At 67.9% G+C, this 57,671-nt stretch carries 50 protein-coding genes and 1 pseudogene (2 of these 51 only partly in view); 26 read left to right on the top strand and 25 right to left on the bottom strand.

Annotated features, from left to right (window positions below; genetic code table 11):
* The 4 genes from L810_RS10135 to gcvA all read right to left on the bottom strand — a co-directional run.
* Positions 1 to 239, bottom strand: partial view of a polyamine ABC transporter substrate-binding protein gene (locus L810_RS10135; RefSeq protein WP_021158306.1) — the beginning only. The gene continues 799 nt to the left of window position 1, outside the view; 239 of the gene's 1,038 nt are visible here — the first part of the coding sequence; the start codon lies at positions 237 to 239; its stop codon lies beyond the left edge, outside the window.
* Positions 240 to 273: 34 nt separating this feature from the next.
* Positions 274 to 1,368: an ABC transporter ATP-binding protein gene (locus L810_RS10130; RefSeq protein ID WP_021158305.1), complete on the bottom strand. Its 1,095-nt coding sequence runs from the start codon at positions 1,366 to 1,368 to the stop codon at positions 274 to 276.
* Positions 1,369 to 1,547: 179 nt separating this feature from the next.
* Positions 1,548 to 4,046: a CoA transferase gene (locus L810_RS10125; protein WP_021158303.1), complete on the bottom strand. Its 2,499-nt coding sequence runs from the start codon at positions 4,044 to 4,046 to the stop codon at positions 1,548 to 1,550.
* 264 nt (positions 4,047 to 4,310) lie between these two features.
* Entirely contained in the window at positions 4,311 to 5,216 is a 906-nt protein-coding gene (gene gcvA, locus L810_RS10120) for a transcriptional regulator GcvA (RefSeq protein WP_021158302.1), read from the bottom strand.
* Between the two features lie 153 nt (positions 5,217 to 5,369).
* Between gcvA and L810_RS49000 the strand changes: the two are divergent.
* From L810_RS49000 to L810_RS48990, 3 genes and pseudogenes are all read left to right on the top strand, one after another.
* Positions 5,370 to 5,668: pseudogene (locus L810_RS49000) on the top strand (Tn3 family transposase); the annotation flags it as partial.
* Between the two features lie 224 nt (positions 5,669 to 5,892).
* Complete coding sequence (locus L810_RS48995) at positions 5,893 to 6,099, top strand: universal stress protein (protein WP_226233588.1); 207 nt, start codon at positions 5,893 to 5,895, stop codon at positions 6,097 to 6,099.
* Positions 6,100 to 6,116: 17 nt separating this feature from the next.
* Positions 6,117 to 6,371 carry a universal stress protein gene (locus tag L810_RS48990; protein ID WP_226233590.1) on the top strand — a complete coding sequence of 85 codons (255 nt, stop codon included), beginning with the start codon at positions 6,117 to 6,119 and terminating at the stop codon, positions 6,369 to 6,371.
* A 12-nt stretch (positions 6,372 to 6,383) separates the two neighbouring features.
* Here L810_RS48990 and L810_RS10110 read toward each other — a convergent pair whose 3' ends face one another.
* Positions 6,384 to 8,675: a heavy metal translocating P-type ATPase gene (locus tag L810_RS10110; protein WP_042973973.1), complete on the bottom strand. Its 2,292-nt coding sequence runs from the start codon at positions 8,673 to 8,675 to the stop codon at positions 6,384 to 6,386.
* 228 nt (positions 8,676 to 8,903) lie between these two features.
* Between L810_RS10110 and L810_RS10105 the strand changes: the two genes are divergently transcribed.
* On the top strand, positions 8,904 to 9,521 hold the full coding sequence (locus L810_RS10105; protein WP_021158299.1) for a hypothetical protein: 618 nt from the start codon (positions 8,904 to 8,906) through the stop codon (positions 9,519 to 9,521).
* A gap of 247 nt (positions 9,522 to 9,768) precedes the next feature.
* On the opposite strand, the gene hutC is transcribed toward L810_RS10105, so the two are convergent.
* From hutC to L810_RS10055, 10 genes are all read right to left on the bottom strand, one after another.
* Complete coding sequence (hutC, locus tag L810_RS10100; protein WP_021158298.1) at positions 9,769 to 10,524, bottom strand: histidine utilization repressor; 756 nt, start codon at positions 10,522 to 10,524, stop codon at positions 9,769 to 9,771.
* Positions 10,525 to 10,588: 64 nt separating this feature from the next.
* Positions 10,589 to 12,082, bottom strand: a complete 1,494-nt coding sequence (locus tag L810_RS10095) for an HAL/PAL/TAL family ammonia-lyase (RefSeq protein ID WP_021158297.1) — start codon at positions 12,080 to 12,082, stop codon at positions 10,589 to 10,591.
* A 7-nt stretch (positions 12,083 to 12,089) separates the two neighbouring features.
* A complete protein-coding gene (locus L810_RS10090) occupies positions 12,090 to 12,881 on the bottom strand; it encodes an ABC transporter ATP-binding protein (RefSeq protein WP_021158296.1) in 792 nt (263 codons plus the stop codon).
* 27 nt (positions 12,882 to 12,908) lie between these two features.
* Positions 12,909 to 13,655 carry an ABC transporter permease gene (locus tag L810_RS10085; protein WP_021158295.1) on the bottom strand — a complete coding sequence of 249 codons (747 nt, stop codon included), beginning with the start codon at positions 13,653 to 13,655 and terminating at the stop codon, positions 12,909 to 12,911.
* Between the two features lie 12 nt (positions 13,656 to 13,667).
* Entirely contained in the window at positions 13,668 to 14,390 is a 723-nt protein-coding gene (locus L810_RS10080; protein ID WP_021158294.1) for an ABC transporter permease, read from the bottom strand.
* Positions 14,391 to 14,482: 92 nt separating this feature from the next.
* Complete coding sequence (locus tag L810_RS10075) at positions 14,483 to 15,373, bottom strand: transporter substrate-binding domain-containing protein (RefSeq protein WP_021158293.1); 891 nt, start codon at positions 15,371 to 15,373, stop codon at positions 14,483 to 14,485.
* A gap of 862 nt (positions 15,374 to 16,235) precedes the next feature.
* Positions 16,236 to 16,682, bottom strand: coding sequence for a DoxX family protein (locus tag L810_RS10070; protein ID WP_021158291.1), 447 nt, complete (start codon positions 16,680 to 16,682; stop codon positions 16,236 to 16,238).
* Position 16,683: 1 nt separating this feature from the next.
* Positions 16,684 to 18,576, bottom strand: coding sequence for an amidohydrolase (locus tag L810_RS10065; protein ID WP_021158290.1), 1,893 nt, complete (start codon positions 18,574 to 18,576; stop codon positions 16,684 to 16,686).
* A gap of 19 nt (positions 18,577 to 18,595) precedes the next feature.
* Entirely contained in the window at positions 18,596 to 18,763 is a 168-nt protein-coding gene (locus L810_RS10060) for a DUF1427 family protein (RefSeq protein ID WP_009692709.1), read from the bottom strand.
* Positions 18,764 to 18,932: 169 nt separating this feature from the next.
* Positions 18,933 to 19,619 carry a hydrolase gene (locus L810_RS10055; protein ID WP_021158289.1) on the bottom strand — a complete coding sequence of 229 codons (687 nt, stop codon included), beginning with the start codon at positions 19,617 to 19,619 and terminating at the stop codon, positions 18,933 to 18,935.
* Positions 19,620 to 19,929: 310 nt separating this feature from the next.
* On the opposite strand from L810_RS10055, the gene L810_RS10050 reads away from it, so the two are divergent.
* Both L810_RS10050 and L810_RS10045 read left to right on the top strand, forming a co-directional pair.
* Positions 19,930 to 20,211 carry a XapX domain-containing protein gene (locus L810_RS10050; RefSeq protein ID WP_021158288.1) on the top strand — a complete coding sequence of 94 codons (282 nt, stop codon included), beginning with the start codon at positions 19,930 to 19,932 and terminating at the stop codon, positions 20,209 to 20,211.
* Between the two features lie 115 nt (positions 20,212 to 20,326).
* A complete protein-coding gene (locus L810_RS10045) occupies positions 20,327 to 21,235 on the top strand; it encodes a LysR family transcriptional regulator (protein WP_042973932.1) in 909 nt (302 codons plus the stop codon).
* A 52-nt stretch (positions 21,236 to 21,287) separates the two neighbouring features.
* Here L810_RS10045 and L810_RS10040 read toward each other — a convergent pair whose 3' ends face one another.
* Positions 21,288 to 22,751 carry a mechanosensitive ion channel family protein gene (locus L810_RS10040; protein ID WP_042973968.1) on the bottom strand — a complete coding sequence of 488 codons (1,464 nt, stop codon included), beginning with the start codon at positions 22,749 to 22,751 and terminating at the stop codon, positions 21,288 to 21,290.
* 360 nt (positions 22,752 to 23,111) lie between these two features.
* On the bottom strand, positions 23,112 to 24,902 hold the full coding sequence (locus L810_RS10035; protein WP_021158284.1) for a winged helix-turn-helix domain-containing protein: 1,791 nt from the start codon (positions 24,900 to 24,902) through the stop codon (positions 23,112 to 23,114).
* Between the two features lie 513 nt (positions 24,903 to 25,415).
* On the opposite strand from L810_RS10035, the gene L810_RS10030 reads away from it, so the two are divergent.
* Complete coding sequence (locus tag L810_RS10030) at positions 25,416 to 26,057, top strand: HD domain-containing protein (protein WP_021158283.1); 642 nt, start codon at positions 25,416 to 25,418, stop codon at positions 26,055 to 26,057.
* A 52-nt stretch (positions 26,058 to 26,109) separates the two neighbouring features.
* On the opposite strand, the gene L810_RS10025 is transcribed toward L810_RS10030, so the two are convergent.
* Both L810_RS10025 and L810_RS10020 read right to left on the bottom strand, forming a co-directional pair.
* A complete protein-coding gene (locus L810_RS10025; protein ID WP_021158282.1) occupies positions 26,110 to 26,931 on the bottom strand; it encodes an alpha/beta fold hydrolase in 822 nt (273 codons plus the stop codon).
* A gap of 70 nt (positions 26,932 to 27,001) precedes the next feature.
* Complete coding sequence (locus L810_RS10020; protein WP_021158281.1) at positions 27,002 to 27,427, bottom strand: DUF3331 domain-containing protein; 426 nt, start codon at positions 27,425 to 27,427, stop codon at positions 27,002 to 27,004.
* A gap of 556 nt (positions 27,428 to 27,983) precedes the next feature.
* On the opposite strand from L810_RS10020, the gene L810_RS10015 reads away from it, so the two are divergent.
* Positions 27,984 to 28,805, top strand: coding sequence for an alpha/beta fold hydrolase (locus tag L810_RS10015; protein ID WP_042973930.1), 822 nt, complete (start codon positions 27,984 to 27,986; stop codon positions 28,803 to 28,805).
* Positions 28,806 to 28,949: 144 nt separating this feature from the next.
* Here L810_RS10015 and L810_RS10010 read toward each other — a convergent pair whose 3' ends face one another.
* Positions 28,950 to 30,527, bottom strand: coding sequence for an MFS transporter (locus L810_RS10010; RefSeq protein WP_021158278.1), 1,578 nt, complete (start codon positions 30,525 to 30,527; stop codon positions 28,950 to 28,952).
* Between the two features lie 83 nt (positions 30,528 to 30,610).
* Here L810_RS10010 and L810_RS10005 point away from each other — a divergent pair, with 83 nt between their 5' ends.
* Both L810_RS10005 and L810_RS10000 read left to right on the top strand, forming a co-directional pair.
* Positions 30,611 to 31,657 carry an HlyD family secretion protein gene (locus tag L810_RS10005; RefSeq protein ID WP_021158277.1) on the top strand — a complete coding sequence of 349 codons (1,047 nt, stop codon included), beginning with the start codon at positions 30,611 to 30,613 and terminating at the stop codon, positions 31,655 to 31,657.
* Positions 31,654 to 33,078: an efflux transporter outer membrane subunit gene (locus tag L810_RS10000; RefSeq protein WP_021158276.1), complete on the top strand. Its 1,425-nt coding sequence runs from the start codon at positions 31,654 to 31,656 to the stop codon at positions 33,076 to 33,078. Before L810_RS10005 ends, L810_RS10000 begins: the two co-directional genes overlap by 4 nt.
* A 169-nt stretch (positions 33,079 to 33,247) precedes the next feature.
* On the opposite strand, the gene L810_RS09995 is transcribed toward L810_RS10000, so the two are convergent.
* Positions 33,248 to 34,519 carry an NAD(P)/FAD-dependent oxidoreductase gene (locus L810_RS09995; RefSeq protein WP_021158275.1) on the bottom strand — a complete coding sequence of 424 codons (1,272 nt, stop codon included), beginning with the start codon at positions 34,517 to 34,519 and terminating at the stop codon, positions 33,248 to 33,250.
* Between the two features lie 214 nt (positions 34,520 to 34,733).
* On the opposite strand from L810_RS09995, the gene L810_RS09990 reads away from it, so the two are divergent.
* From L810_RS09990 to L810_RS09925, 15 genes are all read left to right on the top strand, one after another.
* A complete protein-coding gene (locus L810_RS09990) occupies positions 34,734 to 35,006 on the top strand; it encodes a ubiquitin carboxyl-terminal hydrolase 14 (protein ID WP_021158273.1) in 273 nt (90 codons plus the stop codon).
* Positions 35,007 to 35,140: 134 nt separating this feature from the next.
* Positions 35,141 to 35,626, top strand: coding sequence for a VOC family protein (locus L810_RS09985; protein WP_021158272.1), 486 nt, complete (start codon positions 35,141 to 35,143; stop codon positions 35,624 to 35,626).
* A 1-nt stretch (position 35,627) separates the two neighbouring features.
* A complete protein-coding gene (locus L810_RS09980) occupies positions 35,628 to 36,854 on the top strand; it encodes an FAD binding domain-containing protein (protein ID WP_021158271.1) in 1,227 nt (408 codons plus the stop codon).
* 101 nt (positions 36,855 to 36,955) lie between these two features.
* Positions 36,956 to 37,315 carry a DUF485 domain-containing protein gene (locus L810_RS09975; protein ID WP_021158270.1) on the top strand — a complete coding sequence of 120 codons (360 nt, stop codon included), beginning with the start codon at positions 36,956 to 36,958 and terminating at the stop codon, positions 37,313 to 37,315.
* Positions 37,312 to 38,970: a cation/acetate symporter ActP gene (gene actP / locus L810_RS09970; RefSeq protein WP_021158269.1), complete on the top strand. Its 1,659-nt coding sequence runs from the start codon at positions 37,312 to 37,314 to the stop codon at positions 38,968 to 38,970. The genes L810_RS09975 and actP overlap by 4 nt, the downstream gene beginning before the upstream one ends.
* A gap of 40 nt (positions 38,971 to 39,010) precedes the next feature.
* Complete coding sequence (locus L810_RS09965) at positions 39,011 to 40,135, top strand: amidohydrolase family protein (protein ID WP_021158268.1); 1,125 nt, start codon at positions 39,011 to 39,013, stop codon at positions 40,133 to 40,135.
* A gap of 169 nt (positions 40,136 to 40,304) precedes the next feature.
* Positions 40,305 to 41,429 (top strand): FAD binding domain-containing protein, encoded by a 1,125-nt coding sequence (locus tag L810_RS09960; protein WP_021158267.1) that lies wholly within the window; start codon positions 40,305 to 40,307, stop codon positions 41,427 to 41,429.
* A 169-nt stretch (positions 41,430 to 41,598) separates the two neighbouring features.
* Complete coding sequence (locus L810_RS47005) at positions 41,599 to 41,844, top strand: hypothetical protein (RefSeq protein WP_021158266.1); 246 nt, start codon at positions 41,599 to 41,601, stop codon at positions 41,842 to 41,844.
* Positions 41,841 to 43,121, top strand: coding sequence for a c-type cytochrome (locus tag L810_RS09955; RefSeq protein WP_021158265.1), 1,281 nt, complete (start codon positions 41,841 to 41,843; stop codon positions 43,119 to 43,121). The genes L810_RS47005 and L810_RS09955 overlap by 4 nt, the downstream gene beginning before the upstream one ends.
* Positions 43,118 to 43,618, top strand: coding sequence for a (2Fe-2S)-binding protein (locus L810_RS09950; protein WP_021158264.1), 501 nt, complete (start codon positions 43,118 to 43,120; stop codon positions 43,616 to 43,618). The genes L810_RS09955 and L810_RS09950 overlap by 4 nt, the downstream gene beginning before the upstream one ends.
* On the top strand, positions 43,618 to 45,879 hold the full coding sequence (locus L810_RS09945; protein ID WP_021158263.1) for a xanthine dehydrogenase family protein molybdopterin-binding subunit: 2,262 nt from the start codon (positions 43,618 to 43,620) through the stop codon (positions 45,877 to 45,879). Before L810_RS09950 ends, L810_RS09945 begins: the two co-directional genes overlap by 1 nt.
* Positions 45,880 to 45,954: 75 nt before the next feature.
* Positions 45,955 to 46,872 carry a LysR family transcriptional regulator gene (locus L810_RS09940; protein WP_021158262.1) on the top strand — a complete coding sequence of 306 codons (918 nt, stop codon included), beginning with the start codon at positions 45,955 to 45,957 and terminating at the stop codon, positions 46,870 to 46,872.
* 175 nt (positions 46,873 to 47,047) lie between these two features.
* Positions 47,048 to 47,437 carry a hypothetical protein gene (locus L810_RS47000; RefSeq protein ID WP_021158261.1) on the top strand — a complete coding sequence of 130 codons (390 nt, stop codon included), beginning with the start codon at positions 47,048 to 47,050 and terminating at the stop codon, positions 47,435 to 47,437.
* Between the two features lie 113 nt (positions 47,438 to 47,550).
* On the top strand, positions 47,551 to 48,768 hold the full coding sequence (locus tag L810_RS09930; RefSeq protein ID WP_021158260.1) for an MFS transporter: 1,218 nt from the start codon (positions 47,551 to 47,553) through the stop codon (positions 48,766 to 48,768).
* Between the two features lie 171 nt (positions 48,769 to 48,939).
* On the top strand, positions 48,940 to 50,052 hold the full coding sequence (locus L810_RS09925; RefSeq protein WP_021158259.1) for an alkene reductase: 1,113 nt from the start codon (positions 48,940 to 48,942) through the stop codon (positions 50,050 to 50,052).
* A gap of 89 nt (positions 50,053 to 50,141) precedes the next feature.
* Here L810_RS09925 and L810_RS09920 read toward each other — a convergent pair whose 3' ends face one another.
* From L810_RS09920 to L810_RS09910, 3 genes are all read right to left on the bottom strand, one after another.
* Positions 50,142 to 50,813 (bottom strand): hypothetical protein, encoded by a 672-nt coding sequence (locus L810_RS09920; protein ID WP_021158258.1) that lies wholly within the window; start codon positions 50,811 to 50,813, stop codon positions 50,142 to 50,144.
* A gap of 106 nt (positions 50,814 to 50,919) precedes the next feature.
* Positions 50,920 to 52,821, bottom strand: a complete 1,902-nt coding sequence (locus tag L810_RS09915; protein WP_042973963.1) for an amidohydrolase — start codon at positions 52,819 to 52,821, stop codon at positions 50,920 to 50,922.
* Positions 52,822 to 52,985: 164 nt separating this feature from the next.
* Positions 52,986 to 55,892, bottom strand: a complete 2,907-nt coding sequence (locus tag L810_RS09910; RefSeq protein ID WP_021158255.1) for an ATP-binding protein — start codon at positions 55,890 to 55,892, stop codon at positions 52,986 to 52,988.
* A gap of 411 nt (positions 55,893 to 56,303) precedes the next feature.
* Here L810_RS09910 and L810_RS09905 point away from each other — a divergent pair, with 411 nt between their 5' ends.
* Positions 56,304 to 57,218: a helix-turn-helix domain-containing protein gene (locus tag L810_RS09905; protein ID WP_021158254.1), complete on the top strand. Its 915-nt coding sequence runs from the start codon at positions 56,304 to 56,306 to the stop codon at positions 57,216 to 57,218.
* Between the two features lie 69 nt (positions 57,219 to 57,287).
* Here L810_RS09905 and L810_RS09900 read toward each other — a convergent pair whose 3' ends face one another.
* Positions 57,288 to 57,671 carry the final stretch of an MBL fold metallo-hydrolase gene (locus L810_RS09900; protein ID WP_372585848.1) on the bottom strand. It continues 588 nt past the right edge of the window, so the window shows 384 of its 972 coding nt (coding positions 589–972); its start codon lies beyond the right edge, outside the window; its stop codon occupies positions 57,288 to 57,290.

Here is a 57,671-nt window from a genome sequence, read left to right as displayed (position 1 = left end):
AAGACATCCCAGGTGACATTTCTGGCCTCGACCATCGCTTTGACCTTGGCCATGTCACCCGTGTACTGGATGGCATTCGTCGCTATGCCGCTTTCCTTCGCGAACGGGTCCACCCACGCCGCCTTTTGAGCATTGCCGGCCGCGCCACCATAGTTGACGGTCGTGAGACCATCGGCGAAAGCTGCCACCGACAGAGACGCGAGCAGCGCGGCGCAAATCATTTTCGAATTCGATTTCATTGTCTCCTCCTACTGAGTGATAAAAACTAGACAGTCAGCTCAAGATCTTCAGGTGATCCTCCCGGAACGACAGCGCAATCCGGTTTCCCTGACGAACGTGCGACCGCCAATCGTGTTCGAGGGGAACTTTGACGAAACACTCGGCTTGTCCCGGGCCACGGCAACGCAGTCGGACGTGGTCGCCGAAATAAATTGCGTCGAGCGTTTCGGTTTCGATGACATTGCCCTCGTTGGCCGAGAACGTCGATTCGACAGAGAGCCGTTCCGGTCGGATAACCGCCGTCGCCTGGTTGCCGACGTCAACGGACGCCACATTCAGTGCGCGCACCGTCGTCCCGTCCGCGAGCCGAAGCTGGCAGCGGTCGCCGTTCCTTGCAACGACCGTGCCGCTCATCCGGTTGTTGTCGCCGATGAAATTCGCGACGAATAGATTCGTCGGTGATTCGTACAGGCGATCCACGGTATCGAGCTGCTGAATCACGCCCTGGTCGAACACGGCAACACGATCGGACATCGTGAGTGCTTCACTCTGGTCATGCGTGACGTAGACGAAAGTCAGTCCGAGCTCTTCGTGAAGCGCCTTCAACTCGAGCTGCATGTGTTCGCGCAATTGTTTGTCGAGCGCGCCGAGGGGTTCGTCCATCAGCACGAGCCGAGGGTTGAATACGAGTGCTCGTGCCAGCGCAACGCGCTGCTGCTGACCGCCGGACAGCTGGCTGGGCATCCGTTTGCTCAGCTTATGCATGCCGACCATGTCGAGCGCTCGCTTGACCCTTGCCTCCCGTTCAGCGGGCGGCATTTTCCGAACCTTGAGCGGGTATTCCAGATTCTGTGCGACCGTAAGATGAGGAAAGAGCGCGTAGTTCTGGAACACCATCCCGATATTGCGTTTATGTGGCGGGATCCGATTCAGCAACTGGCCATCGAGCCAGATCTCGCCATCGGTTGGATACTCGAATCCTGCGAGCATCATCAGACAGGTCGTCTTTCCTGAGCCGGATGGGCCGAGCAAAGTCAGGAATTCGCCCTTTTGGATTTCAAGGTTGAGATCCTTGACGACTAGCGTCTCGCCGTCGTAAGTTTTTTTGACGTGACGAAAGCTCACAAGAGCCTGGGTCGGATCGTGCATGGCTGTCTCCAATGTAAGAATATTCACATCCCGCCGTAGCCTTGCGCACGTCGGCTGTGTGTCGCGTTGATTCATCCGGCGAACCACCGGCGCGACTGTCTCGTCGTCGCGACGTTCGCTTTGCACCGCGCTTCGTGCGGGAATGCTCGACTCGTCGCGCGACTCGACAAGACCCGCAACTAGCTGGGCAAATACTCTTCGGACCAGCTATCTCCGATCGCATGTCGGGCAATCAGTATCTCGATCTCGGCATCGCTGTATCCGAACTCGCGCAGGACGGATTGCGTCGATGCGCCGAATTTTTCAGCGGGTGCCAAGGCGCGAATCCGGGCATGGCGCGGACGAATCGCGAAGGGATCGAGCTGCGTGACACATCGACCGCTAGGATGATTCGCATAGACGCTGAACGAGTAGCTGCCGTTGTCGATACCGGGACGATCGTCGCTAGGCCGGCTGTTGTGCCGACGCAGATTGACGATGTTGTCCGGCACCGCCGCCGCGATATTGGCGGCCTGCAACCTGATCTGCCAAGACGCGGCGGACGCGGTACCCAGCGCGGACGCGAGGAATGCAGCTGGATCCTTGGCTGCCGCAATTCCGGCCAGACCTTCGACTCGATCCAATTCGTTTAACTCACTTTCGCTGGTGTCCACATAGATCCAGTCGTCCGCGGCCCGGAAGAATCGAGACATCGCGCCGTAGCCGCTCGCCTCGCGACCGGACGGCTCGTCGAATGGTGGGCGATTCGCATAGTCATACGCGAACGGAATCTGTACCAGATTGCCGAGTGCCGACAAGGAGGTTCTCGCGCGCCCAACCTCGCCTGTTTTCGCCTTGCGGTAAAGCGCGGCAGCCACACCTAGCGCAGCCGCGAATCCGCACATGACGTCGATCGTTCCGACATGCGCATGCTCCTCCGGCGTCTCCATGCCGCCGCCGAATCGCACCATGATCCCGGTGCACGCCTGGATCAGATCGTCGTAGCCAAGGTAGTCGGTCCGCGGCCCGCGTCGAGGACCGCCGAAGCAGTCGAGCTGGCAGAAGATCACGCCGGGATTGATGGAACGGAGGCTCGCCTCGTCCAGCCCCAGCGGCTCAAGCTGACGATCCGGGGCATTCATGACGATCACGTCGACAGACCGGGCGAGTCGAGTGAACACCTCGCGTCCATCCGGATGGTTCAGATCGACGAGCACGCTCCGCTTCCCACGCGCCGACGACATCCCGAAGACCACGGTGTTCCACGGATCATAATTCGGCACGACGGGGTCGAGTTTGATGACATCGGCACCAAAACGGCCGAGAAACGACGCCGAATGGGGGCCGGCAATCACGTTCGTCAGGTCGAGCACACGCACCCCGTCGAGCCACCCCTGTGTTGGTACCCCCGACGGGGCCGGCAGTTCAGTACGCTCCTGCTCATCCAGAATGGCTAACGCATCCCGGAAGGTCACCGGATGGCGGGACGCCGGTGAGAGCATGGATTCGGCACAGTCTTCAAGCCACGCGACCGGCCCGGGCTGTTTCATCACACCGTATTCGAAATCGTCGACATTCACGACCAGGCCGGCAGTATTCGCGTGGCCGTCATGCAGCCACTCCCGCGTCGTCCGGTGTGCCGCTCCAGGGAAACCTCCTTCACCGAAAATCTTTTCCCACTCGGCAGCTGTTTTCGTACGAAAAACTTCCTTCATACGCGCGGAAATGCGCTTCGCCCACGCTTCAGGTAACGGATAAACCCCTAGCGACGCGTTCCCTTCCCATTCGCGAATCGGCAGGTACGGATCATCGACCCGTGGCAAACCGGCCTCCAGCATTTCCTCGTACAGTCCCATCGCCTGCAGACAGCGGCGCGCGTGCGAGCGATGTGACGGGCATACCGTATAAAACTTGCGACCGTCGGCGCACTCGTAGGTCCGGTAGAACGGATCCAGATATTCCTGCAGCGCTTCGTACGACAGATCCATCGGTAGATTGTTGGAGCGCCGCCGCTCGATTTCCTTTTCGCGCAGGGTCTTGTATCGCTCGGGGTAGTTCTCGATATGGATCGAGTTGTAGGAGAGCCCCTCCATCACAGCCGACGCCAGCGGGACCTCGATTTCATCTCCCATGCCGGTGCGCTGCCGTGCCTGCAACGCAAGCCCGACAGCCGAGACGGCCAGCATGGTGCCGTAGGCAGACGCCAGCGGCAACGGCGAGAAACTCGGGTTGATGCCCATCAGCACGCGGTTCTGCCCCATGTCCGTAAAAACGCCCGAAGCCGCCGCGATGATCGGCTCGAACGCGCGCCATTCGCGACGTAACTGGTCGTTGCTGGCAAAGCCGGGCATCGAGAGCGTGATCAGTTGCGGGCGTGCTTCACGCAACTTCGCGAAATCGAGACCCAGCCGCGCCATCACGCCCGGCCGGAAGTTCTCGATGACAACATCCGCGCGGCGGATCAGATCCTTGGCTTCTTCCAGGCCTTTGTCGGTCTTCAGATCGATCTGCAGGCAATGCTTGCCGCGGTTGAGCACCGCATTGGCCGGGCTATCCCAAAGCGGCCCGGCTGGAGGATCCACGTGAATGACGGTCGCACCAAGATCCGCGAGGATCATCGCGACGGCTGGCCCCGCAATGTACTGGCCGAAATCGATGACTTTCACACCGCTGAACGGCAATTGATTGTTCTTTCCCATAATCCGCCGAGTCGCCTCCAGACTGGCCGCATCGCGCGACCGTCGATCATCATGTTGTGGACAATCCCCGTCACCGCCGGCCGGCCGCGTCGCGTCGCGGTTGGATGCCGGTCAAGCGGGATGGAAGCAACTTTCGATGAGAAGCCGTGGCGGGTAAAGCAATAAAAAAAACGAGGATGGGTACGTTTTTTTTATGAATCGAGCAGATGATGGGCAGATCGGAGATCGCGTCCCGGCAACCGGACTCGCATGCCGCATGCGAGATCAGAATCTCGCGTGCGCCTCCTGAACCTGTGCAGTGAGCCATTCGACGAACGCAGCCGCATGAGGATTGACGATGCTGTGCGGGGAATAGACGAGGTAGAACGCCTCACTGGTTGGAAGGCGTGGTTTCAGTGGCGCGATCAACTGGCCGGAGATCAGCATGTGCTCGACGAGGGACGACCTTGCGAGTGCAACGCCCTGACCGAGTTCAGCCGCCTTCAAGGCCGAAATCAGCGTGTCGAATTGCATTCCCTTCGAAGAATCGACCTTCGATGCGCCCGCTTTTTTGAGCCAGTATCCCCAACCTTCCTCGTAGCCGAGCACATGGAGAAGTTCGAAACGCGCGAGGTCCTTCGGCACCGAAAGCGGTGCTTTGGGAGACAGCAACCCGGGAGCACAGACCGGCAGCAGCGTGTCCCAGGTCAGTCGCTCAGCACGCAGCCCCGTCCATTTCCCGTGCCCGTAGCGGATCTCCAGATCGGCTTCGACATCGGTGACGCTGCTATCGCCTCCCCAGATATTGCTCGTAATGCGTAGATTGACGTCCGGATACCGCTTGCGAAAGTCCGGTATGCGCCATGCGAGCCAATGCGTGAAAAATACCAGACTCACTCGCACCGTCAGCACCTTCAGATGGCCTTGCCCGAAAATCTCGTCGGTGGCGGCAGCAAGCCGCTCTATCGCTTCATGCACGACTGGCAGGTAGGCGAGCCCGGCCTCGGTCAACTCGATGCCTCGCGGCAGGCGCTTGAATAACGCCGTACCGAGCTGGGATTCAAGTCCTTTCACCTGCTGGCTGATCGCGGCCTGGGTCAGATTCAACTCGGTCGCCGCGTGCGTGAAACTGAGGTGCCGGGCTGACGATTCGAATGCGCGTAGCCAATTGAGCGGTGGAAGTCGTTTCATCGTGCGAATCGTTGCAATAGATCTGTTGGGCAAAAGAGGGTACCGGCATTCTATTGCACCGACGCGATCGGAATCGGTCGCTGGGCGCCGCGGCGGATGGTGAGAGGCAACGACAAGTTACTCGCCAGCGCGACATCATATGAGGGATCGACAATCGATATCGACCGCATTCGGGTGGACCTTCCGCAGGAATTGCTCGCCGTAGTGTCATCAGCATTGAGCCCGCTCTCGATCATCTTGATCGCGTAGAACGCCACCGACGTGCAACGCGATATCGACGCTCATCTGGAACAACCGGTTGAAGCGGACCGGTTGCGGCGAATTGCTCCCCTCATATCGAAGGTATCAACTTGCGTAGCACCTTCAATTTCCCAGTGCCGCTCTATCCGAAGCGGATCCTGCCAAGTGCCGCGGCCGACAACGCAATCCCATCAACAAGCCACCGAGCTTAACAAGGTGTCCGTTCGGGCCAAGTTGCACAGCTAAACGATGGTGGAATTTCGAGCCGACACTACCAACTGACAACGGCCAGCGACCTCCAAGCGAGGGGGAGACAGTATCGCTTTGATTTATATAGGAGTTTATTTGGGGTCGCAAGGCGAGGCCTTGCTGGGCTTAAAGGCGATTGACAGGAAAAATGGGTGGAAATCAAGGGCCCCCCCATAGGGAGACATTCATGAACATCGGCATTTCACCCGTCCAGGCCGTCCGCGCTCCTCAGCGAGTGCTGATAGCCGTCGACGGAAGCGAGATTGCACTCGACGCATTGCGGACAGGGTTGACATTCTCGCGGGCCGACACCGAATTCCGTGCGATATACGTGGTTGATCCCCCCCAATGCTGGGCGACTTCGTCCTTGGCGGGGCACTGGAAGAAGCATTGATCGGCGAAGGAAATCATGTGCTCCTGGGTGCCACGGCCATACTCGAAGGCACGGCCAAACATGCGCAGTCGCAACTCATTCACGCAGATCGAACCGGCGCGGACGTTTCCCATCTGATCGTGCGCGACGCACTCGAATGGAATGCGGACATGATCGTCATGGGCACGCACGGGCGGCGAGGCGTGACGGGCTGGCTCGTCGGCAGCGTGGCCGGGCGCGTGGCGCGCATCACGAAGACGCCGGTCCTGCTCGTCCATGCGTCGCGTGCGTGACGCGCTTCGTCGTCACGCATCCGCACCCACGGCGTGGAACAGCTCCTCCTCCTGGGCGCAATGCAGGCGCACGATCGCTTCGAGCCCGTACAGCAAGCGCTGTATCGCCTGCACCTGCATGGCGTTCGTTCCGTCACGCGGCAGGTCGGCGACCGTCTGCCGGAGCGATCGGATCATCCTGAAGATCTCCCGGTGTGCGCCGCTCATTGCCGCCAGTGGATCTTCGCCGCCGAGCAGCGGTGCAAGACGCGCGTAGACCTCCAGATCGTCGGCGCGTTCGTGCGGCAGCAGCCGTTGGTCGAGCGCATCGATGATGCCAGCCAGTTCGCCAGCGATGGCGCCCCCGGACAGTGTCGGCAAGCGATCCGCGAAATCCCTGATCTGGTCCAGCAACGGCAACAATGCCGTGTGCTCGCGCCTGAGTTGCTCGACGTCGATATCGGCCAGCCCGGCTCCCGTGGGCCTCGTGCGCACCAGCAACACGCGTAGCGCATTGACGATGACGACGACGTCGACGACTTCCTGAATCACCGCACCGGCAATCGGCGGCAGGAATCCCGCCGCCGCGATCGTCATCGCGACGACCGACAACGACATGCCGATCACCACGCTCTCGAGCGCGATCCGGCGCGATCGACGTGCGATACGCATCGCATCCACGAGTCGATCCAGCCGATCGACCAGCAAGACCACGTCGGCTGCTTCGGATGACGCGGCCGCTCCCCGCGCACCCATCGCGATGCCGACGTCGGCCGCGGCCAGCGCCGGTGCGTCGTTCACACCGTCGCCGACCATGATCGTCACGCCCTCCTGCCGGGCAGCCTGGATGGCGGCAAGCTTGTCCGCCGGCGTCTGCTCCGCGCGTACATCGGTGACGCCCAGCAGTTCGCCGACGGCCTCGGCAATGTCGTGCCGATCGCCGGTCAGCATGACGAGACGCTCGACGCCTTCACGTTTGAGCAACCGCAATGCCCGTGGTGTTTCCAGCCGCACCTGGTCGGCCATTTGAATCGCGCCGATCATGACGCCATCCACGCCGACGAATACGGCAGCCCCGCCCTCGCTGACGACTCGCGCCAGGAATGCGTCGCTCCACGGCGCAATCGTCGCGCACGCAGACACGTATTCGAACTTGCCGATTGCAACGGTCCGGTCGTCGACCCGGCCCGTCACGCCTTCGCCGGCTGTTTCGATGACGGCCGACGGCAGCGACAGATCGATGCGACGTTCACGCGCCGCGACCGTCAGCGCGTCCGAGATGATATGGCCCGATGCTTGGGCCAATGATGCTGCAAAATGCAGCACATCGTCCGCTGCGACGTCCGCGCCGCATTCGATCGCAACGATGCGCGCCCGTCCTCCCGTCAGCGTCCCGGTCTTGTCGAAGAACAGAATTGTCGCTTGCGCAAGACGCTCCAGCGCACCTCCGCCCTTGACCAGAATGCCGCGTTTCGAACAACGCGACATGCCGGATACGATGGCGACCGGCACGGCGAGGATCAACGGACACGGCGAGGCCACGACGAGCACGGCAAGCGCACGTGCGACGTCGCCGGTCAACAGCCACGCGATACCCGCGACGAGCAGCGATGCGAGCACGAAGAACGCTGCGTAGCGATCCGCGAGACGCACGGACGGGCTGCGCTCGCGTTGCGCACGCTCGACCATGCGAACGATGCCGGCAAACGTGCTGTCGCCCGCCGTCGCGCGGGCAACCATTTCGAACGGCGCGCCGGCGTTGACCACGCCGCTGCATGCGTTTTCCCCGGAACGGCGTCGCAGTGTGGACGATTCGCCCGTCAGCATGGACTCGTCCAGTTCCGCGTCGCCGGTCAATGTGCCGTCGACGGGCACGAACTCGCCGCTCCGCACCAGCAGCCTGTCGCCGGGGACAAGGGTGTCCGGCGCAACCGAGCGCCATTCCCCGTTCTCGAAACGGGTCGCCTGCCGGGGAGCGCGGCCGAGCAGTGCGCTCATCTCGCGTTGCGCGCGGTCCTGCGCATACCGCTCCAGCGTCCGCCCGCTCGCCAGCATCAACGCAATCACGGCCGCCGCAAGCGTTTCGTCGAGCACGACCGCCAGCGCGATCGCGAGCCACGCGAGCACGTCGATGCCGGCCTGTCGCCTCATCACGGCCTTGACCAGCGAGACCGTCAATGCGAGCAGGACCGGCAGCGTCCCCAGCAGCCAGGCGAATCGCGCGAGCGACGGCTGGCCGAACGCCACGCATACGCCGCCGCCGGCGAGCGTGGCGGCCGCCAGAATCAGCAACACGAGATCGATCGACCAGGGGACTCGGGACATGACCATTGCTCCGATCGTCGTGCATGGTGGTGTTCGCCGCATCCGGCTCCGGTTGCGGACGGCGTGGCATCAGTCTAGGAAGCGCCGTGCTTCGAGCATTGACATGGGTCAGGACGGCGTGCGTCCCGTGAACGACCGGCACGCCGCGTTGCTTGACGTGAGTCAAGCCATCGGCCCCTTTCCTCAGCAAAATCGAGCCGTAACACCGGATGGCCTGGAGTCGATATCGTGCTGACGCTGGCTGTACTCTTCGTACTGATTCTTCTGCTGAATCTCATGCCGGCGTTCGCGCCGCCCACGTGGATGGCGATGTCATGGGTCGGGTTCAACCTGCCCGACGGCAATCCGTTCGTCTTTGCCGTCGTGGCGGCCGGCGCGGCGACGACGGGCCGTGTCATCCTGGCGACCTTCGCGAGATCGCTCGTCCGCTCCCGCTGGGTGCGGGAATCCGACCGCGAGAATATCGACGTCGCCACGCGCTGGCTGCGACAGCACCGCACGCTCACCGCCGGCGCGTTCTTCTTCTACGCCTTGAGCCCGCTGCCGTCGAACTACCTCTTCATTGCATACGGGCTTTCCGGGTTGCCGCTCAGAATCATCGCGACGGCGTTCTTCATCGGCCGCGCAACGACCTATGCGATCTGGGCGCATCTCGGCCGCTTTGCGTCGACCCGACTGGACGTGGAATCGGAACTCGAAGGCACGTATCTCGGCGGCTACTTCGTCGTCACGCAACTGGTCCTGCTCGGCCTCGTGTTCGCGCTGATGAAGCTCGATTGGCGTGCGCTCGTCAACGAACGCCGGCTGACGTTCAGACGCGGCCATCATCCGCGCGGCTCCGATTGACACACGGCGCACGCGATCTTTCGATCGGGCGCATCGGCCAGCCGCTCCAAGAGCGCTACCCAGAGCGCCGTGACGTGGACGCGCGCGATCGCTTCAGGATGGCGGACCACAGTATCCCGCCTCTCACCAGCAGCAGGATCGCCGCGAGTGCGAGCGGCGCACCAGTTTCCAAGCGCTGATCACCCTCTTTGGTACCGGCCGTGCCCAACGCGCGGAAGGCGGACAGGCGGTCTGGCTGCGACTGCCCCTACACCCTCCCCGCCAAATGAAACCGCGAAGCCGGATGCCACAACCGCACCGACGTCGCGACCTGGTCACCGACCCAGGTCCGCCGCCGGAGCAACAAGCACGGCTCGCCGATTTCCATCACCAGATGCCGGCGCACCTGCGCATCGGGCTTCTGCGCATAGATCCGGAACTCCGCGCGCTGGATCGGCGCGAGCCGCACCATATAGTGATTCGGCGTCTCGACCGTGAAGTCCTGTTCCAGATACGCGGGAAACAGCGCCGGGTTCACGTAGCGATCCTCGAACTGGATCGGCTCGTCGTCCTCGTAATGCACGATACGCGAATGAAACACCGGCCCCGAGCGCAGCCCGAGCGCTTCGATCGCCTCCGTATCGTCGCTGCTTTCGAGCAGCAGCACGCGCCCGCTGTGCCGATGGCCTCGCTCCGCGATCTCGTCCGCGATGTTGCGGATTTCCAGCACCGTCGATTCGTAATGCCGCCGTTCGACGAACGTGCCCGCGCCCTGGATACGGGTCAGCACGCGCTCGGCGGTCAGCTCGCGCAGCGCGCGCGACACCGTCATCCGCGCGACGCCGAACTCCTTGACCAGTTCGGCTTCGGTCGGAATCGCCCCGCCGGGTTTCCAGTCGCCTTTCGCGATCCGCTCGACGACGTAACGCTTGATCTGCTGGTAGGCCGGCAGCGCGCGCGCCGGCACGTCGTCGCCCGACGCGACCGCCAGCCCGGCGGAAAGGTGTCGTCCCGTATGGTTCATGCGCCCTCGCCCGAATGATTGTTAGATATCCAGACAACCTGCCACCGCCCGCCGTCACCCGACGTCACAGCACCGGCGGCGGCATCCCTGCGACGATGCCGGTCGCGATCGCGATGTCGTCCGCGAGCGGCCGGTCGTCCTGGTACGCGGGCACGCGTTCGCGCACGTGCCGCCATAACGTATCGGTGGGTGCGGCCCGCGCCGCGCCGTTCGGCTGCAGATCGTATGCCTGCGCGGCCGCCAGCATCTCGATCGCGAGCACGCGCGTCGTGTTCTCGATGATGTCGAGTGCCTTCAGCGCCGCCGGTGTCGCATGGCACAGGTGATCTTCCTGCAGCCCCGACGTGATGCCGCCGTCGAGGCTCGCGGGCGCCGCGAGCCGCTGGTTCTGCGCGACGAGGGCGACCGCCGTGTACTGCGCGATCATGAAGCCGGAACACGTGCCGCCCGGCGTCGCGAGAAACGCCGGCAGCCCGCTGACGAGCGGATTGACGAGACGGTCGAGACGCCGTTCGGCGATCGCCGCGACCTGGGCCATCGCGGCCGCGAGGCTGTCCATCGCGAGCGCAATGCCGGCGCCGACCGCATGCGCCTGCGAATGGACGGCCGGTTCGTCGCGCGTGCCGGCGACGATCGGGTTGTCGGTGACGGACGCGAGTTCGCGATCCACCACTTCCGCCGTCACGGCGAACACGTCGCGTGCCGCGCCGTGCACATGCGGAATCGTGCGCAGGCTGAGCGGATCCTGCGTATGCCGGCCGCTCGCCGCGCCGAGCATCCCGCTGTCGGCGAGCAGCGCGCGCAGCCGTGCGCCGACCTGCCCGATGCCGGGCGAAACGCGTAGCGCGAGCGATGCCGGATCGAAGGAGGCCAGCTGTCCGCCGAGGTTCTCGAAGCTCATCGCCGCGACCCAGTCGGCCCAGTCGAGCAGCCGCTCCGCGCGGGCGAGCGCGAGCGCGGCCAGCCCCGTCACGCACGGCGTGCCGTTGACGAGGCTCAGCCCCTCCTTCGCACCGAGCACCAGTGGCTCGCGGCCGATGCGGCGCAACGCTTCGTCGCCGCGCATCCGCTCGCCGCGATGGCGCGCATGGCCGTGACCGATGCAGACGAGCGCGACGTGCGCCATATGCGTCAGATAGCCGACCGACCCGTGCGCCGGCACCTCCGGCAGGCAATCGTGTTCGAGCAGCGCGACGAGCTGGTCGACGACATCGGCGCGCACGCCGGAATGCCCGTGTGCGTAATTGTTGATCGCCGCCGCGATGATCGCGCGCGTTTCCGCCGCGCCGAGCGGCGCGCCGACGCCGACCGCGTGGCTCATCAGGATGTTGCGCGACAGCGTGCTCTGCTGCGCCGGCGACACGATCACGTTGCACAGCGCGCCGACGCCGGTGTTGACGCCGTACGCGCGGATGCCGCGCGCGACGATTTCATCGACGAGCCCGCGTGCCGCGGCGACGCGCACGCGCGCTTCGTCCGTGAGCGCCAGCGGTTCGCCGGCGGCCACCTCCGCGATCTGCCGCCAGTCGAGCGGCCTTGCCGAACGGAATACGGTCATGACGGCCTCAGTTCGCGGCGCGGTCGTGATGGCTCGACACGAACTGCCGGAAGCGCTCCGAGCACTGGCCGCCGAACAGGTCGCCGGGCGTGCCGTCCGAGTCGACCTCGCCCTGATGCAGGAACATCACGCGATTCGACACGTGGCGTGCGAAACCCATTTCATGCGTGACGACCAGCATCGTGCGCCCTTCCTCGGCGAGCGAACGCATCACGCGCAGCACCTCGCCGACCAGTTCCGGATCGAGCGCCGACGTCGGTTCGTCGAACAGCATCACCTTCGGATGCATCGCGAGCGCACGGGCGATCGCGACGCGCTGCTGCTGGCCGCCCGACAGGTGCGCCGGATAATAGCCGCGCTTGTCCGCGAGGCCGACGCGCGCGAGGAGCGCCTCGGCTTCCTCGACCGCTTCGGCGCGACTGCGCTTCTGCACGCGCAGCGGGCCTTCGACGAGGTTGTCGAGCACCGTCATGTGCGACCACAGGTTGAAGTTCTGGAACACCATCCCGAGCTGCGAGCGGATCCGGTCGACCTGGCGCCGGTCGCCCGGCTGCAGCTTGCCGTCGCGCGCGCGCTTCATCTTCAGTTCCTCGCCGGCGAGCGCGACAGTGCCGTCGTCGGGCGTTTCGAGCAGGTTCAGGCAGCGCAGGAACGTGCTCTTGCCCGAGCCGCTCGCGCCGAGGATCGAGATCACGTCGCCTTCGTGCGCGTCGAGCGAAATGCCCTTCAGCACGTGGTGATCGCCGAACGACTTGTGGATGTTCCTGACCGACAGGGCAACGGGAGCAGCGGTGTTCATCGGATTCTCCTGGAAGGATGGATGCGCTCAGGACGCGACGCGCCGGGCGTCACGCGCGGCCGCGGCCGGCGTGCCGGTCTGCTTCGGCGCGCGCAGGTGGCCCGACAGCCGCCATTCGAGCGCGCCGAGCACGCGCACGACAATGAAGTTCAGGCCCAGGTAGATGAGGGCCGCGCACACGAACACCTCGGTCGTCCGGTAGGTCTGTTGAATGATCTGCTGCGCGACGCCCGTCACTTCCCACACGGTGACGAGGCTCGCCAGCGCGGTCGACTTGACGAGCAGCACGGCTTCGGTCGAATACGCGGGCAGGCACTGGCGCAGCGCGATCGGGCCGATCACGCGACGCAGCAGCGCGAAGCCCGACAGGCCGATCGAATAACCGGCCTCGATCTGCCCGACCGGCACGGCCATCAAGCCGCCGCGCAAGATTTCGGCCGTATAACCGGCCGTGCACAGCGCGAGGGACAGCACCGCGCACACATACGGTTCGCGCAGCAGCGGCCACATGAAGCTCTCGCGGATCACGCCGAACTGGCCGAGCCCGTAGTACACGAGGAACATCTGGATCAGCAGCGGCGAGCCGCGAAACACGAGGATGTACGCACGCGCGAAGCGGTTCGGCAGCCAGTGCGGCGACACGCGCATGGTGACGATCACGAGCGACAGCAGGCCGCCGAGCACGAGCGATGCGAAGAACAGGCCGAGCGTGGTCGGCACGGCCGCGAGCAGCTGGCGCAGCGTGTCGAGGAGAAAGTCGAAATCGATGGACATGCGATCGCTCCGTCAGTTGCGTGCGAAATTGCGGCGGAACGAGCGGCCGACGATCGCTTCCGCCCGGTTGAACACGCGGTTCGACAGGCCCGTCATCACGAGATAAAGCGCCCCGCCCGCGACGAAGAACACGAAATACTGGTGCGTCGAGTTCGCGGCGATCTGGCTGGTGCGCAGCAGCTCGGCGAGCCCGGTGACCGAGATCAGCGCGGAGTCCTTGAGGCTCAGTTGCCACACGTTGCCGATGCCGGGCAGCGCGAAGCGCAGCACCTGCGGAATCAGGATGCGGCGCAGCACCATGCTTCGCGGCATGCCGATCGAGCGCGCCGCTTCGAGCTCGCCCTTCGACACGGCCAGCACGGCCGCGCGATACACCTCGGCCTGGTACGCGCCCGAGATCATCCCGACCGCCAGCGCGCCGATCACGAACGGCGGCACGCCGATGAAGCCTTCCGCGCCGAACCACTGGCCGACGGTCGTGACGAGCGTCGAGCCGCCGAAATAGAACAGGTAGATCACGAGCAGTTCGGGCACGCCGCGAAACACGGTCGTGTAGAGGTCGCCGAGCACGCGCGCGCTGCGGTGGCGTGACAGTTTCGCGGCTGCGATGCCGGCGCCGATCACGGCACCGACCGCGAGCGCGGCGAGCGTCAGCGCGATCGTCATCAGCGCCGCGAGCAGCAGGACGCCGCCCCAGCCTTCGGTTCCGAAGCCCAGCATTTCAAGGATGGCCATGCGTGCCTCCCGGCAAGCGTTGAGTGGATCGGCGGGATGCGCGCCGCTGCGCGACCGTCGGGTCGCTCATGCAGCGGCGGCCGCGCGTGTGCTTACGGCGTGACGTCCGTCTTGAACCACTTGTCGGCGAGTTTCTTCACGGTGCCGTCCGCGAGTGCCGCGCCGATCGCCGCGTCGAACTTCGTCTTCAGGTCGGCATCCTGCTTGCGGAACGCGAGGCCCTCGCCCGGCCCCCAGATCGGACCGCCGAGCTTCGGGCCCGCGAGCACGATCGACGCGTTCTCCTTCTTCCCGGTGTTCGCCGCGTAATACGTGACGTCGTCGAACGATGCGTCGATGCGACCGGCGACGAGGTCGAGATCGCGCTCGGGCGACGTCTTGTATACGCGGATCGACGCGATGTCCTTGAAGCCGTCGTTGATGAACTTCGTATAGACGGTGCCCGACTGGATGCCGATCGTCTTGCCCTTCAATTGCTTGCGCAGCGCATCGACGGTTGCCTTGTCCACATTCGCGTCACCGGTCAGCTTGACGATCGGCGCGCCGGGCGCGGCCTTCGGCAGGATCTTCGTATCGGTGACGGCGAACGTCGCCGGCGTGGCCGCATACGGACGCGAGAACAGCAGGATCTTCTCGCGCTCCGGCGTGATCGAGATCGCATCCATCAGGATGTCGAACTTGCCGGCCTGCAGGCCCGGAATCATCCCGTCCCAGTCCTGCGCGACCATGTTGCACTGGACCTTGATCCGCTCGCACACGTTGGCGAGCAGCTCCGGTTCGAAGCCGCCGAGCTTGCCGCCCGGCAGCGTGAGGTTCCACGGCGCGTAGCCGCCTTCGAGCGCCACCGTCACCGTCTTCCATTCCTTTGCCTGCACAGGCGCGGCGAGGGTTGCCGCAGCCGCCGCGATCGCGCCGATCGTCCTGATTGCCCACTTGATGCGCTTGCCGTTCACGAGATTTCTCCTTGCGTTGAAGTTCGTCATCCCTTCGGTCTGCAAGACGCCTCAGGAATTTGTCTATACAAGCATGCAAGAAGAAAAACGGCCGGACAAGCGTTGATCAAAAAAAACCGCGTAAACGCGGGAAATCCCCTAAATACAGGGCTCTGGCGCGCCTCTTCGCGGGGAATTCAGGCACGGATTTGGTGCAGGATGGATGGACAAATCGCAAGGATGACTAGACAAATTTTGAATTCGATCACTCGACGCGTGCCGCGCGACATGCGGCGGCGGGCAACTCGACGTCGCGCAAATCGGGGCGCTGACCGGAACGCCGGTTCATGCTCGATCGATTGTTTCGGGCGCGGGTTTGGCCGGGATCGATGGGCCGTGGCGCCGCTTGCGCTGCCGGTCATCAGGAAGGCAGGCCTGGATCGTGGCCGCGTGCGCAGCCTGCAACGGGATCGGTGCGGCCGATGGGCCGGTGTTTGGATGGGGGGCGTGCCCGGTTGCTGACGTCAGTGCCGGATGCACGACGTTTCCCACATATTGGCAAGGACCGAAATCGCGCGGCACGGCGTGAAGACGAGCCGGGAAATGGTCTGACCATACGTCGGGCGTCACCGGGAACACGCCCCTGCTTCGACTTGCTGCCACGGTACGCGGCGACGAAGCTGTCGGTGAAACGGTCGAATTCCCCGGGCGGGTGGGCGACGCGTACACATGCGCCGCGTCGTCGTGCGGCCCGACCGCTAGCGGCGGCGCCGGCATAGCGACGGGTTTCGGCCATGCCGCGAACGCCGTGCGTGCGGCGCAGAAGCCCGCCACCATCGGCGCCGGGCATGTCGAGCGAGCGTGCTTCGTGACCACCGCTCCTTCCCGTTGCAATCGTCTGGAGAACAGACGATCAGCCTCGACCGCCCCCTTCCCCGCTTCGCACGTCGCCGAGCATCGTGACGAGGACGAGCGCGGCGATCAGCCCGAGATGCTCGAAGAAGCTGTTGAGCGCCATGAAATGCGCGGCGCCCGTCTGGTTCCAGAAGTCGTTCGCCACCGCCATCGCGACGAGCGTCAGCATGCCGAGGCCGCCGGCGCCGAGCCACGTGAAGCGGCGAAACACGATGCACAGCGAACCGCCGATCTCGACGACGACCGCCAGTGCAGCCCACAACGCGGGCGGGTGCAAACCGAAATGCGCCTGCTCCGCGATTGCTGCATCGAAGTGCATCGCCTTGTTGACCCCGCCGATCAGAAAGGCGGACACGAGTGCAAGTCGAACCAGCGCGCCGATCCACGGCTGCGCGAGCAGCGCACGGATCCACGCGGGGCTGTACCGGCCGGTTGTCGTCGACATGTCAGACCGCCCAGCAGGAACAGCCGAACGCGCCCCAGAAGCCCTTCGCGTCCGACGTCGGCAATGCGCTGCCCCACGCGCTCGCGTGCGCATGCTGGTGCACGTTGCACGCATTCGCGCAACCGCACATCGCGGCCGCCGCCGCCGCGCGTTGCAGCGGTGCGCCGCTGCGCTGCGTCGCGCCCCAGCCGCCGTAACCGCCGTACTCGCGCACCGGCGACCAGTCCGGCATCGCGGGCGGAATCGGCGCGTCATGCGACGCGAACGGGCCCGCGCCCCACACGATCCGGCCGCCGACCACCGTCAGCAATGCGGTCGTGCCCGCGATGTCGTCCTCCGCGCACGCGAAGAAGTCGCGATCCGGCACGACCACGTCGGCCAGCTGCCCGACCGCGATCCGCCCTTTCTTGCCGACCTCGTTCGAGAACCACGTCACGTATTCGGTCCACATGCGCAGCGCGGTCTCGCGGTCGAGCAGGTTGCGCTGCGGATACATGCGCAGCCCGCCGATCGTCTTGCCCGTCACGAGCCACGACAGCGATACCCACGGGTTGTACGACGCCACGCGCGTCGCGTCGGTGCCGGCCGACACCTTGAGGCCCTTCGACAGCATCTTCGCGACCGGCGGCGTCGCTTCGGCCGCCTGCGCGCCGTAGCGCTCGACGAAGTATTCGCCCTGGTACGCCATCCGGTGCTGCACCGCGATGCCGCCGCCCAGCGCCGCGATACGATCCATCGATTTTTCGGTGATGGTTTCCGCGTGATCGAAGAACCAGTTCAGCTCTTCGAGCGGGATGTCCTTGTTCACCTTCTCGAACACGTCGAGCGCGCGGCTGATCGTTTCGTCGTACGTCGCATGCATGCGCCACGGCCAGCGGTTCTGCGCGAGCACGCGCACGACGCCCTCGAGATCGTCTTCCATCTGCGCCGGCAGGTCCGGCCGCGCGACGCGGAAGTCCTCGAAGTCGGCCGCCGAGAACACCAGCATTTCGCCCGCGCCGTTGTTGCGGAAGTAGTCGGTGCCGTCGTGATACTTCGTGCTCTTGGTCCAGTTCACGAAGTCTTCCTTCTCGGCGTTCGGCTTCTGCGTGAACAGGTTGTACGCGATCCGGATCGTCATCTCGCCCGCGTCGTGCAGCTTGCGGATCACCTCGTAATCGTCCGGATAGTTCTGCGAACCGCCGCCCGCGTCGATCACGCCGGTCACGCCGAGACGGTTCAGTTCGCGCATGAAGTGGCGCGTCGAGTTGTACTGGTATTCGAACGGCAGCTTCGGCCCCTTCGCGAGCGTCGCGTACAGGATCGTCGCGTTCGGGTTCGCGAGCAGCAGCCCGGTCGGGTTGCCCGCGGCATCGCGCAGGATCGTGCCGCCCGGCGGCTCCGGCGTGTCCTTCGTGTAGCCGACCACGCGCAGCGCGGCCGCGTTCAGCAGCGCGCGATCGTACAGGTGCAGGATGAACACCGGCGTATCGGGCGCGGCCGCGTTGAGTTCGTCGATCGTCGGCAGGCGCTTCTCGGCGAACTGGTGCTCGGTGAAGCCGCCGACCACGCGCACCCATTGCGGCGCGGGCGTGATCGCCACCTGCCGCTTGAGCATGTCCATTGCAAGCGCGAGCGACGGCACGCCGTCCCAACGCAGTTCCATGTTGTAGTTCAGGCCGCCGCGAATCACGTGGCAGTGGTTGTCGATCAGGCCCGGCAGCGCGGCGCGGCCCCCGAGATCGACGACCTTCGTCGCGCGGCCCGCGAGCGGCATCACGTCCGCGTCGTGGCCGACCGCGGCGAAGCGGCCGTCCTTGATTGCGACGGCGGTCGCGACGGGGTTCGCGCGGTCGAGGGTCGTGAACCTTCCGTTGTGAAGGATCAGATCCGGTTGGGACTCGGTTGCGGTCATGTGCGTCACCTCGTATCGATCAGAAGCCAAAAAGCTGTTTGACGGCGGGAATGGCCTGCACGCCGATCACCATGCCGAGCAACCCGACAAGGGCAATCAGCGGCGGCGCCGGAGAACGGACCTTGATCGCGCTGTAGATCACGCCGATCAGCAAACCCGCGCCAAGGGAAACCAGATAAGGTTCCATACGATCAATGTCCCGGTCAGGTTGAAATGCAGGCTCTACGTCCTGGAAAACAGGCGCGGGCGACGTCCGTGAAGCAGTCACGGCAGCCGCCCGCGTTTTTCATGGAGCCGATGGCGCGTATTCGTGCAGGACACGCGGCATCGGCACGGGCAGTCGCAACTGCCCGCGATTACTTCGCCGGAACCGGCGGAATCGACTCGTGCGGCGTCGCCGTGCGCGGTGCAGCCTTGTGGACCATCGTGTACGCGTAGTCGACACCCATCCCGTACGCGCCCGAGTGTTCCTTCGCGATCGCCATCACCGCGTCATAGGTCTCGCGGTGCGCCCAGTCGCGCTGCCATTCGAGCAGCACCTGCTGCCAGGTCACCGGCACGACGCCGGCCTGTACCATCCGCTGCATCGCGAAGTCGTGCGCGTCCTTCGACGTGCCGCCCGACGCATCGGCGACCATGTAGATCTCGTAGTCGCCTTCGAGCATTGCGCAGAGCGCGAACGTCGTATTGCAGACTTCCGTCCACAGGCCCGACACGACCACCTTCTTGCGGCCGTTCGCGGCCAGCGCGTCGCGCACCTTCTGGTCGTCCCACGAGTTCATCGACGTACGTTCGAGCGTCTTCTGGTTCGGGAACACGTCGAGCAGTTCGGGATAGGTATGGCCCGAAAAGCTGTCGCTCTCGACCGTCGTGATCGTGGTCGGGATGTTGAACACCTTCGCGGCCTTCGCGAGCCCGACGACGTTGTTCTTCAGTACCTGGCGATCGATCGACTGCACGCCGAACGCCATCTGCGGCTGCTGGTCGATGAAGATGATCTGGCTGTTGTGGGGAGTGAGTACTTCAAGCTTCGGATTGCTCATGGCGGTCATATCCTTTGACGCGGGAAAAGAGAGAGCCAGCCTCACCGGCCAACCGGGAGGCGCCCACTGCGCTGTGACGGGAGGTTCGCGTACCAGCCGGTGTCATTCAACACGCGAATTCATCGTAGCGCCAATTAATCGACCTGATTAATAAAAACCCTAAATTCAGGTCTTAAAAGATCTTAAAAGCCCCGAATTAAATACGCGCCTCCGGAGCAGACCTGCTACGCTCCGAATTGATTTTCCGATCATCGACCGGTCGGTATTTATCCGTATTTTTCACACGGTTGTCATTTCCCTTATCCGAATCATGACGTCCTATATCGCATCGTTATTGGCCGGCATTCTCGCGGGTGCCGTCTACGCGTTGATCGGTGTTGCATCGCCGGCGCCGCCCACCGTCGCATTGGCCGGCCTGCTGGGCATCCTCGCCGGCGAACAGATCCTGCCGGTCGCCCGCCGCATGCTGTCCGGGATCCAGCTGAAAACCGCGTGGAGCGACGCGAAGTGCGGCCAGCACATGTTCGGCACGCTGCCCGGTGCGCAGGCCACCCGGGCCGCCGCGAAGAAAGGGCCGTCGACACCGGCCTGACGCGCGCCGATCGAGGGCGTCTGGATCGCGTACGCGGCGGAATTGTCGTGAACCGTGTTGGAGCCGGGCGTGCTTGGCGATAACATGACAGCCCGATGCCCCCGTGGAATTCATCATGAAGCTGTCATTCGAAGCGCTCGAGGCACTGGACGCGATCGACCGCACCGGCACGTTCGCCGAAGCCGCCGAGCTGCTGCACCGCGTACCGTCCGCGCTGACCTATCTCGTGCAGAAGCTCGAAAGCGATCTCGGCGTCGCGCTGTTCGACCGCAGCGGACGCCGCGCAAAGCTCACGCACGCGGGACGTGTGGTCGTCGAGGAAGGCCGCCGGCTCCTGCACGCGGCCGAGCAGCTCGAACTGAAAGCGCAGCGCGCGCAACAAGGCTGGGAAACCGAGGTGCGCATCTGCATCGACGAGATCCTGCCCTTCGAGGCATTGTGGCCGTACGTGCATGCGTTCTACGGGCTCGAGATGAACACGCGGCTGCGCCTGTCCACCGAAGTCCTCGGCGGCACGTGGGATGCGCTGATTTCGCGGCGCGCGGATCTCGTCGTCGGCGCGGCGGGCGAGCCGCCTGAACTGCCGGACATCGTCGCGCGGCCGATCGGCTCGCTCCGGCACGTGTTCGCCATCGCGCCCACCCATCCGCTCGCGGCATTGCCCGAACCGCTGTCGATGGCGTCCGTCGTCGAGTATCGCGGCGCCGTGATCAGCGATACGTCGCGCGAGCTGCAGCCGCGCTCGGTCGCGATCGATGCCGGGCAACCGTATCTCGCGGTCCCCACCCTCGCCGCGAAACTGGCCGCGCAGTGCGAAGGGCTCGCGGTGGGCACGCTCCCGGATTGCATCGCGGCACGCGCGATCGCGCAGGGCAAGCTCGTCGCGCGCGAGGTGACCGGCATGCGCGACACGACGCAGTGCTATATCGCATGGCGCGGCGACGAAGCCGGACGCGCGCTGCACTGGTGGGTCGACCAGCTCGCTCAACCCGATCTCGTCGACCGGTTTACCGCGCTCGTGTGATTCCACCGCCCGCGGCTTGCGTTGGCCCCCGGCCGCAGGCAACTGCCCCGCATCAGCCGAACGAATCGTGCAGGCGCTTCATCTCCTTCTCGAGCCACTCGATCAGGTTGAACGACGCGTGCGCACTCGCGGCCGGCGGGATCATCATCTTCTCCTCGGTCGCGATGTGTTCGGACAGCGATTCGCACATCAGCCGCCCGAGTTCGGGCTTGCGCGCGATCAGCGGCGACAGGTCGCCGCTGCTCAGTTGAAACGCCTTCACCGTCGTCACCGCATGGACGCTCGCGTGCAGTTGCGTGCCGGCCAGCACGACGGACTGGCCGATCGCGTCGCCCGGCGCCATCCGCCGGACCTCGATGTCCCCCGCCGCGCCCGGCACGAACACCGACGCGACACCGGCCCCGACGATCGTCAGCAGACGCGTATCGGCATTCGATGCATAGATCACGTCCCCTTTGTGGAACACGCGTGACGCGAGCGCATCGGCGAGCACCGCCAGATCGTCGTCGCCGAGCTGCCGGAAGAGTTCGACCGCGCGCAGCAGCCGTTGCCCGCGCGACACCGGCCGGTGCGCAGCGGCCGTCCCGCCCAGCGGGCGCAACGCGATGTCCGCGGCGGCCAGATGCCGGTGGGCCAGGTCGTAGAGCTGGTTGCGCACGGCGATCTTCTTCTGCAGCGCATCGACGTAGCAGACGAGTTCGTATTCGACGGAATTGGTACGGAACGCCTTGACGACCGCAACCGGTGCGGGACGGGGCAGCACGTCCAGCGAGCTGGCGGCGGCGCGGTCGAGCGCATCGACGACGATGGCCGGCCGCACTTCCGGATCGATCTCGATCGTCAACGTCACGCCGTGCACGTTCTCGGGTTCGCTCAGGTTGACGATCGTCGTCTTCGCCGCCGTGCTGTTCGGCACGACGACCAGGTTGCCGAGGCCGTCGATCAGCTTGGTCGCGCGCCAGTTGCTTTCGACGATCCGCCCTTCCAGCTCGCCGATGGCCACCGTGTCGCCGAGCCGGAACGGCTGGGTGGTATTCAGCACGAGGCCGGAGAACACGTCGTTCAGCGTGTTCTGGACGGCCAGCCCGAGGATCACGGCCACCGCTCCCGACGTCGCGACCAGCCCGCTCAGCGGCAGGCCCAGCACGTAGCCGAGCGCGGCCACCGCGGCCGCACCGAACACGGCGCCGGCGGCGATGTCGTGAAACAGCCGCTGGGTGCGCCATGCGCGCGGCAGCAGCAGATGGTCGAGCATCAGGCTGAACACGAGCGCGCACTGCAGCCACCACGCGACGCCGATCACCTGGATCGCCAGCCGGTCGAGCCGGTCGGGCGACGGCGGCACCGCGAGCGGGCTCACGCCGGTCGCGAACAGCACATAGGTCAGCGCGGCGAACGACGCGCAGCGCCCTATCGCCTTCGCCGTCGAACGGCCGGGCCCGAGCAACCGCCATGCGACGAGATCGACAATGACGATCGGTGCGCCGTAAGCGACCGTGGCGGAAAGGTTCAGCATGAGGGCGCGGGCGGCAAGCGTGACACACGACGCGCGCGGAAGCCGCGCACGCACATCGCCCACGGCCCGATCCGGTGTGTAGCCGCGGGCGGCGAATCGTGGCGCGAAAGGTCGGGCTGGACAGGTTTCATGCGGTAGTCGTTCGATGACGCGCGAAGCCGCCGCGGCGGCACGTGTGGCGGCCGCCGCGCCACACCGGCATGCAGCGGCGCCGTGACCGCGCGACGCTGCAGCGCGAGCCGGTGGCCTGCCCGCCTGCCCGCGCATCGTCGACGGTCCGTGCGTCCAATGTAGACGCACCGGCCGGCCCGGTCATGTGTTCAACCTGAAACGTTCTGAAGCCGCGACGGCCGCGCGCCGCTACGATTCGCGCGGCAGCTCGCTCTCGCCCGTGTCGAGCCCGAGCGCGTGCACGACCGACCACGCGTCGTCCGCGACCTGCGTCGACCCGGCGGTATGGGCAAGCGCGGCCGCATACGCGGCGAGCAGACGCACGCGCGCGTCGTCGCGCGTGCGCGTCTCGTCCATGTCGCGCATCGAATCGAGCGCCGCGCGCGCGCGTTCGCGACATTCGTCGACCAGCGACAGGTCGAACAGGCACGGCACCGCCACGGCCGCCAGCGCGATGCCGATCTCCGCATCGCCGTTCGGCGAAAACGCCCAGTCGAGCGCCGCGCGCAGGTTGCCGAGCTCGCGCCGGATCACGTCGAGCCGCGATTCGCCGAGCGTCCCGCCGTCGTCTACCGGCGCGAGCCGGAACAGCGCATGGAAGTAGTTCGCGTGGGCGCGGGCGGCGGCCGCGCACTCGCCGTTGTTCTCGAGCTGCTGCAGCGCGTACGCACGCGTCGTCGTCAGCAGACGGTAACGCGGTGCGCCGTGCGCGCTTTCGAGACTCAGCAGCGACTTCGACACGAGGCCGGCGATCGTGTCGAGCAGGTCCGCATCGGCCAGCCGCGTGGCGCCGACGATCTCACGCACCGCGTCGATCGAGAAGGTGCCGCGGAATACGCCGAGCCATCGCAACAGCAGGCGCTCCGCATCGCCGAGCAGGCGGTAGCTCCAGTCGTACATCGCCTGCAGCGTCTGATGACGCGGCAACGCCGTGCGAAACCCGCCGGTCAGCAACCGGAAATGGTCGTCGAGATGCGCGGCCAGCACGTCGATGCCGAGCACGGCCGCGCGGGCCGCGGCCAGTTCGATCGCGAGCGGCAGGCCGTCGAGGCGGCGGCACACCGATGCCATCAGCGACACGCTGCGTTCGTCGAGCGGGAAACGCGGATCGGCGGCCTGCACACGCGCCGAGAACAGCTGCACCGCGCTCGCACCCAGCGTTTCCGCATCGTCGGCACCTTCGCGCGGCACCTCGAGCGGCGGGATCGGACACAGCCGCTCGCCCTGGATACGCAACGCCTCGCGGCTGGTCGCGAGGACGCGCAAGCCGGCGTCGGATTCGGTCAGCGCGCTCGCGATCCGCGCGGCCGCGTCGAGCAGATGCTCGCAATTGTCCAGCACCAGCAACATCCGGCGGTTCGCGACGCTGGCCAGCACCGCCTCGAGCGTCAGCGATCCGGCGGGCTGCGCGATGCCGAGCGCAGCCGCCAGCGCGTCGGGCACGAATTGCGGAGCGGCGACCGTGGCCAGCGACACGAACGCGGCGCCGTCCGGAAAACGGGCTTCGGCGCGCATGGCCGCCTCGAGCGCAAGCCGCGTCTTGCCGATGCCGCCCGCCCCGACCAGCGTCACGACGCGCGCGGTGTCGAGCGCCGCCAGCACCTCGGCGACGGTCTGCTCGCGGCCGACGAGCGCGGTCGGCGCGGCCGTCAGCCGCGACGTCACGGCGCGCACGGGGGGCGCGACGTCGGTCCGGCCGCCGACCAGCCGATAACCGCGCCCCGGCACCGTCACGATCAGGTTGCGATCGTCGGCGAGCGCCTTGCGCAACGCGGCAATGTGCACCTGCAGGTTGTTTTCCTCCACGACGGTGTGCGGCCACACGCGCTGCATGATCTCGTCTTTCGAGACCAGGGCGCCGTTCGCCCGAATCAGGAGTTCGAGAATTTCGAATGCGCGACTGCCGATACGCAGCAGTTTGCCGTTCGAGCGAATTTCACGCCTGTCAAGAAATACGTGTAGCGTTCCAATTCGGATCATGAGAATTTTCAATCGATAGCGTGCATCGATGCCCTGTCAAAAATGACATCGACTGGATGCTCATGCTACGGCATTTGCCCCTTGCAATGATTCAAATTATCAGAAGCTACTGAGCAAATTTTTTGAATCGATGAAAGCCGCGATTTTCCCGGCGCCTCCGCGTGGGGCGACGCTGCCCCTGTGCGGCGCGGCATTTCGCGCCCACTGCATGCGAAACAGTGATTCACCCATGAACCTGTTTCGTAGGATAAAAGCTGCGATTTGCCGGAGTTAATTTCTTCGACTCATCAATTAAAAATAGCCGCGCGCCGGATTGGCGGATCGGACCGGGTAAAAAAGACATGCTGGATGTGGCGTAACCGTGGTGTAACCGATTTCCCGGGCGGCGGTCGGTCGGATTTTCCGTTCATAACGATTCAGGCGCCGCTCAGGACATTCAGCGGCGCGGCGCGCAACGATGGATCGATGGCGCCAGCGTCGAGCGACTTTCACCACGCCGCGAGGAACACGACCATGGGCAACCGTATCGCCGGCATCAGGATTCCCGACGCCCCGCTCGCACGGGACGCCGCCGACACCGTACGCGCGTGCGAACCGGAACTGCTGTTCCGGCACGCGATGCGCGTGTTCGCGTTTGCATCGATCATCGGGCTGCGTCGCGGCATCGTGTTCAACGCCGAGCTGCTGTATGTCGCCGCGCTGTTCCATCACTTCGGCTTGACGGAGCGCTACCGGCATTCGCGCCGGCGCTTCGAGATCGACGGCGCGAATGCGGCGCACGCATTCCTCGGAGGATACGGCGTCGCCGCCGACGACGCAGCGGAGGTCTGGCGCGCGATCGCGCTGCATGCGACGTTCGGGATCCACCCGTACATGACGCCGTTGACGGCGCTGCTCGGCGCCGGCGTCGAGACCGACCTCTTCGCGCATCACTTCGACGAGGTGAGCCCGTCCGAACGCGACGCGATCGTGCATGCATGGCCGCGCGGCCCTTGCTTCAAGGATTTGTTTCTCGAGGCGCTCGCCGCGGGCACCGCGCACCGCCCCGCTGCCGCGTTCGGCAACGTGTCCGCCGACGTGCTCGAGCGTTGCGACCCGGACTATCGCCGGACGAATTTCTGCGGGCTGGTGCTCGGGTCGAAATGGGCGGAGTGAGCCGGCCGTCCGGCCGGGCCCGTGCGGCCGCGTCACCGCCGCCACCGCCGGATCATGCGCGCGCGAACGCCAGCAGTTCGTCGTTCAGGCGTTGCGCATGCGTCAGGTACAACGCGTGCGGGCCGCCCTCGTAGATGCTCAGCGTCGCGTGCGGCACGCGCCGCGCCGTGACGGCGCCCGTGAGCGCGAGCGGTGCCGTCTGGTCGTCGTCGCCGTGAATCACGAGCGTCGGCACGTCGAACTTGTCGAGATCCGCACGGAAATCGGTTTCGGAAAACGCGCCGACGCAGTCGAGCGTCCCCTTCAACCCGGCCTGCAGCGCCATGAACGACGTCCAGTCGAGCGCGGCGCGCGAGATCGTCGAAGCGGCCCGGTTCGACCCGGTGAACAGCGGCCAGAATTGCTCGAGGAACGCCGCGCGATCGGCCACGATACCCGCGCGAATCCCGTCGAACACGGCGACGTCGACACCGTCCGGATGATCGTCGCGCCGCGCGACCAGCGGCGTCACCGAGCCGACCAGCACGGCTTTCGCGATGTGCCGCGTGCCGTGCCGGCCGATGTAGCGGGCCACCTCGCCGCCGCCCATCGAGAAGCCGACGAGCGTCACGTCGCGCAGCCCGAGCGTATCGATCAGCGTCGCGAGATCGTCCGCCAGCGTGTCGTAGTCGTATCCGGTCCACGGCTGGCCGGAGCGGCCGAAGCCGCGCCGGTCGTAGGCGATGCAGCGCAGGCCGTTCGACGCAAGGTGATGCATCTGGACGTCCCACATATCCGCGTTCAGCGGCCAGCCGTGAATGAACACGACCGGGCGCCCGGCGCCCCAGTCCTTGTAGTGAATCGACACGCCGTCGCGGGTCGTGAACGTGCTCATACGGATTCCTCAGTGGTGAAAAAGCGGCGCGCACCGGCGTCGGCCGGCGGACCGGGTGCCGCGTCAGTCATCACGACCGGGACAGCCGGCCGATGAACCGGTCCATCTCGGTCGCGAGGATCACTTCCCGGTAGTTCGCGGGACGCTTGGCCCCGCGCCATTGCGGCTTGTAGATCGCGTCGCCCGGACGAATCGTCGTGCCGGTCAGCGCGCAGCGCGCGAGTGCGCGCGACTTCGCGCTGATCCAGCGCTGCTCGTCGTAGCGGCAGCGCGTCGGGTCGCTCCACGACACCAGGACCGACGAATCGGTCTGTCGCTCGGCGGCGATGATCGCGCAACGACGGCGCACGCCGCCGCTCGATGCGGCCGATGCATCGTTGCAATGACGGCGGCGCGCGGTGTCCGGGTCGCGCACAAGCGACGGCGCGCAATGGCGTGCGGCCGGCGACGGGTCGAGCAGCGTCATCACGTGCTCCCAGCGATCGAATGCGTCCATGGCAGATCCAGGCAGGTGAGGCGGGCCGGATGCCTCGCACCCGCCCGCTACGCGATCGTCATCCGCCGCGCGAGCCGGCACCGGCCCGCAACGGGATGACCTGACGCTGACGATAGCGGGCCGCCGCTGAAGAGTCTTGATGCGAGACTTAATTTTTCTGGCCGGCGCGCGCAGGCGTCGCGCGGCGTGCACCACATACGGGCTTCACGAAAATTCAGCGCGATTTCAGTACAGCCCGCATGGCCGCGGGATAGGCTCCTGTCGGCTTTCGTTCACGGCGTTCGCGCGCCGGCCTGCGCGCGACCTCTCGAACACATGCCGGCTGCCCGCGGGATTGCCGCCTGCGGGCAGATCCGAACCCACCATCCAACGCGGCATCGTTGTACCGCACGTTCAAGGAGACTTCATGCGTCCCGCAGATACCGACGCCCTTCCCTCGGCACGCCGCCGAGACATGCTGCTCGCCGGCGCGACCGCCGTTGCAGCCGCCGCGCTGCCGGCAGCCGCCGCGGCTGCCCCCAAACACGCCGCTTCCACCCATCCAGGAACCCACACGATGAACACGATCACCACGAAAGACGGTACGCAGATTTACTTCAAGGACTGGGGCAGCGGCCGCCCGGTCGTGTTCTCGCACGGCTGGCCGCTGTGCGCCGACGCGTGGGATTCGCAGATGCTGTTCCTGGTGCAGCACGGCTTCCGTGTGATCGCGCACGACCGCCGCGGTCACGGCCGCTCGAGCCAGCCGTCGCAGGGCAACGACATGGACACGTATGCCGACGATCTCGCCGCGCTGATGAACGCGCTCGACCTGCACGAAGCCACGCTCGTCGGCCACTCCACCGGCGGCGGTGAAGTCGCGCACTACATCGGCCGGCACGGCACGAAACGCGTCGCGAAGGCCGTGCTGATCGGCGCCGTACCGCCGCAGATGGTGAAGTCGGCGACCAATCCCGGCGGCCTGCCGATGGACGTGTTCGACGGGATCCGCAAGAACGTCGCGGAAAACCGCTCGCAGTTCTACAAGGATCTCGCGGTGCCGTTCTTCGGCTTCAACCGGCCGCAGGCAAAGGTGTCGCAAGGCACGATCGATGCGTTCTGGGCCCAGGGCATGATGGGTGGCGTGCACGGCCAGTACCTGTGCGTGAAGGAATTCTCCGAGGTCGACTACACGGAAGACCTGAAGAAGATCGACGTGCCGACGCTGATCCTGCACGGCGACGACGACCAGATCGTGCCGATCGACGATTCGGCCCGGCTGTCCGCGAAGATCGTGAAGCACGCGGAACTCAAGGTGATCCCGGGCGGCTCGCACGGCATGTGCGTCGTCGATGCCGCACGGATCAATGCCGAACTGCTCGCATTCCTGAAGGCGTAAGCCGCGCGACACGGCGCGCCGGACGTCATGCTGTCATGCCGTCACACCGGCGCGCCCTTCAGCATTTTTCAGGAATTTTCAGGCCGTCGCGATTCCGCATGCCGCATGCGCCATCGCCGGGATCGCCGCTGCTGCGGCGGGCGCTCACGGCGTACGCGCCGGCCTGAGCAGCAAGCCGATCAGCGCGCCCGCGATCGCGAACGCCATCGCCACCCGGAAGTTGTCGGCCAGCGCGAGCGTGGTCGCCTGGACGCGAACCGCGCGGTCGAGCAGCGCGTAAGTCGCCTGGTCGCCTGCCGCGAACGTCGCGCCGTGTGCGACCAGCGACGCCGCGCCGGCCCGCAGCCGCTCAAGCGTTTGCGGATCCGACAGCGTGACATGCAGACCGACGAGATTCGAATGGGTAGCCTCCATGATGCGCTGGATCACCGCGATCGACGTCGTGCCGAGCTGCCCGCTCAGCAGGCGCGTCGTCTGCACGACCGCGCCGAACGTCAGCGCGTGCTCGGCCGTCACGTGCTTGCCGAAAAAGAAGATCACCGACGTGAGCGCCATCGTCTGGCCCAGTGCCTGCAGCAGCTGCGACGGGATGAAATCGGGTTCGGCCCATACGGGCGTGAGGCGCGCGCCGAGTGCGAACGCGAACGCCACCATCACGAAGCCGGTGACGATCAGCCGGCGCGGATCGACGCGTTGCAGCAGCCATGCGACGCATGGCGCGAACAGCAGCTGCGGGATCGCGATCCAGCGCAGCGTGTCGCCGATCTGCAGCGGGCGCAGCCCGTAGGTGCTCGCGAGAAACGCCGATGGAATGAAGCTCGTGTTGAGCACGGTGAAGCGCACGAGGCCGACCAGCACGATCAGCCATGCGACGTTGGGCAGCGCGAGGTAGCCGAGATCGAGCCCGGCGCTGCGCGACGCCAGCTCGTGGATCAGGAACGCGGCCACCATCACGATGCCGACACACAGCAACGTGACGATCAGCGGCGACTGGAACCAGAACAGCCGTTCGCCCTGGTCGAGCGCGACGCACAGGCACGCGAACCCGCCGGCGCCGAGCACCATGCCGCGCGTGTCGATCCCGGACGCGAAGCGCTTGATTGGTTCGTTGGACAGCGACAGCATCAGGCACACGATGAACGGCACGGTCAGCAGCGCGTTCTGCCAGAACAGCCAGCGCCAGCTCAGGTGTTCGCTGTACCACCCTTCGAGCGTCGCCGACAGGTTCAGCGACATCTCGAGGTTCATCGCATACGCGGCGATGCCGAACGGAATGAGCCGCGGCGGCAGCGTGCGGACGACGAACCCGACGGTCAACGGCACGAACACGCCGGATGCGAAACCGGCTACGCTCTGGAGTGCGATGAACGTGCCGAAGTCCGTGCACAGCGGCAGCATGCTTTCGACGGCCAGGAATGCCGCGGCGCCCGCCAGCAGCACGCGGCGCGTGCCGAACACGAAGGCCGCCGCGATCGCGAGCGGCCCGACGAACATCTGCGACGCGGTGAAGGCGGTGTTGATCCATGCGCCCTCGTCGAAGCCGACGCCGAGCGCGCCGCGTACGTCGGCGAGCCCGAGCGACGTGATGCGCGAGGTCAGCGTCGAGATGATCGCGCCGAGCAGCACGGCCGCGATCGCGGCGATGGAACGAAACGTCGGTATGTCGGTGGCCGGCGCGGCCGGCCCCGGTGTCGCGCCACCGGGGGCGAACGTGGTATTCATCGTCGTGCGGCTCCCGTATTTGAGGCTCGCGCAAGCATAGCGCGATGTGAAGAAACCTGTCCGTTCGATGGAGTTACCCGATCGTGAGCACGAACCCGACGAACCCGACCGACGCGTCGAGCCCGCCGCCCGCCTCCCCCGCGCGTTCGCGCAGATGGCCGATCGTGCTGATCGCCGGCGCCGCGCTGTTGCTCGTCGCGCTGCTGGTCTACGAATACGACGCGCATGAACGCGGCACCGACGACGCATACGTGACGGGCCACCTGCACGTGATCTCGCCGCGCGTGGCCGGCACCGTCGAGCGCGTGCTGGTGGACGACAACCAGTTCGTGCATGCGGGCGACCCGCTCGTGCGGCTCGACCCGCGCGATTTCGACGTGCGCGTCGCGCTGCAGCGTGCGCGCGTCGCGCAGGCGCGCGCCGATGCGATGCGCGCGAAGGCGCTGGTCGAGCAGGCCGACGCGACGCTCGTGTCCGCGCACGCCGACGCCGAGAAGGCCGAACTCGACTACGCACGGGCGCGCGAGCTGACCCGCGAAACACCGCGCGGGTTGTCGCAACAGGAATTCGATGCGGCCAACGCGGCGCGCAAGTCCGCGCGTGCCCGCATCGACGCGGCGCAAGCGCAGCAGCGCAGCGCGCAGGCCGCATGGCAGGCGGCCGACGCGGTGTCGCACCAGGGCGACGCCGACTTGCGCGATGCGGAGTTGCAACTGCAGTACACGACGGTCGTCGCGCCGTCGGACGGCCGCGTCGGGAAGAAGACCGTCGAGACCGGCGAGCACGTCGCGCCGGGCCAGGCGCTGCTCACGCTGGTCGAACCGCACCCGTGGGTCGTCGCGAACTTCCGCGAAACGCAGCTCAAGCACGTGCGCGCCGGCGATGCGGTGCGGCTGCGTTTCGACGCGCTGCCGGACCTGACCTTCAACGGGCACGTCGACAGCCTGTCGCCCGCGACCGGCGGGCAGTTCGCGCTGCTGCCGCCCGACAACGCGACCGGCAACTTCACGAAGGTCACGCAGCGGGTGCCGGTCAAGATCCTGCTCGACGGGCAGGCGTCGACCGAGCCGCGCATCCGGCCCGGCCTGTCGGTCGTCGTCACGCTGCAAGCCGGCCGGGAACAGCCATGAGCCGCCTCGCCGCGCTGCTCGCCGCCGGCCTGCTGGGCGCCTGCACGATCGCGCCGCAGCCGCTCGCGCCCGTCCCGGTCGGCACCGACCGGTTCCGCCACGCGGATGCGCCCGGCGAACCGGCCCCGTCGCTCGCCGGATGGCCCGCGTCGTTCGGCGATGCGCCGCTCGTCGCGCTCGTCGACGCGGCGCTCGCCGGCAACTTCGACATCCGTGCGGCCGCCGCGCGCGTCGACCAGGCGCAGGCGCTGCTCGGCGTGCGCGAAGCCGCGCTTTCCCCCACCGTCGGCGTCGATCCGTCGTTCAACCGTTCGCGTGTGTCCGGCACGGTCGACAATGCGTTGCCGAAGCGGCTGATGCACAACTGGTCGGTGCCGTTCAACGCGAGCTATGAAGTCGATCTGTGGGGCCGCCTGCGCGGCGACGCGGAGATCGGCAGGCAGAACGTGCTGCAGGCCGACGCCGATCGCGCGGCCGTGCGGCTGCGCGTCGCGACCGAGGTCGCGAGCGACTACCTGACGCTGCATTTCGTCGAGGAGGATCTGGCGACGCTCGCCCGCGCGATCGAGCTGCGCCGCACCGCGCTCGACGTGATCGCCGCGCGCGTGCGGGCCGGCGCGGCAAGCGATCTCGACGCGCTGCGCGCGGCGGCCGATCTCGATACCGCGCGCGCCGATCTCGCGGACAGCCGGCGGCTGCGCGAAAACCTCATCGATGCGCTCGCGGTGTTGACCGGCGTGTCGCCGACCAGCTTCACGGTCGCGCCGACCGCCGCCGCGATTCGCGTGCCGGCGGTGCCACCCGGCCTGCCGTCCGTGCTGCTCGCGCAACGGCCGGACGTCTATGCGGCGGCGCGCCGTGTCGATGCGGCATCGCTCGAAACCGGCGTTGCCCGCACCGCATGGCTGCCGACGCTGACGCTGACGGCCCAGGGCGGGTTCGCGAGCCGCGACCTCGGCTCGTTTCTCGAGCGCAACAGCTCGCTGTGGGGCCTCGGGGCGAGCGTGGCCGAAACGCTGTTCGACGGCGGCAAGCGCGACGCCGCGGTAGCCGCCGCGACGGCCGGCACGGCGCTCGCCGACGCGAACTATCGAGCGACCGCGCTGGGCGCGCTGCGCGAGGTGCAGGACGCGCTCAACGACATCGCCGCGCAGAACGAGCGGATCGTGCGCTACGACAGCGCGGCGCGCTCGACCGAAGCGGCCGCGCGGCTGTCGCTGAGCCGCTATGCACATGGCTACGTCAGCTATCTCGAGGTCATCGACGCGGATCGAGACGCATTGAACGCGCAACGCCAGCTGATCCACAGCCGCCAGGCGCTCGCGATTGCGACGGTCGATCTGGTGCGCGCGCTGGGCGGCGGGTGGACGCCGCCCTCCGTCGCACCGCAAAACGTCGCGCAACGCGACGACCGGCTCTGAAAGATGCCCGCCGCGCGGCCGGCCATGCAACACGACGTGCGTGCGGTCACGCAAGCCACGGACGCTGGCAACACGGTGGCCGCATAAGCGCCGTCGCCGTCGTCACCGTCGCGGCGCGGCCCGCCACGTCGAAGCCCGCACCGCTGCGCCGCCCGGCCCGCCCCGCGCTTCAGGTTCCGCTCGGCCGGTGTGCGTCCTCGCTGAGGAACCGGTGCACGAACGTCACGGCCATCGCCCCTTCGCCGACCGCCGACGCCACCCGCTTGACCGACCCCGAACGGACGTCGCCCGCCGCGAACGAGCCGGGCACGCTGGTTTCCAGGTAGTACGGCCGGCGCTCGAGCGGCCACACGCGCGCGAAGTCCGGGCAGTCGTACAGGTCGCTGCCCGTCACCAGGTAACCGCCCGGATTGCGGATGATGTCGGTGTCGCGCGCCCATTCGGTGTTCGGCGCGCCGCCGATGCAGACGAACAGGTGCGTGGCCGGCAGCACGTCGCGCGCGCCGTCTTCCGTGCGCAGCACGATCGCCTCGAGCCGGCCGTCGCCCTGCAGCGCGTCGACGGTCGTGCCGTAGCGCACCGTCACGTTCGGCATGCGCTCGATCCGGTCGATCAGGTAGCGCGACAGCGTCGCCGCGAGCGACGCGCCCCGGACGATCATCGTGACTTCGCGCGCGTGCCGCGCGAAGTTCATCACGGCCTGCCCGGCCGAATTGCCGCCGCCGACGATGAACACGTGCTTGCCCTCGCACATCGGCGCTTCGCTCGATCCCGCGCCGTAGTACAGGCCCGCGTTGAGAAACTTCGGTTCGTCGGGCAGGCCGAGACTGCGGTATTCGATCCCCGTCGCGCAGATGTTCGCCCGCGCGGTCAGGATCGAGCCGTCGGCCATGTCGACGCGGATCTTGCCGTCGACGAACGTCGCATGCACGCCCTCGCGCATCATCAGCAACTCGACGCCGAACTTCACCGCCTGCTGGCGCGCGCGTTCCGCCAGCTCGGCGCCCGGGATGCCGTCCGGAAAGCCCATGTAGTTCTCGATCAGCGAACTCGTGCCCGCCTGCCCGCCGATCGCGTCGCGTTCGATCACGACGGCCCGCAGCCCCTCGGACGCCGCGTAGACGGCCGCCGACAGGCCGGCCGGGCCGGCGCCGTAAATCGAGACGTCGTACTCGATGAAGCGTGGCCGGGAGACCCAGCCGAGCTTCGCGGCGATCTCCGGCAGCGTCGGCTGGTAGATGCACGTGCCGTCCGGAAACACGACCACCGGCAGCCGGACGTCGCGCAGCGGCGCGATGCCCAGCTCGCGCACGCAATCGGTGTCGGACGTCAGCTCGCACCATTCGTACTCGACCACGCCGCGCTTCAGGAAGTCGCGGATCGCGTAGGCCTCCTTGCTGTGAGGCAGGCCGATGACCTTGACATGCTGCGACTGCGCCATGAGCGTCTCCCGTTGACCGCGTGTCGAATCCCGGCCGGTTCCCGCGCCGGCCGCACGTGTGACTGTAGTCGTCATCGTCGCCACGGCCGCCGTGTTTCATAAGAATTAAGGTCCGCACGCGATGCGCGCCGTCCAAAATACATCGTGTTCCCCCGCTCGCAGCTTCGCGCCGGCCGCGCTGCGAGCGCCCCCTGCGCCGGCATCGGAGCGGCAGATGGCCACGACCTGCACCCACCTCGGCGAAGCGCGCATCCTGAACACCGACAAGGACTACTGCGAGGAATGCGTGAAGTCCGGCAGCCAATGGGTGCATTTGCGCCTGTGCCTGAGCTGCGGGCATGTCGGCTGTTGCGACTCGTCGCCGAACCGTCACGCCAGCCGGCATTTTCATGAAACGACGCACCCGCTCGCCCGTTCGATCGAGCCCGGCGAGCGCTGGGTCTGGTGCTACGCGGACGACGTGATGGCCGGCGAAATCACGCCGTAACCCGCCGCGCACCGGCATCCGGCACCGTTTTCGACCGAGGGTATACACGGTTCGATCGCAGCTTCTTCTCGCCGCTTTTTTCGACTAGTATTTATCGAACGATAACTTATCTATCGATAAACAAGAGGTTCGTCATGACGGTATCCAGACTCGCGCACTACTCGATCCGCACGCTCGATCTCGAGCGATCGTGCCGGTTCTACGAACGTGTGCTCGGTTTCAAGCGCGGCTACCGGCCGCCGTTCGACTTTCCCGGCGCATGGCTCTACAAGGGCGGCGACGAAAGCGATTACGGCACGGTCCACATCATCGGCGTCGACCCGGCCAACCCGGACGGGCTCGCGGCCTACCTCGGCAACAAGGCGCTGCCGGCGTCGGGCACCGGCACGGTCGACCACATCGCCTTCCTCGCGACCGGCGTCGAGGCGATGTGGGACACGCTGCGCGCCGAACACGTCGCGTGGCGCGATCGCACCGTGCCGAGCCTCGGGCTGCACCAGGTGTTCATCGAAGATCCGTCCGGCGTGACGATCGAACTCAACTTCCCCGCCGCCGAAGTCGCGGGGCTGACACTGCCCGCCGCCGTCCCGGCCGGCGACTCGCAAGCACACGGAGACTGACATGAACCACCGCACTTCGACCAAACGCAAGGCCGCGATCGTCGGCGGCTCGCTGGGCGGCCTGTTTGCCGCGAACCTCCTGCTGCGCAACGGCTGGGACGTGGACGTGTTCGAACGGGTGCCCGACGCGCTGTCGGGCCGCGGCGCCGGGATCGTCACGCACCCCGAACTGTTCGACGTGATGCGCGCCGCGGGCGTGCGCATCGACGCATCGATCGGCGTGGAGGTCGAGTCGCGGATCACGCTGGGCCGCGACGGCACCGTCGTATCGGAACGCCGGATGCCGCAGACGCTCACCGCATGGAGCAAGATGTACCACGTGCTGCGCGCGGCGCTGCCCGACCAGCATTACCGCGCGGGCGCGGTCGTCACCGACGTCGCGGACGGCCCCGGGCACGCGTCGGTCACGCTCGCCGACGGCTCGGTCGTGCATGCCGACCTGGTCATCGCGGCCGACGGCTTCCGCTCGGCGATCCGCGAGAAATTCCTGCCGGACGCGCGGCTGCAGTATGCGGGCTACGTCGCGTGGCGCGGGCTGGTCGACGAACCCGGGCTGTCGGAGGCGACCCACGCGACGCTGTTCGGGAATTTCGCGTTCGGCCTGCCGCCGCACGAACAGATCCTCGGTTATCCGGTCGCCGGCCAGGGCAACAGCACGAAGCCGGGCGAGCGCCGCTACAACTTCGTGTGGTATCGCGCGACCCGCGAGGACACCGACCTGCCGAACCTGCTCACCGACGCGACCGGCAAGCTGTGGGCGGGCGGCATTCCGCCGACGCTGATCCGGCGCGAGGTGCTCGACGACATGGAAGACGCCGCCCACGCGCTGCTGGCGCCGCAGTTCGCCGAGGTCGTCGCACGCGCGACGCAGCCGCTGTTCCAGCCGATCTACGACCTCGAAGTGCCGAACATGGCGTTCGGCCGGATCGCGCTGCTCGGCGACGCCGCGTTCGTCGCGCGGCCGCATTGCGGGATGGGTGTCACGAAGGCCGCCGGCGATGCCCTCGCGCTCGTCACCGCACTCGCCACGCGCGCCGACACGCTCGACGCGCTGGGCGAATACAGCGAGACGCGCACGGCGTTCGGCGCGGCGATCGTGGAGCACGCGCGCCACCTCGGCGCCTACATGCAGGCGCAACTGAGGAACGACACCGAGCGCGAAATGGCCGAGCGCTATCGCACGCCGGAAGTCGTGATGCGGGAAACCGCCGTCCCGCCGCATTTCTGAGCATGCACGGGCGCCGTGCGCGACACGCGCGGCGCCCATCGCCAAGCCAGGCCAGGCCAAGCCAAGCCATGCCAGGCCATTCCAGACGAGAAGGAGACACCGTGAACCACCCGCTTCCGGCCACCGCCGGCACCGCGCCCGAACCGGCCGCACCGTCATACGCCACGCATCCGCTGCTGCGCGATGCCCGCTTTCGCGAACACGTCCGGCGCAGAAGGCTGTTCGCCTGGTCGCTGACGTTCGTCATGCTCGCCCTCTATTTCGCGTTCATCCTGACGCTGGCGTTTTCGCCGACGCTGCTCGGCACGCCGATCGTGCCGGGCCGGCCGACCCCGTGGGGCATCCCGGTCGGGTTCGGCATGTTCGTCGCAACCTTCGCGCTGGTCGCGCTTTACGTGTTCCGCGCCAATGCGGTGCACGACACGGTCGTCGCGGCCCTTCGCCACGGAGACGCATCATGAAACGCCTGCTCCCCGCACTGCTCGCCGCCTGCGGCTGTGCACCGGCGTTCGCGGCCGGCCCGGCTGCGCTCGCGCACGGGCACAATCCGGTCGCGATCGGCATGTTCGTCGTGTTCGTCGCGTCGACGCTGTTCATCACGCGCTGGGCCGCGCGCAAGAACCACAGCGTGGCCGACCACTACGCGGCGGGCGGCAAGATCACCGCGTTCCAGAACGGCTGGGCGATCGCCGGCGACTACATGTCGGCCGCGTCGCTGCTCGGCATCTCCGCGCTGGTGTTCACGAGCGGCTACGACGGGCTGATCTATTCGGTCGGGTTTCTCGCGAGCTGGCCGATCATCCTGTTCCTGATCGCCGAGCCGCTGCGCAACCTCGGCAAGTACACGCTCGCCGACGTCGTGTCGTATCGCCTGCGGCAACGGCCGATCCGTGCATTCGCGGCGTCGAGCTCGATCGTCATCGTGCTGCTGTATCTCGTGTCGCAGATGGTCGGCGCGGGCAAGCTGGTCGAGCTGCTGTTCGGCCTGAACTACACGGTCGCGGTGCTGGTCGTCGGCGTGCTGATGGTCGTCTACGTGTTCTTCGGCGGGATGCTGGCCACCACCTGGATCCAGATCATCAAGGCCGTGCTGCTGCTCGCCGGCGCGGCGTTCATGGCGATCATGGTGCTGAGCCGTTTCGGCTTCAGCCTCGACGCGCTGTTCGCGCAGGCGATTCTCGTCCACCCGAAACACGCGGCGATCATGCGCCCCGGCGGGCTGGTGTCCGATCCGGTCTCGGCCGTGTCGCTCGGCCTCGCGCTGATCTTCGGCACCGCGGGCCTGCCGCACATCCTGATGCGCTTCTTCACGGTCGGCGACGTCAAGGCGGCCCGCAAGAGCATCCTCTACGCAACCGGCATCGTCGGCATCGGGTATGCGCTGATCATCGTCATCGGCTTCGGCACCATCGCGCTCGTCGCATCGGACCCGCAGTACCACGACGCGTCCGGCGCGATCGCCGGCGGCGCGAACATGGTGGCGATCCACCTCGCGCATGCGGTGGGCGGCAACGTGTTCCTCGGCTTCATCTGTGCGGTCGCGTTCTCGACCATCCTGGCCGTGGTCGCCGGGCTCACGCTCGCGGGTTCGTCGGCGATCTCGCACGACCTCTACGCGAACGTGCTGCGGCGCGGTCAGGCGTCCGACCGGGACGAAATGCGCGTCGCGCGCGCCACGACCGTCGTGCTCGGCGTGCTCGCGATCCTGCTCGGCATCGCATTCGAGAAGCAGAACATCGCGTTCATCGTCAGCCTCACGTTTTCGATCGCGGCCAGCTCGAATTTCCCGGTGCTGCTGCTCTCGATCTACTGGCGCGGGCTGACGACGCGCGGCGCGGTGCTGGGCGGCCTGCTCGGGCTCGCCACGGCCGTCACGCTCACCGTGCTGAGCCCGACCGTGTGGGTCCAGGTACTGGGCCATGCGCACGCGGTCTATCCGTACGAATACCCGGCGCTGTTCTCGATGGCGGCGGCCTTCGCCGGCGTCGTCCTGTTCTCCGTCACCGATCGTTCGGCACGCGCGCAACGCGAGCGCGCGCAGTTCGACACGCAGCTCGTCGCGTGCGAGATGGGCCTCACGGCGGGCATCTCGACGACCATCACGCAACGCGGCTGAACCGCACGTCACGCACCCTCGATACACCATGAGAGACACCATGCTGAATTGCACCTGCTGCCCGTCGCCGGGACGCCGCCGCCTGCTCGGCGCGCTTGCCGCGTTCGCGGGCACCGCCGTCGCCGGACAGTCCGCGTCGGCCGCCGGCAGCGCCGGCACCCCGGCCGCGCCGTCGCCGCGCCGGCCGCGCTCGATCGACATCCACGCGCATTACTACCCCGAGAGCTTCTGCGACCTGGTCGGCGGCGAAGGCAAGCGCTTCGGCGGCTCGTTCGTGTGCGACGACACGTCGTTCACGTTCCGCACGCCCGCCGGCGGCCTCGGCCCGCTGCCGATGAAGTTCATCGACGTCGATGCGCGGCTCAAGGACATGGATGCGTCCGGCGTCGACGTGCAGGCGCTGTCGCTCAGCGTGCCGATGGCGTACTGGGGCGACCGGCCGTTCAACGCGAAGCTCGCGCGCGACTGGAATGCGTCGGCGTCGCGCGTCTACCAGCGGCACCCGACGCGTTTCGTCGTGCTCGCGACGCTGCCGATGCTGAACGCGGCCGACGCGATCGACGAACTCGAACGCGCCGCGCAATTGCCGGGCGTGCGTGGCGTGTACATGGGCACCAACATCGACAACCGCGATCTCGACGATCCGCTGTTCGCGCCCGTGTTCGCCCGCATCGAGCAGCTGGGCCTGCCGGTGTTCCTGCATCCGCAACAGACGGTCGGCGGCGCGCGGCTCGGCGATTTCTACCTCAGCAACCTGCTCGGCAACCCGTTCGATACCGCGATCGCGGGCTCGCACCTGATCCTCGGCGGCGTGCTCGACCGCTACCCGACGCTGGAGATCACGTTGCCGCACGCGGGCGGCGCGCTGCCGATCCTCGTCGGGCGCCTCGACGCGGGCTGGACCGTGCGGCCCGAAACGCGCCGGCTCGCGCAGAAGCCCAGCAGCTACCTGCGGCGCTTCAGCTACGACACGGTGTCGCATTCGGGCCCCGTGCTGAACTTCCTGATCGAGAACGTCGGCGTCGACCGGCTTGTGCTCGGCAGCGACTACTGTTTCGACATGGGCTACGAGCAGCCGGTGCGCTTTCTCGACCGTGTCGACCTGAGCGCGCAGCAGCGCGCGATGATCCTCGGCGGCAATGCGGGCAAGCTGCTGCGGATCTAGCAGTCGGGCCGGCGCACGGCGGCCTGCCCGCCGCGCTTGCACCGTCGGCGCAGCCCGCGGCCGGACATGGCAAGATCCGCAGCAGCCGTGGCCGCAGGCGCGCGGCGCCGTGCATCACGACGCCTGGCCGGCGGCGCACGCCACCGGCCGCACACCGGAGTCACCCACGATGAAGATAGTCATTGCAGGCGGATCGATCGCCGGTCTCGCGGCCGCGCTGACGCTCGACTGCGTCGGACACGACGTGACGGTCTGCGAACGCTCGCCGTCGCCGCTGCGCGGCCAGGGCGGCGGCGTGGCCGTATTGCGCCGGATGATGGCGTTTATCGAACAGCATGGCCGGCATTGCCGCCACGCGATCAGCGTGCCCACGCACCGGCGGCGCTGGATCGATCGCGACGGCATCGTCACGCGCGACGAGCCCGAGATGCTGCCGTTTTCGTCGTGGGACGCCGTCTACCGTTCGCTGTGTGAAACGCTGCCGCACGGGCGCATCCGGTACGGCCGCACGGTCACCGGCTTCGACCAGGACGCGGACGGCGTCGACGTCCACCTCGGCGACGAGCGCCTGCGCGCCGACGTGCTGATCGCCGCCGACGGGGCCGGCTCGACCCTGCGCGCGCAGCTCTTTCCCGGTTATGCGCCGTCGTTCGCCGGTTACCTCGCGTGGCGCGGGATCGTCGACGAAGCGGATTTCGATGCCGCGGCGATCGCGCCGCTGGTCGAGAACATGACGCTGCACAAGGCGCCGGGCGAGCTGTTCATGGCGTTCCTGATTCCCGCGCTCGACGGCTCGCTCGTGCCCGGCACGCGCCGCTTCAACTGGCTCTGGTATCGCAACGAAGCCGATCGCGACGCGCTGCGCCACCACCTGACCGATCGGGCCGGCCACGTCCATCACGCGTCCGTGCATCCGGGGCAGCTCGCCGACGACGTCGTCGCGACGCTGCGGCAACTCGCCGGCGAACGCCTGCCGGCCCTGCTCGCGCAACTGGTGCACGCGACGCGCATGCCGTTCAACCAGGCGATTTTCGATGCGTTGAGCCCCGCATTCGTCGATGGTCGAGTCGCGCTGATCGGCGATGCGGCGTGCACCGTGCGCCCGCATACCGCATCGGGCACGTCGAAGGCCGCGAGCGATGCGGTGTCGCTCGCCGAAGCGTTGCCGGCGGACGCGACCGACGTCGTCGCGCGCCTCGCGCAATGGTCGGCGCGACGGCGCGACGAAGTGACGTCGCTGCTCGAGAAGGGCCCGCAGCTGGCCGCGGCGTTCGGTCTCGGCACGCCGTGCTGACGCAGCGGCGCCCGCGCCGGGCCGGGCCGCAGCGGGGTTCAGAACGTTTCAGCGCAGTTTCAGGAAATGCCGCCGACGCCCGCGTAGACTGCCCTCCATCATCCGCCTCGCACACGATGACGCGATTGCGTCATTGCCCGCGCGGCCTCCCCACACCTGGAGCAACGACATGATCTCCGCCGCGAACCGCTGCCACCTGGCCGCCTCGCCATGGCCGGATCGCCCGGCGATGCGCCGCCGTCATCCGGCCGCACCGACCGGAACGACCGCCGCCGGCACGCGCGAGCCCGACCTTCCATCCAGCCCCGCGTGCCGCGGCAGCCGAACCCGCGCCGTCGCGCGCGGCCGGCATCCGCGCCATTGCCCCGCCGCTCGAACGATCGCGGGCGAACCGGTTCGCGTGGAGCGCGCATGAAGCACAAACGACTCTGGTTCGGCGCGGCCGGCATCGCGGCCGTCGGCCTGGCGGTCGCGATCGGCATCATGTTCAAGCCGTCGATCGCGCCGATCGATCCGCCCGCCCGCGCGTCGTTCGATCCGCAACTCGTTCGCGCCGGCGCGCGTGTGGTCGCGCTCGGCGATTGCGTCGTGTGCCACACCGCGAATGACGGCAAGCCGTTCGCCGGCGGGCTGCCGCTCGCGACGCCGTTCGGCACGATCTACGCGACCAACATCACGCCGGATGCCGACACCGGCATCGGCCGCTGGTCGCGCGACGCGTTCGCACGCGCGCTGCGCAGCGGGATCGCCCGCGACGGCCATCCGCTCTACCCGGCATTTCCGTACATCCACTTCACGCGGATGTCCGACGACGACATCACGGCCGCCTACGCGTACCTGATGACCCGCGAGCCGGTGCGGACGAAGACGCCGCCTAACGACCTGATCTTTCCGCTGAACTTCCGGCCGCTGGTCGCGTTCTGGAACGTGCTGTTCCTGCGCGAAGGCGCGTACCGGCCCGACCCGTCGCAATCCGCGCAATGGAATCGCGGCAAGCTGCTCGTCGACGGCCTCGGGCACTGCGCGTCGTGCCATTCGCCGCTCAATGCGATCGGCGGCGAACAGGCCGGCAAGGCGTTCGACGGCGGCATCGTCGACGGCTGGGAGGCACCGCCGCTCAATGCGCTCGGCAGCGCGGTCAAGCCATGGACGCAGGCGCAGCTCGTCACCTACCTGCGCACCGGCCGCGCGAGCGAGCACGGCGCGGCGGCCGGCCCGATGCTGCCCGTCACGCGCGATCTCGCGACCGTGCCGCAGGAAGACGTCGAGGCGATCGCCGCATACATCCTGTCGATCCAGAAGCCGGCGGCCGCCCGGCCCGCGACGGCCGGTGCCGGACACGGCCCGACGACGCCCGCCGGCCAGCGCGGCGCGGTGCTGTTCCAGGCGTCGTGCGCGCAGTGCCACGGGCCGGCAGCGCCGATGCAGTCGATCGGCGAGCGGCCGACGCTCGCGTTCAGCACGGCCGTCGCCGCCGATACGCCGCGCAACGCGATCCAGATGATGTTCAACGGAATCGGCTGGCACGGCGAAGACACGCTGAACTACATGCCGTCGTTCATCGACCAGTACGACGACGCGCAGATCGCGGATCTCGCCGCGTACCTGCGGGAAGCATATTCCGATCGTCCCGCGTGGAGCGGTGTCGACACCCTGGCCGCGAAGCTCAGAAAGGAGGACAGCGCGCGATGATCACCCTCACCGTCAACGGCGTGCGGCACACGCTCGACATCGATCCGTCCACGCCGCTGCTGTACGCGCTGCGCAACGACCTGCACCTGCACGGCGCGAAATTCGGCTGCGGCCTCGGGCAATGCGGCGCATGCACCGTGATCGTCGACGACAAGCCGATGTTCTCGTGCCTGATTCCGGTGTCCGCGCTCGGCGAGCGCCGCGTGCGGACCGTCGAAAGCCTCGGCAGCGCCGCGCATCCGGGCAAGCTTCAGCAGGCGTTCATCGATCACCAGGCCGCGCAGTGCGGGTATTGCATCGCGGGCATGATCATGCGCGCGCAGGCGCTGCTCGAGCGCAACCCGAAACCCACCGAACGCGAACTGCGCACCCAGATGGAACCGAACCTGTGCCGCTGCGGCACGCACATGCGGATCCTGGCGGCGATCCGCCAGGTCGCCGGCCTGCCGGACCCGGAACCGGCCGCCGCGCCCGTCATGATCAGCAAGGGACTCTGATGAACCCAACCGACGACATCGACGAAGGCCGCCGGCACTTCATGGTTTCCGGCGCGCTCTTCGTCGCGTTCAGCCTCGCGCCGGTCACGCGTGCCGCCGCGCAGCTCGTGATCGCGGACGAAGGCGCCGCCGTCCACGTCGCCAAGGCGACCGAAACGCTGGCCGGCAGCCTGAAGACCAACCCGCTGCTGGACGCGTGGATCAAGATCACGCCCGACGGCAAGGTCACCGTGTTCACCGGCAAGGTCGAGCTCGGCACCGGCGTGCGGACCGCGCTGCTGCAGGTGGCGGCCGAGGAGCTGAACATGAAGCCCTCGCTGATCACGTTCCTGACGGCCGACACCGGCGCGTCGCCGGACGAGGGTCTGACGGCCGGCAGCCACACGATGGCCGACAGCGGCTCCGCGTTGCTGAACGCGGCCGCGCAGGTGCGCGGGCTGCTGGTCGACGGCGCGGCGAAACAGTTCGGCGTCGACCCGCGCACGCTCACCGTCGCCGACGCGGTGATCAAGGCGCCGGACGGCCGCACGATGCGCTACGGCGACGCGGTGCGCACCGTCGACCTGCACCGCAGCGCGACACCGACGTCGCCGCTGAAGCCGCCGGCCACGTTCTCGGTGATCGGCACGTCGCTGCCGCGCGTGGACATTCCGAACAAGGTCACGGGCGGCGTCAGCTACGTGCAGGACATGGAGCTGCCCGGCATGCTGCACGCGCGTGTCGTGATGCCGCCCGTGTACGACGCGAAGCTGCTGTCGTTCGACGAAGCCGCGATCCTGAAGATGCCGGGCGTGGTGCGGATCGTGCGCAACGGCAGCATGCTCGCCGTCGTCGCGCAGGGCGAATGGCAGGCGGTCGTCGCGCAGCGCGCGCTGGCCGCCGGCAGCCGCTGGTCGCCCGGCCGCACGCTGCCCGAGCGCGGCACCGTGCATCAGGACCTGAAGCGGATCGCGACGCAGCGCATCGAGATCGCGAACACGAAGGGCGACACAGCGCCGGCCACGAAAACACTGTCCGCGACGTTCCTGAAGAACTACCTGCTGCACGGCTCGATCGGGCCGTCATGCTCGGTCGCGCATCTCGAGAACGGCATGCTGACCGTGTGGACCCACTCGCAGGGCGTGTATCCGCTGCGCGACGCGCTCGCCGAGATGCTGTCGATGCCGAAGGCGAGCGTGCGCTGCATCCACACCGAGGGTTCCGGCTGCTACGGGCACAACGGCGCGGACGACGTGGCCGCGCACGCGGCACTGATCGCGGCGGCGCTGCCCGGCAAGCCGATCCGCGTGCAATGGATGCGCGAGCAGGAACATACGTGGGACCACTTCACGCCCGCGATGGTCACCGAGCTCAGCGCGTCGCTCGACGCGAGCGGCCATATCGTCGACTGGAACTACGCGCTGTGGAGCAGCTCGCACAATGAACGGATCGTCAATGCCGGCCGGCTGCTGCCCGCGCGGATGCTCGAGCCGCCGTTCGTGCCCGCGCCGTCGACGCCGATGCTGCAGCCCGAGGGCGGCGGCGATCGCAACGCGATCCCGCTGTACGCACTGCCGACCATGCACATCGTCAACAACTTCTCGCCGACGATGCCGCTGCAGACCTCCGCAATGCGCTCGCTTGGCGCGCACACCAACGTGTGGGCGATCGAGAGCTTCATGGACGAGCTCGCGCACGCCGCAGGCATCGACCCGGTCGAATTCCGGCTGCGGCACATGCAGGATCACCGCGCGAGCCAGGTGATCAAGCTCGCCGCGACGAAATTCGGCTGGCCCCGGCCGCCGCGCGAACGCAACCGCGGCGTCGGTTTCTCGTTCGGCAAATACAAGAACCTGATGGCCTACGTCGCGATGGCGGTCGAGATCACGGTCGTGCCGGAAACGGGCCAGGTGACGCTCGACCGCGCGGAAGTGGCCGTCGACGCGGGCCAGGTCGTGTCGCCGGACGGCATCCGCAACCAGATCGAAGGCGGCATCGTGCAGGCCGCAAGCTGGACACTGTACGAGGCGCTGAAATACGATACGCAGCGCATCCGCAGCTTCGACTGGAGCAGCTACCCGATCCTGCGTTTCCGCGCGGCACCGCAAAGCATCAAGGTGCACCTGATCAACCGCCCGGGCGCGCCGTTCCTCGGCGCGGCCGAGGCGTCGATGGGGCCGACCGCGGGCGCGCTGGCCAACGCGATTTTCGATGCGACCGGCCAGCGGATGCGCGAAATGCCGTTCGCGGGCGACGGGCTCAGGAAGCGCATCGACGCGTAGCGGCGGCACCCCGACATACAAGCCGCGCCGGCATGCACCGGCGCAGGCAACGAACAGGCTGGAGATTTCCGAACGATGGATACCTTGCTTTCGATGCGCGTGTTCACGCGCATCGTCGAGACGGGCAGCTTCACGCGCGCGTCCGACACGACCGGGCTGACGACGCCGCGCGTCTCCGCGCTGCTGAGCACGCTCGAACAGCATCTCGGCTGCCGGCTGCTGAACCGCACCACCCGCCGGATCTCGCTGACCGAGGACGGGCAGGCTTACTACGAGCGCTGCGTCGGCGTACTGCGCGAGATCGACGACATGGAGGCGGCCGTCTCGCAGGCGCGCAACGTGCCGCGCGGCCGCCTGAAGGTGAACCTGCCGCCGGCGATGGCCAAGCAGATCATGGTGCCCGCGCTGCCCGAGTTTCTCGCCGCGCATCCAGGCATCTCGGTCGAACTCGGCGTGACCGACCGGCAGATCGACCTCGTCGGTGAAGGCGTCGATTGCGTCGTGCGCATCGGCGCGCTCGACGACTCGGGGCTGGTCGCGAAACGGATCGGCAGCCTGACCACCTGCACGTGCGCGGCGCCCGCGTATCTCGAGCGCTGCGGCGCGCCCGAGACGGTCGACGATCTCGCGCAGCACATCGCGGTCAGCCACATGTCGGCCGATACGGGCCGGCCGCGGCCGTGGGACTACGTCGTCGACGGCGAAACGCGCATCGTGCAGATGTGCGGCACCGTCGCGGTCAACGATGCCGACACCTACATCGCATGCGGCGTCGCCGGCATCGGCCTGATCAAGACCTCGCTGTACCTGGTCGAGCCGTACCTGCAATCGGGGCGCCTGCGCGAGGTGCTGACCGATTTCAACACGCCGCCGCGGCCGATCTCGATCCTGTATCCGCCCAACCGGCATACGCCCGTCAAGCTCAAGGTGTTCGTCGACTGGCTCGCCGGGCTGTTCGCGCAGATTCCGACACTGCAGGGGCAGCGCCGCTGACGCCCGCCGTCGATGCCCGTCGCTGAAACCGCGCGGCCGCGCCCGCGCGCACACCGCATCGATCAAGTGAATTAAGACGCGGTTTAGGACTATTCAGTCCGCCCGATCCAGACTGCTCTCAGGGGCCTTGCGATCCGCGATATCCGCGCCGGAGGCCCGTTTCGAGAGGCCCAACATGACGATCGCGACCGCCGGCCCGTCCGTCCAGGACATCCACGCCGTCTTCGATGTCCTCGGCCCCGCGTTCGCGCACGGGCGCATCGCGCGCGTCGGCGACGCGGCCCGCACGCCGCGCCCGCATCCGGCATCCGGCAAGTCGAAGGCGCTCGCCGCCCCGGCCACGCTCGCGCAGGCGTTGCCGGCCGACGCGCGCGACGTCGCGCCGCGTCGTGGGCGGCCACGCGCCGCGTCGCAGCGGCCCCCTCGCCCTCGCCTGCATGCAGCTCGCGACCGGTCTCGGCCTCGTTCCCGTCACATGAACCCGCACGCGCTCCGACCCCTTTGCGCGGCACGCAAAGCTCGATTGCGCGCCGGCCGTATTCTCTTGTTATCGATCGATCAATAACCTTGTCGGCAATGCGGCGGCTTGCGTTTCGCCGCGGCGAACACCGAACACCCGTATCCCATCACGCCCGCCCGACAGCCGGGCACCCGACATCTCTTTCGAAGGAGTCGACCATGTCAGCAGAATCCACCCCGCTCGCGGCCCACGGGCACGCAGCCAAGCTCACGCAGGGCCTCATCCTGCTGTTCGCGTTCAGTTGCGGCGCGATCGTCGCGAACCTGTACTACGCGCAGCCGATCACCGAACTCATCGCGCCCAGCCTGCACATGTCCGGCGCAACCGCGAGCCTGATCGTGTCGCTGACGCAGATCGGCTATGCGTTCGGCCTGTTCTTCATCGTGCCGCTCGGCGACCTGCTCGAGAACCGCAAGCTGATGATCGTCACGGCCGTCGTGTCGATCGCGAGCCTCGCGGCGGCGGCCGTCGTGCAGACGCCCGGACTGTTCCTCGCGGTTTCGCTGCTGATCGGCTTCAGCTCGGTCGCGGTGCAGATCCTGGTGCCGCTCGCCGCGCACCTCGCGCCCGATCATTCGCGCGGCCGCGTGGTCGGCACGATCATGGGCGGCCTGCTGCTCGGCATCCTGCTCGCGCGCCCGCTGTCGAGCGTGGTGGCCGACGCGTTCGGCTGGCGCTTCGTGTTCGCGGCCGCCGCGGTGCTGATGACGCTCGTGACCGCCGTGCTCGCGCTGACGATCCCGTCGCGCCAGCCCGATCACCGCGCGACCTATTTCGAGCTGATCGGCTCGCTGCTGCACCTGGTCCGCACGATGCCGGTGCTGCGCCATCGCGCGTTCTACCAGGGCCTGATGTTCGCGTCGTTCAGCCTGTTCTGGACCGCCGTGCCGGTCGAGCTCACGCGCCACTACGGGCTGTCGCAATCGGCCATCGGCCTGTTCGCGCTGGTCGGGGCCATCGGCGCGACGTCGGCCCCGGTTGCCGGCCGCCTCGCCGATGCCGGCCACGGCGTGCGGGCGACGCTGATCGCGCTGGTCGCCGGCGCGCTGTCGTACGCGGTCGCGCTGATCCACGGCGCCGGCCTGTATGGCCTCGTCGTCACCGGCATCGTGCTCGACTTCGCGGTGCAGATGAACATGGTGCTCGGCCAGCGCGAGATCTATGCGCTGCACGCGGCAAGCCGCAACCGGCTGAACGCGCTGTACATGACGAGCATCTTCGTCGGCGGCGCGATCGGCTCCGCGCTCGCGAGCCCGCTGTACGAACACGGCGGCTGGCCGCTCGTCGCAGCAGTCGCCGGCGCGTTCCCGGTCATCGCGCTCGCCCACTACCTCGTGATCGGGCGTCCGCACGCACAACGCCACGCCCAGTCCTGAACCGGCGCCGGCACCGGTTCACGCGCGACGCCCCCGGGGCCGTTCGCGCACCGGAACGCTGCCGGCACGTCACTTCCGTCTGTTTCGAACTTTCCGCAGGGCCCGCCGCCTGACCGGTCGCCACCACGCGACACGCGGCGCCGCCCTGCCTCACGCAAAAAGGAATCCATCATGTCTTCCCTGCTCAGCCACTACGACCTGCGCGGCCTGCCGCTTCCCAACCGTGTCGTGATGGGGCCGATGACGCGTTCGCGCGCGCCGTCGCGCGGCCAGCCGACCGAACTGATGGCCGAGTACTACGCGCAGCGCGCGTCCGCCGGCCTGATCGTGACCGAGGCGACCAACGTCAGCCCGGCGTCCGCTTCGTTCGAACTGACGCCGGGGCTCGTCACCGACGAGCAGGCGGCCGGCTGGAAGCAGGTCACGGACGCCGTGCATGCGAACGGCGGCCGGATCTTCGCGCAGCTGTGGCACGGCGGCCGCGTGAGCTCGCTGACGCTGCTCGGCGGCGCCGCGCCGCTGTCGCCGTCCGGCGTGAACGACGATCTCGAGCAGTTGCAGGTGTGGGCGCAGTTGCAGAACGGCTATTACACGAAGATTCACGCGACGCCGTCGCGCGCGATGACGACGGACGAGGTGGCCGACACGGTCGACGAATTCCGCGACGCGGCCGTTCGCGCGATGGCGGCCGGCTTCGACGGCGTCGAGATCCACGCGGCCAACGGCTACCTGCCGCACCAGTTCCTGTCGTCGACGCTGAACCGCCGCGACGACCGATACGGCGGCTCGGTCGCGAACCGCGCGCGCTTCCTCGAGGAGATCGTCGACGCGGTCGGCGCCGTGGTGCCGCTCAGCCGCGTGGGCGTGCGCATCTCGCCGTACGCGAAATACAACAACGTGCGTGACGCGGATCCGGATGCGACGTACGCGTACGTCGGCCGCATGCTCGACGAAGCCGGTGTCGCCTATGTGCACGCGGCGGACACCAACGGCTGGAGCGGCGAGCCCGACCTGCCGCGCATCGTCGCGAACACGCGCAAGCATTTCGGCGGCACGCTGATCGTCAACGGCGGCATCGCGCCGGATGCCGCGAATGCGCTGATCGACGCGGGCGACGCCGATCTCGTCGCGTTCGCGCGGGCGTACATCGCGAACCCCGATCTGGTCGAACGCCTCGCGGCGAACGCACCGCTCGCCGCGCCGAAGGCGGTCGGCTGGTACGGCGGCGACCGCGCGGGCTACGTCGACTATGCGCGTCACGATGCGGCGGGCGTGAGTGCGTAAGCGCCCAGGTGCGCAGGCGCGCGAGCACCTGTGTGCACCTGGGCACCCGGCTCACGCCGCCGGAACCAGCCGGAACCCGCGGGACCCCGTCAGGCGTCCTGCCAGCGTGCGCCGAGCACGCGCCCGCAGAAATTCAGCCGGTGGAAATCCGGATCGGCGCGTTCGAGCACGTCGGCGCTCCACGTGCCGAACGTCGACGCCGGCCGGTGCGCGACACCGCGCGCGACCGCATCGAGGAACGCGTCGCCGAAGCCTTCGCCGCGCGGGTAGGCGGCGAGCAGCGCGCGCCGCTCGTCGGCCGAATACGCGTCGAAATCGGTGGCCATCAGGTCGGTCGAGACGGCGGCCGCCAGCACGCGCGCGAGCGGCGACACGCGCGCGGCGACGCCGGGCGTCGTATGCAGCGCGATCGCGTGCCACACGTCGTCGCGCAGGCGCTGCGACGTCTGGTGGCGCAGCAGGAACGTATCGGCGGCATCGGCGCTGTCGAGCTCGTAGCGCGCGGCCGAGCGGCCATACGCGGTGCTCAGTCCCATGTTCGCGTACATCGCGGCCACATACAGCGCATCGGCATCGCAGGTCTCGCCGGCACGCTGCGCGGCCAGCGACGCGAGCACGAACACCCGGCTCGCATGCCCGGTGATCGCCCGCGGCAGCGACGCGCGGGCTGCTTCGGCCGCTTCGATCGCCATCGGCGTCCGCGGAATGCGGACACCGGCGACTTCGTCGTCGGCCGACGCGCACGTGTGCGCAGAACTCATCTCGTCTCCTTCTGCCCCTCGCCGGGGGCGGAAAATTGTCCATGCCTCGCGCGGCACGCGCCGACGCAGCCGGCGCGGGCACACTGACGGCCGGTACGGCGTCGGCCTAGTACGCGAAACCGGGGTAACCCGATGCTTCGCACTGCTCGGCGGTTTCCATCCTGGCCGCATGCAGGCGCTGCACGAACGCGCGCCCGAACCCCCGCGCGGCACCGGCCGCTTGCGGGCCCGCGCCGGCTGCACCGGCTGCGCAGGCCGCGTCGCGCCGCGAAGCCGACTCGGCCGAACGACGCCGGCCGGCACCGCCGAATTCGGCGACCGGCGACCACGCGGGGCTGACCGCCGGCGGCGGCGGTGCGAGCGACGCGAACTCGTCGTCCGCATGCACGATCCTGCCGCCGACGACCGTCAGCACCGACGACAGCGACGTGATCCGCGCTTCGTCGATCGTGAAGTAGTCGTCCGTCAGCACCGCGAAATCGGCGTAGTGGCCGGGCACCAGCGCGCCCTTGCAGTCGTCCTCGCCGGAAAACCACGCGCTGCCGACCGTATAGCAGCGCAGCGCTTCCATCCGGCCGAGCCGGTTGCGTTCCGGATACAGCGCCGTGCCGCCGACCGTGCGCCCCGACACCATCCAGTACAGCGACACGAACGGGTTGTAGCTCGCGATGCGCGTTGCGTCGGTGCCCGCGCCGACCGGCAGCCCGGCCGCCAGCATCGCGCGGATCGGCGGCGTGCGCATCGCGGCTTGCGCGCCGTAACGCGCGATGAAGTACTCGCCCTGGAACGCCATCCGGTGCTGGACCGTCACGCCGCCGCCGAGCGCGGCGATGCGCGCGATGTTCGCATCCGTGATCGTCTCGCAGTGATCGAAGAACCAGCGCAGGCCGTCGAACGGCGTCTCGCGGTTCACGGCTTCGAGCACGTTCAGGAAGCGGCCGATCGATTCGTCGTAGGTCGCATGCAGCCGGAACGGCCAGCGGTGCCGCACCAGCAGCCGCACCACCGCGGCCAGTTCGGCCTCCAGCGCCGCCGGCAGATCGGGGCGCGGTTCGAGAAAATTGCCGAAATCGGCGGCCGAATACACCAGCAGCTCGCCGGCGCCGTTCATCCGCAGGAACGCGTCGCCGTCGCCGGGTTTCGCGAGCGTCACCCAGCGCGCGTAGTCGTCGAGCTCCCGCCCCGCATGCTGCACGAACAGGCTGTACGCGACGCGCACGGTCATTTCGCCGCGCCGCGCGAGGGCCAGGATCGCGCCGTAGTCGTCCGGGAAGGACTGGAAATCGCCGCCCGCGTCGATCGCGCTCGTCACGCCGAGCCGGTTCAGCTCGCGCATGAAATGCCGCATCGAATTCATCTGGTCGTCGTGGCCGAGCTTCGGGGCCCGTTCGAGCGCCTCGTGCAGCACGGCCATGTCCGGGCGCGCGATCAGCAGGCCGGTCGGCCGGCCGAGGCGATCGCGCTGGATCTCGCCGCCGGGCGGGTTCGACGTGTCGCGGCCGTAGCCGATCGCGCGCAGCGCGGCCGCGTTCAGCAGCGCGCTGTCGCCCAGGTGCATGATGAAGACCGGCGTGTCGGGCGCGATCGCGTTCAGTTCGGCCGCCGTCGGCCCGCGCTTTTCGGCGAACTGGAATTCGGTCCAGCCGCCGACCACGCGCACCCAGTGCGGCGCGGGCGTGCGCAGCACCTGGCGACGCAGCATCGCGAGCGCGTCGGCCAGCGTCGGCACGCCGTCCCAGCGCAGTTCCAGGTTGAAGTTCAGGCCGCCGCGGATCATGTGCAGGTGCGAATCGTTCAGCCCCGGGATCACGGTGCGGCCGTTCAGGTCGATGCACTGCGTGCCGGCATGCGCATGGCACATCACGTCGTGCCCGCTGCCGGCCGCGAGGATCCGGCCGTCCTTCACGGCGAGCGCGGTCACGAACGACTGCCGGTCGTCCTGCGTCGCGATCTTGCCATTGCATACGATGAGGTCCGCCGCCGCGGCGGATGCCGTCGCCCTAAGCACCGTCAGGCCCTCCGCTTGCGCCGTGAGCCGGCACGCGGCCGCATGCCGCATGCCTCCGGTTCGACGATACACGGACCATCCACTCCCCCTTGAACATTGAACGATCGGACCGACGGGCCGCGGCGCGATGGCGCGGTGTCGTCCTGCGCGAACCGGGCATGCCGTTACGCCACCTGCTGCATCGCATCCGCCGCCTCGTGCCGCATGCGCGACCGGCCCGCCGGCAGTGCCGGCTCCGGGCGCACGAAGTTCTGCAGGCGCGCGAGCCGGCGCACGTCGAACGCGCGCGATTGCGGATCGAAATGCCCCGACAGGTTCGCCACCAGCGACGATGCCTGGCCCGTCCGCCCGCGCTCGATCAGGTGATCGGCGAGATCGAGCGTGCCGCGCAGCGCCCACATCGCGGCGCCCTGCCCGTTCGCGGTATGGATCCCGGTCAGCAGATGCCGGTGCCCTTCGACTTCGTACGCGAGCGCGGCATCCGGCTCCGCGGTGCGGGCCTGCTCGAGCATCGCGAGCCCCCGGACGCGCAGCAGTTCCGGCACGAACAGGTGCTCGCCGTGCGCGCGGCAGCGCGCGAGCGTCGCATCGAGTTTCGCGCATGCCTCGGCCGCGCGGCCGGTGCGCGTCAGCCCTTCCGCGTACGCGACGACCAGCGGCGCGAGCAGGCGCCGGAACCCGCTCGCCTCGATGCGCCGCAGCGCGGGTTCCAGCCGCGCGAGACCGGCGCCGGGATGCCCGGCCTGCATGTCGAACTGCCCGGCGAGGCCTTCCGCATGGCTGAGCCAGATGTCGAACCCGTTCGCCTCCGCGGTCGAGCGCAGCGTGCCGAGATAGTCGGAAATCACGTCGTGATCGCCGTAGCGCAGCGCGATCGGCACGGCCGCGGCGCCGAGCACGACGCACAGCGCCAGCCCCGACCCGGTGCGGCGCGCGGATTCGACCGCCTGCGCGGCCAGCCGCATCGCGTATTCCGGATCGCCCTGCATCCAGACGAGCCGCATCAGCATCGTGCGGCCGAGCGTCGCGACGTCGACCCCGAGCGCGGCTTCCGCGCAGGACGGCTCACCGGCCACGTCCAGCCCGGCGGTCGCGGCCTCCAGCCGCTCGCGGGCCTGCGCGTGTTCGCCGAAGTAATGCAGCGACGTCGCGACCATCGCGTTCGCCAGCAGCCGCTGCGGCCGGTCGCCGCGCCGTTCGGCCGCGCGCTCGAAACGCGTCGCGTAGCGCAGCGATTCGTGGATGTCGGAGCGCGTCAGCATCGTGTTCCACAGCCCGACCAGCGCGCACGCGTCGAACGCCTCGTCGCCGATCCGGCCCGCGAGCACGAGCGTCCGGTCCCACATCGCGGCCGCCGCGTGCGTATCGCCGTCGGTATGCAGCAGCGCCGTCGCGTAGGCCGCGCGCAAGCGCAGCTCGCGTGCCGCGTCGATGCTGCCGGCATCGCCGGTTCCGCCGGCCTCGATCGCGTCGAGCGCCCGCCGCGCCGGTTGCGCGCATTCGCGCATCCGCGCCGGTTCCAGCAACGCGAGCGCCAGTGCGTCCGCTTCGTGCCCGCGCGGCTCGACCGCGACGGGCTCGTGCGGCGCCGGCGCCGGTGCGTCCGCGGCGACACGCGGGCTCGCGAGATCGGCGGCCGGCGTCAGCGCCTGCATCCGCGCCTCCCCGTGCTCGCGTTCGTAGCACGCATGACGCTCGGCGACGAGGTCGAATTCGCCTTCGTTGCGCAGTTTTTCGAGCGCGTACGCGCGCGTCGATTCCGTCAACCGGTAACGCGCGTGCGCGCCGTGGAACTCGACGGTCACCAGCGACTTCGCGACCAGTTCGCCGAGCACCGCGATCGTCTCGGCGGCCGACATCCCGGGATCCATCGCGACCTCGCGCGCGGCATCGAACGTGAACGGCCCGATGAAGCACGCCATGCGGCGAAACAGCGCGCGCGCGGCCGCATCCAGCAGCACGTAGCTCCAGTCGAACGTCGCCCGCAACGTCTGGTGGCGCGGCAGCGCCGAGCGCAGCCCGCCGGTCAGCAGGTTCAGCCGGTCGTCCAGACGCGCGGCGACGGCCTCGAGCCCGAGCGTCGCGACGCGTGCGGCAGCCAGCTCGATCGCGAGCGGCAGCCCGTCCAGGCGCCGGCAGATGTCGCCGATCAGCCGGATGCCGGCCGCATCGACCGCGCAGTCGGGCGTGGCGGCGCGGATCCGCGCGAGGAACAGCTCGACGGCCGAATGACGCACGATCTCGTCGAGCGGCGCGTCGCTGTCCGGCACCGCCAGCGGGCTCACGCGAAACACGGCTTCGGCCGAGATATGCAGGGGTTCGCGGCTCGTCGCGAGCACGCGCAGCGACGGCGCGCGCGACGTCAGCGTATCGACGAGATCGGCCACCAGATCGACGACGTGTTCCGCGTTGTCGAGCACGAGCAGGGCCGGCGACGCGGCGAACGCGCCGGCGATCGGGGCGATGCCCGGCACGCCGACGGTCTCGAGGCCGAGTTCCGCGGCGATCGCGAGCAGCACGTCGTCGCGCGTCGCGGCGCTCGCGAGCGCGACGAACAGCACGCGTTCGCCGGAGCGCTCGCGCAGCTCGTGGGCGACGCGGCCGGCCAGGCTCGTCTTGCCGATGCCGCCCGCCCCGACGAGCGTGACGACCGGTGCGCGCTCGATCATGTCGACGATCTGCCCGATCTCCGCCTGACGCCCGACTAGCGAAACCGGGCGGCCCGCCGCGACGGGGTCGGCCGGCAACGCGGCCGCGCGCGGCGCGGGCTCGTGCGCGACGGCGGGCGGCGCGACCAGCAGGTAACCGCGGCCCGGCACCGTCTTGATCAGGTCGCGGTCCGCGCCCAGCGCCTTGCGCAGCGTCGCGACGTGAACCTGCAGCCGGTTTTCCTCGACGATCAGGCCCGGCCACACGGCATCCATGATGTCGTCCTTCGACACGACGGAACCGTTGGCACGATGCAGCACTTCAAGTATGTCAAGCGCGCGTGCGCCGATACGCAGCGACGCGCCGTGGTGGCGAATGTCCCGCTGCTCGAAATCCACCGACAACGTCCCGATCTGGATCATGGCCGCCTCCAGGTTCCCCACGATGACCGCCGTGTGAACACGGCCGTTCACCAGGGCGGGAATGCACACCCGTGCAGCGCTGCCGGCCGGGCGCAAAGTCTCAAAATGTGGACTGAGTGTAAACACCGAATTAACAAAAATCTTGAAGGAAAATGCGCTGGCCTCCCGCCCACCGGCGCGCCCGCGGGCGGGGGCCGCGCCGAATGAAAATGGGGTGACATCGGCCCCGCGTTGGCCATGGCAGCGCGCTCGCGTGCCCGTCGAGGCCCGCGCGGTGCGGGCCGGGCCGCTGGCAAGCATTTCGTCAGCAAGTGGACATTTATTCAAGTTAACTTGGGCCGGGTGAGTGCACCGTTTAAACTTCGCGTAAATATGTTCGCGCGCCGCCCCCCAACGAAGGATTGTTCCGCCATGCCAGATTCCCTCGCCGCGCCCCCGGCCGCACGGCCGAAAGACACGCTCGGCTGCCTGTCGAGCCTGCTGTCCAAGGACATCGAACGCTCGGTCGGTGGGCTCACGCTCCATCGCAAATGCATGCGCGACGAGCACTTCGAGCGCATCGAGATGTCGGCCAGCGATCGCGGCTTCCTGATCGGCGTGTCGCTCAACGACGGGCATCGGCGCACGATCTACGGCGGAACCGGCCAATCCCGCTCCGAGCGGCGGTTCCAGCACAACTCGATCTACATTCGCGACTTCTCCCGGAATTTTCGTGCCGACCTGTACGGCAAGTTCGACTTCCTGCTGGTCGAGCTGTCGCACGCGTATCTCGACGGCCTCGGCCGCGAGCACGACGGCACCGAAATCGGCGGCCTGACCTGCGCGCCCGACGTACAGGACGAGGTGCTGGGCCATCTCGCGCACGCGGTGGCCGACAGCCTCGACGAGCCCGGCGTACTGAACGCGCTGTTCGTCGAGCAGATGGGGCTCGCGATCGGCACGCATCTCGCGCGCCAGTACGGCAACGCGGACGCGCGCGACCTGCGGCACAAGGGCCTGCTGTCGCCGGCGAAGGCGGCGCTCGCGAAAGAGCTGCTGATGGAGAAGGCCGATCTCGGCGTGTCGATCGAGGAAGTGGCGCGCGAATGCGATCTGTCGCGCGGCTATTTCATTCGTGCGTTCTCGCGCACGACGGGGCGCACGCCGCATCAATGGCTGCTCGAACAGCGCGTGATCCGCGCGCGGCAACTGATCGAGACGACCGACATGTCGCTCGCGGAAATCGCGGCCGCCTGCGGCTTCGCGGACCAGAGCCACCTGAACCGCGTGTTCGCGCGCATCGTCGGCCATCCGCCCGGCGCCTGGCGGCGCGAACTGACGCGCTGACGCGGCCCCGCGCCGCGTGCCACCGCTACGCGCGCATCACGGCACCTCACGGCGCGCATCGCCCGTCGCTCACCGCAGCGGCGTCGCGTCGTAATTGACCGGCACCCAGTCGTACTGCTCCCCGTCCCTGCGCAAATGCCCGAGCCCGGGAAACGCGATGTGCGCGGCGCCGACGAGGTAACGCTGGTCCGCGACGCGCTTCAGCGTATCGCGCCGGGTGCGCCGCGCCGCGTCCGCATCGCTGTCGTACTGGACCGTCGCGTCCGGGTCCTGCAGCTGGATCGCCGCGACGTGCACGATGTCGCCCCACGCGAGCAGCCCGGCGTCGCCGCTCTCGATCAGGTACGCGGTATGGCCCGGCGTATGGCCTGGCATCGGCACCGCGCGAATGCCGGGCGCGAGCGTCGCTTCGCCGCGAAACGTCTTGAAGCGGCCCGCCGCCACGTACGGCGC

It is taken from the genome of Burkholderia sp. AU4i (genome assembly GCF_000466765.1).
GTDB classification, from domain to species: domain Bacteria; phylum Pseudomonadota; class Gammaproteobacteria; order Burkholderiales; family Burkholderiaceae; genus Burkholderia; species Burkholderia cepacia.
Note: the sequence above shows the minus strand (reverse complement) of the source record. Positions and strands in the feature narration are given on the sequence as shown.

Bases quoted from the DNA above. Each gene is read 5' to 3' on its own strand.
- L810_RS09985 (WP_021158272.1), top strand. From the start codon at position 35,141: ATGACGGTATCCAGACTCGCGCACTACTCGATCCGCACGCTCGATCTC.
- L810_RS10025 (WP_021158282.1), bottom strand. From the start codon at position 26,931: ATGAGCACGTTCACGACCCGCGACGGCGTGTCGATTCACTACAAGGAC.
- L810_RS09905 (WP_021158254.1), top strand. From the start codon at position 56,304: ATGCCAGATTCCCTCGCCGCGCCCCCGGCCGCACGGCCGAAAGACACG.
- L810_RS10020 (WP_021158281.1), bottom strand. From the start codon at position 27,427: ATGGACGCATTCGATCGCTGGGAGCACGTGATGACGCTGCTCGACCCG.
- L810_RS47005 (WP_021158266.1), top strand. From the start codon at position 41,599: ATGATCTCCGCCGCGAACCGCTGCCACCTGGCCGCCTCGCCATGGCCG.
- L810_RS10075 (WP_021158293.1), bottom strand. From the start codon at position 15,373: ATGACGAACTTCAACGCAAGGAGAAATCTCGTGAACGGCAAGCGCATC.
- L810_RS09925 (WP_021158259.1), top strand. From the start codon at position 48,940: ATGTCTTCCCTGCTCAGCCACTACGACCTGCGCGGCCTGCCGCTTCCC.
- L810_RS10030 (WP_021158283.1), top strand. From the start codon at position 25,416: ATGGGCAACCGTATCGCCGGCATCAGGATTCCCGACGCCCCGCTCGCA.
- L810_RS10065 (WP_021158290.1), bottom strand. From the start codon at position 18,576: ATGACCGCAACCGAGTCCCAACCGGATCTGATCCTTCACAACGGAAGG.
- L810_RS10055 (WP_021158289.1), bottom strand. From the start codon at position 19,619: ATGAGCAATCCGAAGCTTGAAGTACTCACTCCCCACAACAGCCAGATC.
- L810_RS10125 (WP_021158303.1), bottom strand. From the start codon at position 4,046: ATGGGAAAGAACAATCAATTGCCGTTCAGCGGTGTGAAAGTCATCGAT.
- L810_RS10130 (WP_021158305.1), bottom strand. From the start codon at position 1,368: ATGCACGATCCGACCCAGGCTCTTGTGAGCTTTCGTCACGTCAAAAAA.
- gcvA (WP_021158302.1), bottom strand. From the start codon at position 5,216: ATGAAACGACTTCCACCGCTCAATTGGCTACGCGCATTCGAATCGTCA.
- L810_RS09965 (WP_021158268.1), top strand. From the start codon at position 39,011: ATGCTGAATTGCACCTGCTGCCCGTCGCCGGGACGCCGCCGCCTGCTC.
- L810_RS10090 (WP_021158296.1), bottom strand. From the start codon at position 12,881: ATGAACACCGCTGCTCCCGTTGCCCTGTCGGTCAGGAACATCCACAAG.
- actP (WP_021158269.1), top strand. From the start codon at position 37,312: ATGAAACGCCTGCTCCCCGCACTGCTCGCCGCCTGCGGCTGTGCACCG.
- L810_RS48995 (WP_226233588.1), top strand. From the start codon at position 5,893: ATGAACATCGGCATTTCACCCGTCCAGGCCGTCCGCGCTCCTCAGCGA.
- L810_RS09945 (WP_021158263.1), top strand. From the start codon at position 43,618: ATGAACCCAACCGACGACATCGACGAAGGCCGCCGGCACTTCATGGTT.
- L810_RS10035 (WP_021158284.1), bottom strand. From the start codon at position 24,902: ATGATCCGAATTGGAACGCTACACGTATTTCTTGACAGGCGTGAAATT.
- L810_RS09995 (WP_021158275.1), bottom strand. From the start codon at position 34,519: ATGGCGCAGTCGCAGCATGTCAAGGTCATCGGCCTGCCTCACAGCAAG.
- L810_RS09940 (WP_021158262.1), top strand. From the start codon at position 45,955: ATGGATACCTTGCTTTCGATGCGCGTGTTCACGCGCATCGTCGAGACG.
- L810_RS10095 (WP_021158297.1), bottom strand. From the start codon at position 12,082: ATGACCGTATTCCGTTCGGCAAGGCCGCTCGACTGGCGGCAGATCGCG.
- L810_RS10000 (WP_021158276.1), top strand. From the start codon at position 31,654: ATGAGCCGCCTCGCCGCGCTGCTCGCCGCCGGCCTGCTGGGCGCCTGC.
- L810_RS10015 (WP_042973930.1), top strand. From the start codon at position 27,984: ATGAACACGATCACCACGAAAGACGGTACGCAGATTTACTTCAAGGAC.
- L810_RS09930 (WP_021158260.1), top strand. From the start codon at position 47,551: ATGTCAGCAGAATCCACCCCGCTCGCGGCCCACGGGCACGCAGCCAAG.
- L810_RS10010 (WP_021158278.1), bottom strand. From the start codon at position 30,527: ATGAATACCACGTTCGCCCCCGGTGGCGCGACACCGGGGCCGGCCGCG.
- L810_RS10050 (WP_021158288.1), top strand. From the start codon at position 19,930: ATGACGTCCTATATCGCATCGTTATTGGCCGGCATTCTCGCGGGTGCC.
- L810_RS10060 (WP_009692709.1), bottom strand. From the start codon at position 18,763: ATGGAACCTTATCTGGTTTCCCTTGGCGCGGGTTTGCTGATCGGCGTG.
- L810_RS09910 (WP_021158255.1), bottom strand. From the start codon at position 55,892: ATGATCCAGATCGGGACGTTGTCGGTGGATTTCGAGCAGCGGGACATT.
- L810_RS09955 (WP_021158265.1), top strand. From the start codon at position 41,841: ATGAAGCACAAACGACTCTGGTTCGGCGCGGCCGGCATCGCGGCCGTC.
- L810_RS10110 (WP_042973973.1), bottom strand. From the start codon at position 8,675: ATGTCCCGAGTCCCCTGGTCGATCGATCTCGTGTTGCTGATTCTGGCG.
- L810_RS09920 (WP_021158258.1), bottom strand. From the start codon at position 50,813: ATGAGTTCTGCGCACACGTGCGCGTCGGCCGACGACGAAGTCGCCGGT.
- L810_RS10045 (WP_042973932.1), top strand. From the start codon at position 20,327: ATGAAGCTGTCATTCGAAGCGCTCGAGGCACTGGACGCGATCGACCGC.
- hutC (WP_021158298.1), bottom strand. From the start codon at position 10,524: ATGAACCATACGGGACGACACCTTTCCGCCGGGCTGGCGGTCGCGTCG.
- L810_RS10040 (WP_042973968.1), bottom strand. From the start codon at position 22,751: ATGCTGAACCTTTCCGCCACGGTCGCTTACGGCGCACCGATCGTCATT.
- L810_RS09990 (WP_021158273.1), top strand. From the start codon at position 34,734: ATGGCCACGACCTGCACCCACCTCGGCGAAGCGCGCATCCTGAACACC.
- L810_RS10070 (WP_021158291.1), bottom strand. From the start codon at position 16,682: ATGTCGACGACAACCGGCCGGTACAGCCCCGCGTGGATCCGTGCGCTG.
- L810_RS09980 (WP_021158271.1), top strand. From the start codon at position 35,628: ATGAACCACCGCACTTCGACCAAACGCAAGGCCGCGATCGTCGGCGGC.
- L810_RS10080 (WP_021158294.1), bottom strand. From the start codon at position 14,390: ATGGCCATCCTTGAAATGCTGGGCTTCGGAACCGAAGGCTGGGGCGGC.
- L810_RS10085 (WP_021158295.1), bottom strand. From the start codon at position 13,655: ATGTCCATCGATTTCGACTTTCTCCTCGACACGCTGCGCCAGCTGCTC.
- L810_RS09960 (WP_021158267.1), top strand. From the start codon at position 40,305: ATGAAGATAGTCATTGCAGGCGGATCGATCGCCGGTCTCGCGGCCGCG.
- L810_RS09950 (WP_021158264.1), top strand. From the start codon at position 43,118: ATGATCACCCTCACCGTCAACGGCGTGCGGCACACGCTCGACATCGAT.
- L810_RS47000 (WP_021158261.1), top strand. From the start codon at position 47,048: ATGACGATCGCGACCGCCGGCCCGTCCGTCCAGGACATCCACGCCGTC.